The sequence below is a fragment of the Leisingera sp. G5_S3_59_S7 genome (genome assembly GCF_054968485.1).
In genome coordinates this window covers 1-55408 of the sequence record NZ_JBQKUH010000011.1, presented here as the reverse complement: position 1 = coordinate 55408, position 55408 = coordinate 1, and the positions used below count along the sequence as shown (strand labels likewise).

Annotated in this window: 51 protein-coding genes (1 of these 51 cut by a window edge); 20 read left to right on the top strand and 31 right to left on the bottom strand. The window is 63.0% G+C overall.

What is annotated here, in order from left to right:
- Positions 1-894: the 3' portion of a saccharopine dehydrogenase family protein gene (locus ACTRWG_RS07690; RefSeq protein WP_027235698.1), read on the top strand. 249 nt of this gene lie to the left of the window's left edge; only the last 894 of its 1143 coding nucleotides appear in the window; the start codon falls outside the window, past its left edge; its stop codon occupies positions 892-894.
- 185 nt (positions 895-1079) lie between these two features.
- On the opposite strand, the gene ACTRWG_RS07685 is transcribed toward ACTRWG_RS07690, so the two are convergent.
- The 4 genes from ACTRWG_RS07685 to mutL all read right to left on the bottom strand — a co-directional run bounded on the left by ACTRWG_RS07685 (position 1080) and on the right by mutL (position 6156).
- A complete protein-coding gene (locus tag ACTRWG_RS07685; RefSeq protein WP_019295110.1) occupies positions 1080-1403 on the bottom strand; it encodes a DUF3775 domain-containing protein in 324 nt (107 codons plus the stop codon).
- Positions 1404-1490: 87 nt separating this feature from the next.
- Positions 1491-2795: an adenylate/guanylate cyclase domain-containing protein gene (locus tag ACTRWG_RS07680; protein ID WP_027235699.1), complete on the bottom strand. Its 1305-nt coding sequence runs from the start codon at positions 2793-2795 to the stop codon at positions 1491-1493.
- Positions 2796-4178, bottom strand: a complete 1383-nt coding sequence (locus ACTRWG_RS07675; RefSeq protein ID WP_462829189.1) for a DNA recombination protein RmuC — start codon at positions 4176-4178, stop codon at positions 2796-2798.
- 31 nt (positions 4179-4209) lie between these two features.
- Positions 4210-6156: a DNA mismatch repair endonuclease MutL gene (gene mutL, locus ACTRWG_RS07670; protein ID WP_027235701.1), complete on the bottom strand. Its 1947-nt coding sequence runs from the start codon at positions 6154-6156 to the stop codon at positions 4210-4212.
- 246 nt (positions 6157-6402) lie between these two features.
- Between mutL and deoC the strand changes: the two genes are divergently transcribed.
- Together deoC and ACTRWG_RS07660 are read left to right on the top strand one after the other, a co-directional pair.
- Entirely contained in the window at positions 6403-7392 is a 990-nt protein-coding gene (gene deoC, locus ACTRWG_RS07665) for a deoxyribose-phosphate aldolase (RefSeq protein WP_027235702.1), read from the top strand.
- Between the two features lie 62 nt (positions 7393-7454).
- Positions 7455-9791, top strand: a complete 2337-nt coding sequence (locus ACTRWG_RS07660) for an aldehyde dehydrogenase family protein (RefSeq protein WP_027235703.1) — start codon at positions 7455-7457, stop codon at positions 9789-9791.
- A 266-nt stretch (positions 9792-10057) separates the two neighbouring features.
- On the opposite strand, the gene rpsO is transcribed toward ACTRWG_RS07660, so the two are convergent.
- The 4 genes from rpsO to truB all read right to left on the bottom strand — a co-directional run bounded on the left by rpsO (position 10058) and on the right by truB (position 13555).
- Positions 10058-10327: a 30S ribosomal protein S15 gene (gene rpsO / locus ACTRWG_RS07655; RefSeq protein WP_008555454.1), complete on the bottom strand. Its 270-nt coding sequence runs from the start codon at positions 10325-10327 to the stop codon at positions 10058-10060.
- Between the two features lie 158 nt (positions 10328-10485).
- The gene (locus tag ACTRWG_RS07650; protein ID WP_027235704.1) at positions 10486-11460 is read right to left on the bottom strand and encodes a calcium-binding protein; all 975 of its coding nucleotides are present in this window, start codon (positions 11458-11460) and stop codon (positions 10486-10488) included.
- Between the two features lie 106 nt (positions 11461-11566).
- Positions 11567-12079 carry a DUF1643 domain-containing protein gene (locus ACTRWG_RS07645; RefSeq protein WP_027235705.1) on the bottom strand — a complete coding sequence of 171 codons (513 nt, stop codon included), beginning with the start codon at positions 12077-12079 and terminating at the stop codon, positions 11567-11569.
- A 564-nt stretch (positions 12080-12643) separates the two neighbouring features.
- Positions 12644-13555, bottom strand: a complete 912-nt coding sequence (gene truB, locus ACTRWG_RS07640; RefSeq protein WP_027235706.1) for a tRNA pseudouridine(55) synthase TruB — start codon at positions 13553-13555, stop codon at positions 12644-12646.
- Between the two features lie 153 nt (positions 13556-13708).
- On the opposite strand from truB, the gene ACTRWG_RS07635 reads away from it, so the two are divergent.
- On the top strand, positions 13709-14362 hold the full coding sequence (locus tag ACTRWG_RS07635; protein ID WP_027235707.1) for an RluA family pseudouridine synthase: 654 nt from the start codon (positions 13709-13711) through the stop codon (positions 14360-14362).
- Positions 14363-14374: 12 nt separating this feature from the next.
- On the opposite strand, the gene ACTRWG_RS07630 is transcribed toward ACTRWG_RS07635, so the two are convergent.
- Positions 14375-14923, bottom strand: coding sequence for an XRE family transcriptional regulator (locus tag ACTRWG_RS07630; protein WP_027235708.1), 549 nt, complete (start codon positions 14921-14923; stop codon positions 14375-14377).
- 111 nt (positions 14924-15034) lie between these two features.
- Between ACTRWG_RS07630 and ACTRWG_RS07625 the strand changes: the two genes are divergently transcribed.
- Positions 15035-15748, top strand: coding sequence for an AzlC family ABC transporter permease (locus tag ACTRWG_RS07625; protein WP_027235709.1), 714 nt, complete (start codon positions 15035-15037; stop codon positions 15746-15748).
- Entirely contained in the window at positions 15741-16034 is a 294-nt protein-coding gene (locus tag ACTRWG_RS07620; RefSeq protein WP_027235710.1) for an AzlD family protein, read from the top strand. Before ACTRWG_RS07625 ends, ACTRWG_RS07620 begins: the two co-directional genes overlap by 8 nt.
- A 188-nt stretch (positions 16035-16222) precedes the next feature.
- Here ACTRWG_RS07620 and ACTRWG_RS07615 read toward each other — a convergent pair whose 3' ends face one another.
- Positions 16223-17662, bottom strand: coding sequence for an aldehyde dehydrogenase family protein (locus tag ACTRWG_RS07615; protein ID WP_027235711.1), 1440 nt, complete (start codon positions 17660-17662; stop codon positions 16223-16225).
- A gap of 316 nt (positions 17663-17978) precedes the next feature.
- On the opposite strand from ACTRWG_RS07615, the gene ACTRWG_RS07610 reads away from it, so the two are divergent.
- Both ACTRWG_RS07610 and ACTRWG_RS07605 read left to right on the top strand, forming a co-directional pair.
- Entirely contained in the window at positions 17979-18629 is a 651-nt protein-coding gene (locus ACTRWG_RS07610) for a peroxiredoxin (protein ID WP_027235712.1), read from the top strand.
- A gap of 129 nt (positions 18630-18758) precedes the next feature.
- A complete protein-coding gene (locus tag ACTRWG_RS07605) occupies positions 18759-20186 on the top strand; it encodes a mannose-1-phosphate guanylyltransferase/mannose-6-phosphate isomerase (protein ID WP_027235713.1) in 1428 nt (475 codons plus the stop codon).
- On the opposite strand, the gene ACTRWG_RS07600 is transcribed toward ACTRWG_RS07605, so the two are convergent.
- The 9 genes from ACTRWG_RS07600 to ACTRWG_RS07560 all read right to left on the bottom strand — a co-directional run bounded on the left by ACTRWG_RS07600 (position 20162) and on the right by ACTRWG_RS07560 (position 32678).
- The gene (locus ACTRWG_RS07600; RefSeq protein WP_051357778.1) at positions 20162-21457 is read right to left on the bottom strand and encodes a glycosyltransferase family 4 protein; all 1296 of its coding nucleotides are present in this window, start codon (positions 21455-21457) and stop codon (positions 20162-20164) included. The genes ACTRWG_RS07605 and ACTRWG_RS07600 overlap by 25 nt on opposite strands.
- A gap of 197 nt (positions 21458-21654) precedes the next feature.
- Complete coding sequence (gene pnp, locus ACTRWG_RS07595; protein ID WP_435660911.1) at positions 21655-23790, bottom strand: polyribonucleotide nucleotidyltransferase; 2136 nt, start codon at positions 23788-23790, stop codon at positions 21655-21657.
- A 267-nt stretch (positions 23791-24057) separates the two neighbouring features.
- Positions 24058-25377 carry a M16 family metallopeptidase gene (locus ACTRWG_RS07590; protein WP_462829188.1) on the bottom strand — a complete coding sequence of 440 codons (1320 nt, stop codon included), beginning with the start codon at positions 25375-25377 and terminating at the stop codon, positions 24058-24060.
- Positions 25374-26717: a M16 family metallopeptidase gene (locus tag ACTRWG_RS07585; RefSeq protein ID WP_027235716.1), complete on the bottom strand. Its 1344-nt coding sequence runs from the start codon at positions 26715-26717 to the stop codon at positions 25374-25376. The genes ACTRWG_RS07590 and ACTRWG_RS07585 overlap by 4 nt, the downstream gene beginning before the upstream one ends.
- 166 nt (positions 26718-26883) lie before the next feature.
- Entirely contained in the window at positions 26884-27405 is a 522-nt protein-coding gene (locus tag ACTRWG_RS07580) for a DUF3035 domain-containing protein (protein ID WP_027235717.1), read from the bottom strand.
- 55 nt (positions 27406-27460) lie between these two features.
- Entirely contained in the window at positions 27461-27943 is a 483-nt protein-coding gene (lspA, locus tag ACTRWG_RS07575; RefSeq protein ID WP_260002583.1) for a signal peptidase II, read from the bottom strand.
- A gap of 16 nt (positions 27944-27959) precedes the next feature.
- Positions 27960-29549, bottom strand: a complete 1590-nt coding sequence (gene purH, locus ACTRWG_RS07570; RefSeq protein ID WP_462829187.1) for a bifunctional phosphoribosylaminoimidazolecarboxamide formyltransferase/IMP cyclohydrolase — start codon at positions 29547-29549, stop codon at positions 27960-27962.
- Between the two features lie 24 nt (positions 29550-29573).
- Positions 29574-31316 (bottom strand): heparinase II/III family protein, encoded by a 1743-nt coding sequence (locus tag ACTRWG_RS07565; protein ID WP_259957933.1) that lies wholly within the window; start codon positions 31314-31316, stop codon positions 29574-29576.
- Positions 31317-31415: 99 nt separating this feature from the next.
- Positions 31416-32678 carry an RsmB/NOP family class I SAM-dependent RNA methyltransferase gene (locus tag ACTRWG_RS07560; RefSeq protein ID WP_027235721.1) on the bottom strand — a complete coding sequence of 421 codons (1263 nt, stop codon included), beginning with the start codon at positions 32676-32678 and terminating at the stop codon, positions 31416-31418.
- Positions 32679-32755: 77 nt separating this feature from the next.
- Here ACTRWG_RS07560 and ACTRWG_RS07555 point away from each other — a divergent pair, with 77 nt between their 5' ends.
- On the top strand, positions 32756-32947 hold the full coding sequence (locus ACTRWG_RS07555; protein ID WP_027235722.1) for a DUF1674 domain-containing protein: 192 nt from the start codon (positions 32756-32758) through the stop codon (positions 32945-32947).
- Between the two features lie 162 nt (positions 32948-33109).
- On the opposite strand, the gene dapB is transcribed toward ACTRWG_RS07555, so the two are convergent.
- Entirely contained in the window at positions 33110-33919 is an 810-nt protein-coding gene (gene dapB, locus ACTRWG_RS07550) for a 4-hydroxy-tetrahydrodipicolinate reductase (protein WP_027235723.1), read from the bottom strand.
- A gap of 86 nt (positions 33920-34005) precedes the next feature.
- On the opposite strand from dapB, the gene rbfA reads away from it, so the two are divergent.
- Positions 34006-34401: a 30S ribosome-binding factor RbfA gene (gene rbfA / locus ACTRWG_RS07545; RefSeq protein WP_027235724.1), complete on the top strand. Its 396-nt coding sequence runs from the start codon at positions 34006-34008 to the stop codon at positions 34399-34401.
- Complete coding sequence (locus ACTRWG_RS07540) at positions 34398-35147, top strand: phosphodiester glycosidase family protein (RefSeq protein ID WP_027235725.1); 750 nt, start codon at positions 34398-34400, stop codon at positions 35145-35147. Before rbfA ends, ACTRWG_RS07540 begins: the two co-directional genes overlap by 4 nt.
- 7 nt (positions 35148-35154) lie before the next feature.
- Here ACTRWG_RS07540 and rarD read toward each other — a convergent pair whose 3' ends face one another.
- The 5 genes from rarD to mutM all read right to left on the bottom strand — a co-directional run bounded on the left by rarD (position 35155) and on the right by mutM (position 40369).
- Positions 35155-36057 (bottom strand): EamA family transporter RarD, encoded by a 903-nt coding sequence (gene rarD / locus ACTRWG_RS07535; RefSeq protein ID WP_027235726.1) that lies wholly within the window; start codon positions 36055-36057, stop codon positions 35155-35157.
- A gap of 185 nt (positions 36058-36242) precedes the next feature.
- Positions 36243-37655 (bottom strand): chromosomal replication initiator protein DnaA, encoded by a 1413-nt coding sequence (dnaA, locus tag ACTRWG_RS07530; protein WP_027235727.1) that lies wholly within the window; start codon positions 37653-37655, stop codon positions 36243-36245.
- 547 nt (positions 37656-38202) lie between these two features.
- Positions 38203-38466: a 30S ribosomal protein S20 gene (rpsT, locus tag ACTRWG_RS07525; protein ID WP_019295144.1), complete on the bottom strand. Its 264-nt coding sequence runs from the start codon at positions 38464-38466 to the stop codon at positions 38203-38205.
- A 211-nt stretch (positions 38467-38677) separates the two neighbouring features.
- Positions 38678-39454: an enoyl-CoA hydratase gene (locus ACTRWG_RS07520; protein WP_027235728.1), complete on the bottom strand. Its 777-nt coding sequence runs from the start codon at positions 39452-39454 to the stop codon at positions 38678-38680.
- A 63-nt stretch (positions 39455-39517) separates the two neighbouring features.
- A complete protein-coding gene (gene mutM, locus ACTRWG_RS07515) occupies positions 39518-40369 on the bottom strand; it encodes a bifunctional DNA-formamidopyrimidine glycosylase/DNA-(apurinic or apyrimidinic site) lyase (protein ID WP_027235729.1) in 852 nt (283 codons plus the stop codon).
- A gap of 86 nt (positions 40370-40455) precedes the next feature.
- Here mutM and ubiE point away from each other — a divergent pair, with 86 nt between their 5' ends.
- From ubiE to ACTRWG_RS07500, 3 genes are all read left to right on the top strand, one after another.
- Positions 40456-41208, top strand: coding sequence for a bifunctional demethylmenaquinone methyltransferase/2-methoxy-6-polyprenyl-1,4-benzoquinol methylase UbiE (ubiE, locus tag ACTRWG_RS07510; protein ID WP_027235730.1), 753 nt, complete (start codon positions 40456-40458; stop codon positions 41206-41208).
- Between the two features lie 3 nt (positions 41209-41211).
- Positions 41212-42741 carry a 2-polyprenylphenol 6-hydroxylase gene (gene ubiB / locus ACTRWG_RS07505; protein WP_462829186.1) on the top strand — a complete coding sequence of 510 codons (1530 nt, stop codon included), beginning with the start codon at positions 41212-41214 and terminating at the stop codon, positions 42739-42741.
- Between the two features lie 253 nt (positions 42742-42994).
- Positions 42995-43393: a hypothetical protein gene (locus ACTRWG_RS07500; RefSeq protein ID WP_462829185.1), complete on the top strand. Its 399-nt coding sequence runs from the start codon at positions 42995-42997 to the stop codon at positions 43391-43393.
- Positions 43394-43972: 579 nt separating this feature from the next.
- On the opposite strand, the gene ACTRWG_RS07495 is transcribed toward ACTRWG_RS07500, so the two are convergent.
- Positions 43973-44344: a response regulator gene (locus ACTRWG_RS07495; protein ID WP_462829184.1), complete on the bottom strand. Its 372-nt coding sequence runs from the start codon at positions 44342-44344 to the stop codon at positions 43973-43975.
- 273 nt (positions 44345-44617) lie between these two features.
- Positions 44618-45793: an acetyl-CoA C-acyltransferase family protein gene (locus tag ACTRWG_RS07490; protein WP_462829183.1), complete on the bottom strand. Its 1176-nt coding sequence runs from the start codon at positions 45791-45793 to the stop codon at positions 44618-44620.
- 192 nt (positions 45794-45985) lie between these two features.
- Here ACTRWG_RS07490 and ACTRWG_RS07485 point away from each other — a divergent pair, with 192 nt between their 5' ends.
- A complete protein-coding gene (locus ACTRWG_RS07485) occupies positions 45986-46552 on the top strand; it encodes a helix-turn-helix domain-containing protein (protein WP_462829182.1) in 567 nt (188 codons plus the stop codon).
- A 283-nt stretch (positions 46553-46835) separates the two neighbouring features.
- Positions 46836-47042: a cold-shock protein gene (locus tag ACTRWG_RS07480; protein ID WP_008554505.1), complete on the top strand. Its 207-nt coding sequence runs from the start codon at positions 46836-46838 to the stop codon at positions 47040-47042.
- 64 nt (positions 47043-47106) lie between these two features.
- Here the strand turns inward: ACTRWG_RS07480 and ACTRWG_RS07475 are convergent, their stop codons facing one another.
- The gene (locus ACTRWG_RS07475; RefSeq protein WP_027235736.1) at positions 47107-47508 is read right to left on the bottom strand and encodes a VOC family protein; all 402 of its coding nucleotides are present in this window, start codon (positions 47506-47508) and stop codon (positions 47107-47109) included.
- 164 nt (positions 47509-47672) lie between these two features.
- Between ACTRWG_RS07475 and ACTRWG_RS07470 the strand changes: the two genes are divergently transcribed.
- Positions 47673-48872 (top strand): glycine C-acetyltransferase, encoded by a 1200-nt coding sequence (locus tag ACTRWG_RS07470; RefSeq protein WP_027235737.1) that lies wholly within the window; start codon positions 47673-47675, stop codon positions 48870-48872.
- A 17-nt stretch (positions 48873-48889) separates the two neighbouring features.
- Positions 48890-49918, top strand: a complete 1029-nt coding sequence (gene tdh, locus ACTRWG_RS07465; RefSeq protein ID WP_027235738.1) for an L-threonine 3-dehydrogenase — start codon at positions 48890-48892, stop codon at positions 49916-49918.
- Between the two features lie 81 nt (positions 49919-49999).
- Here tdh and ACTRWG_RS07460 read toward each other — a convergent pair whose 3' ends face one another.
- The gene (locus tag ACTRWG_RS07460; protein ID WP_027235739.1) at positions 50000-50728 is read right to left on the bottom strand and encodes a metallophosphoesterase family protein; all 729 of its coding nucleotides are present in this window, start codon (positions 50726-50728) and stop codon (positions 50000-50002) included.
- Between the two features lie 154 nt (positions 50729-50882).
- On the opposite strand from ACTRWG_RS07460, the gene ACTRWG_RS07455 reads away from it, so the two are divergent.
- Positions 50883-51281, top strand: a complete 399-nt coding sequence (locus ACTRWG_RS07455) for a hypothetical protein (protein ID WP_027235740.1) — start codon at positions 50883-50885, stop codon at positions 51279-51281.
- Between the two features lie 51 nt (positions 51282-51332).
- Here ACTRWG_RS07455 and serA read toward each other — a convergent pair whose 3' ends face one another.
- Together serA and ACTRWG_RS07445 are read right to left on the bottom strand one after the other, a co-directional pair.
- Positions 51333-52928 (bottom strand): phosphoglycerate dehydrogenase, encoded by a 1596-nt coding sequence (serA, locus tag ACTRWG_RS07450; RefSeq protein WP_027235741.1) that lies wholly within the window; start codon positions 52926-52928, stop codon positions 51333-51335.
- A 162-nt stretch (positions 52929-53090) separates the two neighbouring features.
- Positions 53091-54245 (bottom strand): phosphoserine transaminase, encoded by a 1155-nt coding sequence (locus ACTRWG_RS07445; protein ID WP_027235742.1) that lies wholly within the window; start codon positions 54243-54245, stop codon positions 53091-53093.
- Positions 54246-54524: 279 nt separating this feature from the next.
- On the opposite strand from ACTRWG_RS07445, the gene serB reads away from it, so the two are divergent.
- On the top strand, positions 54525-55400 hold the full coding sequence (serB, locus tag ACTRWG_RS07440) for a phosphoserine phosphatase SerB (protein ID WP_027235743.1): 876 nt from the start codon (positions 54525-54527) through the stop codon (positions 55398-55400).
- Positions 55401-55408: the final 8 nt, after the last annotated feature.

Genomic DNA, 55408 nt, shown 5'->3' with positions numbered 1-55408 from the left:
CACGGCGCGCACTTTGTCTCCTCCTCCTACATCGCGCCGGAAATGCGCGCGCTGGACCAGAAGGCCAAGGATGCAGGCGTCTGCCTGATCAACGAGGTGGGGCTGGATCCCGGCATCGACCACCTGATGGCGCATGCGCTGGTGGCGGACTACAAAGCGTCCGATGCCTTTGACCCGGAAAACGAGATCAGCTTCATCTCCTACTGCGGCGGCATTCCCAAAATGCCGAACCCGTTCCGCTACAAGTTCAGCTGGTCGCCGCTTGGCGTGCTGAAAGCGCTGCGCTCGCCCTCCAAGTCGATCCGCGATTTCAAGGAACTGGATGTCGCCCGCCCCTGGGATGCGATCTCCTCTTACGAGGCGCCGCTGCCCGCACCGGAGACCTTCGAAGTCTACCCGAACCGCGACTCGATCCCGTTCATGACGCAGTATGAATTCGGTGAGGACTGGAAGGTGAAGGAATTCGTCCGCGGCACCCTGCGCCTCAACGGCTGGGCCGACGCATGGGCGGACGTGTTCAAGGAGGTCGAGACCCTCTCCGGCCCCGAAGGCGACGCTCGCCTCAAGGAAATGTCGGACCAGTTCTGGGCCGAGAACGCCTATGACGAAGGTGAGCCGGACCGAGTCGTCCTCTGTGTGGGCCTGAAGGCTGAAAGAGACGGTGCCGAGGTCTGGCACAAGACCTACGTTATGGACGCCTGGGGCGACGAGCGCGGCACCGCGATGGCGCGCCTGGTGTCGTACCCGGTGTCGTTCGCGATTGAGGCCGCCATGAACGGTAAGATTGCCGCCGGGGTTCACGCCGCCCCCAGCGGTCCGGCTCTGGTGGAGAAATGGATGGGTGAAATCGGCAAGCTGGCGCAGCACCTCGAGGTTGTTGACAGTAAGGGCTGACAGCCCGGAGTGCCCGCAAGCGGAACCTGCGGGCACTCATCAAGATCCTCTGTTCATGTGGCCTCAAATATCCCGGGATCCGGGGCAGCGCCCCGGGTGTCGCGTCAACAGCAGAGGGCGCCATAACCGCGGCGCCCCTTTTCTGTGCGAATACAAGGAATTTCTGACGGTTTGGTTGCCCGGCCTTAGCGGCCGATCACGTCGTCCTCGACGTCGTTTACGTCGATGCCCAGCGCCTCCAGCCCGGCCTCCAGATTGTCCGCCAGATGCGGCGTGCCAAGCAGGTAATCAACGGTCGGCGTGGTTGCCTCCTGGCGGGCGGTATATATTGCCTCGCCCAGTTCCTCAGGCTCGAAGCTCCCGCGGCCGACCCACATGATGCCGACCAGTTCGGACTGCTGATCCTCGCTCATCCGGTCGATGAAGGCGCGCAACTCGCCCTCCGCCCGCCCCAGTTCACGGGCCATCATCGCCACCTGTGCCACCTTGCGGACTGAGATCTCCAGCATTGCTCCATTCCTTCTGTTCGCTGCCTCAGCATATCAAACCGCGTGCGAAACGCCTAAGTCTTTGATCTGGGGCAAATGGAGCCGCGGTCAGCCCTGTGCCTTGCCGAAGAGCACGAGCCCCGTGCTGCGCCCGCGCAAGACCCCTGCCGGCAGTGCAGTCCAGCCGTTGCGCGCGGGCTCTGCCCCGGCTTGCTTCAGCAGCACCTCAGAGGCAATCAGCGCCATGCCGTGCTCTTTGGTCAGCTGCTCAAGCCGTGCCGCGGTGTTCACGGTGTCGCCGAAAACGGAATATTCCAGCCGTTGCGGTGTGCCGGTAACGCCCGAGAAGACCTCGCCCCAATGAACCCCGATCCCTGCTGCCAGCGCCGCATCGCCCGCCTGCTCCCGCATGCGGCACCAGGCCTCCACTTCCGCCAGCAGGCCTTCGGCACAGTCCAGCGCCCGGGCCGCCGCCCGCTCCCCCTCAAACAGGATCATCGCCGCGTCACCGATATATTTGTCGATCAGCCCGCTGGTCCGTCCCGCCACATCTTCCACCCGGGTGCGGAATTCCGTAATCAGGCTGCTGACCTCCTGCGGTTCGCGGCCCTCGCACCAGCTGGTAAAGCCGCGGATGTCGATGAACAGAATTGCCATCTGCTGCTGGCGGCCCTCCTGCAGCGCTTCCAGCCCGCCGCCTGCCAGGCGCCCCGCCAGCTGGGCCGGCAGGTAGCGGGTCAAATTGGCCTTCTGCCGCGCTTCTTCGATTGAGCGGTGCAGCAAACCCCGCGTCCGCACTGCAGCAACAACCAGAACGGCACCTGCCAGGCACAGCATCACCAGACGCATGACGTTCGGCGGCGGCGCCAGGGACAGGGTGATCCGCCCAGCAAGATCCGGCGTGGTTTGCGGCGGCTGCCACAGGATCATCCAGCCAAGCCCCGCAGCAACCAGAACCACCATCACAGCCAGCCGCAAGGGGTTGAGCCGCAGCACGCCAAAAGCCAGCACAACCGGCGCCATCCAAACTGCAGGCATCACAAAAAGCGCACTTCCGGGCACTCCGGTATTCACCAGCGACAGGAAGGTGTTCAGCAGCAGAAACGCGCAGTCCGCAAAGACCGCCAGCCAGATCATCCAAGGCTTGAACAGCCCCGTTCCGATCGCCCAGTAGATCAGCACCCCGGCGGTGAGGTAGGAGAGCATGGTGGCCGCCGCCAGCCCGATCTGGCGGCGCAAATGCGGCTCGTCTATCGCCTGCACTGAGTCAACGGCCAGCACCATTGCCAGCATAAGGCCCAGCGCCACAGCGATCCGCAAAAGCGCAACGATGCGTTCGGCTTCCACCTCAGCCGCGCTCAGCAGCGCCGGCTGCTCCGGTCTTACCGTTGGGCATGCCTGCGGCAGCCGCATCTACTCCTCCGCCAAAAGCGCCACCTGCCGCGGCTCGACTTCCACCTGGCCCGGATCTTCCAGCTCAGCCCCGTTTGCCACAACCCCCATCGCCTCGAACCGGCGTGCCGAGGGCAGCACCCGCGCTTCCAGAGAGCCAACGGCCTTGTTGTAGTTATTCACTGAAGAGGACAACGAGCGACCAACCGAAGCCAAGCTCTTTGAGAAGGTCGCAAGCCGGTCATAAAGCTCCTTGGCGGTCTTCTGCACTTCGACAGCATTTGCCGCCATCTTCTCCTGCTGCCAGCCGTAAGCAATGGATTTGACCAACGCCATCAGCGTGGTCGGCGTCGCGATCAGAACCTTGTTTTCAAAAGCATACTCAATCAACCCCGGATCCGCCTCAGCCGCGGCGGACACAAAGGTCTCACCGGGGATAAACATCACCACAAAATCCGGCGTTTCGCCCAGGGCGCTTTGATAGGACTTCGAGGCCAGCTGGCGCACATGGGTCTTCACGTGGTTTGCGTGGCGGGTCAGGGCTGCCTGCTGCTGCTCCGGCGTTTCCGCCTCCAGCGCATCCAGATACCCCTCCAGCGGGGTTTTGGCATCCACCACGATGCTCTTGCCGCCGGGGATACGCACCACCGCATCGGGGCGGCGCAGGCCATCGTCGGTGCCGACGCTCTTTTCCAGTTCGAAATCCACATGCTCGGCCATGCCAGCCATCTCAAAGACCTGGCGCAGCTGCATCTCGCCCCAGCGGCCGCGGGTCTTGGGTGCGCGCAGCGCCTGCACTAGCTTGCGGGTCTCGCCGCCCAGCGTGGCCTGGCCCTCCGCCAAATGCTTCACCTGCGCCTGAATCGCACCATAGGCCTCGTTGCGGGCCTGCTCGATCTCCTTGATCCGCTCGCCGAACTGGCCAAGCTTCTGGTCCAGGGGTTTCACAAGGCTCTCAATCGCCGCGTGGCGCTTGGCCAAGTCGTCATCCGCTGTCTTGCTGTGCGCCTGAAAGCGCTCACTGACCAGGCTCAGAAAGCTCTCTGAGTTCTGCTTGAGCACGCCCGAAGCCAGCGAAGCAAACTTGTGCTCCATCTGCTGGTTCATGTGGCTGAGTTCTTCCAGTCGCGCCGCGTGCTCTGCCTTCAGCGCTTGGACTTGGGCTTCGGCCTGGTATCGCGCTGTGCGTTCATTCTCGCTGGTGCGGCGCAGGGTGGCCAGCTCATCCGTCAGCTCCGGCAGCCGCGCCACTTCCGCCTTCAGCCCGGCAATATGGCTGCGCTGATCTGCGTTCACCCGCTCTAAATGCCCGGCGTGCCCGCGCGAGCGCCAGCCCGCCAGCGCCAAAAGCGCGGCCAGCCCAGCCAGCGCGTAGATTGCCCAGTGGGCCTGTTCCAATGTCACTGCTCGTCCTCCCTTTACCGGGGGTTCTTGTTCAGGTGCGCCCGAACAGGCGCTCGATATCTGCCAGTTTCAGTTCCACGTAGGTGGGGCGGCCATGGTTGCACTGGCCGGAGTGGGGGGTTGCCTCCATCTCCCGCAGCAGCGCGTTCATCTCCTCTCCGCGCATCCGGCGGCCGGAACGGATCGAGCCATGACACGCCACCCGGCTCAGGATCGCTTCGATTTTCGCCTGCACCAGCTGGCTTTCACCTTGGTCCGACAGCTCATCCAGGATGTCTTTGATCATCGCCTCGGCGTTGACTTCTCCCAGGATCGCCGGGGTTTCCCGCACTGCAACGGCATTGCCGCCGAATGCCTCGATCCCGAGGCCAAATTTTGCCAGCTCATCGGCCACACCCAGCAAGCAGGCGCACTCGTTGTCGCTTAGCTCGACAATCTCCGGGATCAGCAGAGCCTGCGCAGCAACGCCGTTTTCGGCCATCTGGCGTTTCAGCTTCTCATAAACCAGCCGCTCATGTGCTGCGTGCTGGTCGACAATCACCATGCCGTCCGCGGTCTGGGCGATTATGTAGTTTTCGTGCACCTGGCCGCGGGCCGCACCCAGCGGCAGCCGCTCGGCCCCGGGCGCGGCGGCTTCGGGCGTATCCAAGGGCTGACCCGGGGCCACTGGAGCTTCGGCGACTTCAGTCACCCGGCCGCTGTAAGCTCCCGCCAGTTCGGCAAAACCTTGCGATGGCAGCGCATCATTGGACGGCGCCTGCGGCTGGCCGGGGCACTGCGCCGCATAGGACAGGCTGCGTGCGCCATAGGACGGCCGGTCCATCTGGTAGATCCGCGGGGCGCCACTGGCGGCGGTGGACTGTTCCGGCTTCATTGCCCCCAGCGTGGCACCTGCCACGGTGGTCGAGGCACGGTGACCGGCCTCCGCCAGCGCATGGCGCAGCGATGACACGATCAGACCGCGCGCCAAGCCGGGATCGCGGAAGCGCACTTCGGATTTGGCCGGATGCACGTTCACGTCGACCAGCTGCGGATCGCAGTCGATGAACAGGGCCGCCGCCGGATGCCGGTCGCGGCTGAGGAAATCGAAATAAGCCGCCCGCAGCGCACCGGTCAGCATCTTGTCCTTCACCGGTCGGGTATTCACGAACAAGAACTGTGCCACCGCCGCACCGCGGGAATAGGTCGGCAGCGCCGCGTAGCCATAGAGCCGGATGCCCTCGCGGGTGGCGTCAATCTTCAAAGCGTTTTCAGCAAACTCTCGCCCCAGGACCGAGGCCAGCCGACCGTGCAGCGCATCAAACAGATCGCCGGACAAAGGATCTGCCCGAAAGGTCACCCGCCCGTCGCCGCCGCCCGAGACATCGCGCAGGGTGAAGCCCACCGAGGGCTCCGCCATCGCCAGCCGTTTCACCGTGTCGGAGATCGCCTGCGACTCCGCCCGGTCGGTGCGCATGAACTTGAGCCGCGCCGGCGTGGCAAAGAACAGGTCGCGCAGCTCGACAATAGTGCCCGCCCGCAGCGCCGCCGGCTTCACCGGCTCCAGCTTGCCACCGGACACCCGGATCTGTGCCGCCTCATACCCGGCTGCGCGGCTGGTGATGGTCAGCCGCCCCACCGCGCCAAGCGAGGGCAGCGCCTCGCCGCGAAAGCCGAACGTGTGGATGTTCAAAAGGTCGGTGCCGTCGATCTTGGAGGTCGCATGGCGGCTGAGCGCCAGCGGCAGATCCTCTGGCGTCATGCCGCAGCCGTCATCCGTCACCCGGATCAGCGTCTTGCCGCCATCGGCGATCTCCACAGTGATCCGGGTTGCCCCGGCATCAATGGCGTTTTCCACCAGTTCCTTGACCGCAGAAGCCGGCCGTTCCACCACCTCCCCGGCAGCAATCCGGTTGATGGCACTGTCATCCAGCTGGCGGATCACAGGACGGGATTCAAGCCGCGAATTTTCGCTGATATGGGGTTCTGCACTGCTCATACCGCTAAATTTAGCATGTGGGGCCGATTCTGCCACCGGAATGCGCGCCGCGGCGGCAGCAGAATCGCAAAACACGATTTCCCCGCTTTACCGCCCGCCCCCAAGGGATCGCAGCTACCCGGCGCTGCCTTTTCGGGCCAAAAATTTGTCCATTCAGTCAAAAAACCTAACGGCAGCCCCGGGCGCTCGCTTGCCAATATGCCGCACCCGTGCGATTTTCGCACGGAACTCTTCTGAGGATCCCCAATGGAAAGCCATATCGCTGAACGAAGCGCGCAGCTGCCGCAGCTGGCTGAGCCGCGCAACCCCGGCATGGAGCTGGACCTGGACTGGGTCGCTGCCGTGCAGGCCAATACTTCGGCCATCGAACGCCGCTGCGCCACCCTGCCGGGCCGCCGCAGCGTCAAGAAAGACCACCAGGCCGCCTGGCTGCTGAAGGCCATCAGCCTCATTGACCTTACCACCCTGTCCGGTGACGACACCGAAGGCCGTGTCCGCCGCCTGTGCGCCAAGGCGCGCCAGCCAGTGAACGCCGGCATCCTGCGCAGCCTGGGGATGGAGGGCCTCACCACCGGGGCTGTTTGTGTCTACCACGACATGATCCCCACCGCCGTAAAAGCGCTGGAAGGCACCGGCATCCCGGTGGCCGCGGTTTCCACTGGTTTCCCGGCAGGCCTGTCGCCGTTTCACCTGCGGCTGGCGGAGATCGGCGAAAGCGTCAACGCTGGCGCCGAGGAGATCGACATCGTGATCTCCCGCCGCCATGTCCTGACTGGCAACTGGCAGGCGCTCTATGACGAGATGAAAGCCTTCCGCCTGGCCTGCGGCGAAGCCCACGTTAAGGCAATCCTGGCCACCGGCGAACTGGGGTCCCTGCGCAATGTGGCGCGGGCGTCGCTTGTATGCATGATGGCGGGCGCTGATTTCATCAAGACCTCCACCGGCAAGGAAAGCGTGAATGCCACCCTGCCCGTCAGCCTGGTGATGATCCGTGCGATCCGCGACTACTATGACCGCACCGGCTACCGCGTCGGCTACAAGCCGGCGGGCGGCATTTCCAAGGCCAAGGACGCGCTGGTTTACCTGGCGCTGATGAAGGACGAACTAGGCCACCGCTGGCTGCAGCCCGACCTGTTCCGCTTCGGCGCCTCGTCGCTGCTGGGCGATATCGAGCGCCAGCTGGAGCATCATGTCACCGGTGCATACTCCGCCGGCTACCGCCACTCCATGGGGTAAGGGCGCCGGAATCCGGCACGAATACCGGGCCGGATTCCTGTTCCGCGAAAAGGATCAGTATCATGACCATAAAAGAGATCTTCGACAGCATGGAATATGGCCCCGCTCCCGAAAGCGCCGCTGAGGCACTGGCCTGGCTGGTCGATCAGGGCAGCCGCTTCGGCCATTTCATCAATGGCGAGTACACCGCCCCCGGAAACGGTTTTGAAAGCAGGAACCCGGCCACGGGTGAGGTGCTGGCGACCCTGACCCAAGCCACTCAGGCCGACGTGGACGACGCAGTCAAAGCCGCCCGCAAGGCGCAAGGCAAATGGGAAGCCCTCGGCGGCCCGGGCCGGGCCAAGTACCTCTACGCGATTGCCCGGCTGCTGCAAAAGCACTCCCGCCTGTTTGCAGTGCTGGAAACACTGGATAACGGCAAGCCGATCCGCGAAAGCCGCGACATCGACATTCCCCTGGCCCAGCGCCATTTTTACTATCATGCCGGCATGGCCCAGTTGATGGAAAGCGAGCTGCCGGACGCCGAGGCTTTGGGCGTCTGCGGCCAGATCATCCCCTGGAACTTCCCGCTCTTGATGCTGGCGTGGAAGATCGCGCCTGCGATTGCCATGGGCAACACAGTGGTGCTGAAGCCTGCGGAATACACCTCGCTGACCGCGCTGCTGTTTGCCGATATCTGCCGCCAGGCAGGTCTGCCCAAGGGTGTCGTCAACATCGTCACCGGCGACGGCACCGTGGGAGAAATGATCACCTCGGCGGATGTGGACAAGATTGCCTTCACCGGCTCCACTTCGGTTGGCCGCAGGATCCGCGAGGCCACTGCAGGCAGCGGCAAGGCGCTGACCCTGGAGCTGGGCGGCAAGTCCCCCTACGTCGTCTTTGACGACGCCGATATCGATTCCGCCATCGAAGGGCTGGTGGACGCAATCTGGTTCAACCAGGGACAGGTCTGCTGCGCCGGTTCGCGCCTTTTGGTGCAGGAAGGCATCGCAGAACGCTTTCACAGCAAACTCAAGGCCCGTATGGACGGACTGCGCGTCGGCAACCCGCTTGACAAATGCATCGACGTCGGCGCCGTGGTGGACCCGGTGCAGCTCGATACCATCAGCAGCATGGTCGCGGCCAATCGCGCCGGCACCATGCACCAGGCACAGGTGGAGATGCCCGAAGGCGGCTGCTTCTACCCGCCGACGCTGATCGAGGGCCTGTCACCAGCCGATCCCCTGATGCAGGAGGAAATCTTTGGCCCGGTCCTGGTGTCCTGCACCTTCCGCACGCCCGCCGAGGCGGTGGAGCTGGCAAACAATACCCGCTACGGTCTCGCCGCGACGCTTTGGACCGAGAACGTGAACCTTGCGCTCGACATGGCGCCGAAACTGGTTGCGGGTGTGGTTTGGATAAACGGCACCAACATGTTTGACGCCGCCGCAGGCTTTGGCGGCGTGCGCGAAAGCGGCTTCGGGCGCGAAGGCGGCTGGGAGGGGCTGGCAGCTTATACCCGTGCCAAGGCCAAACCAAAACCGCTGGCCAAGGTGGAAGCCTTTGCGGGCACCGGCGCCCCGGCGGACCCGCTGGACCGCACCGCCAAGATGTATATCGGCGGCAAGCAAGCCCGCCCTGACAGCGGCTACAGCCGGGCAATCTACGGAAAATCTGGCGCCCTGCTGGGACACGTTGGCGTAGGCAGCCGTAAGGATGTCCGCAATGCGGTTGAGGCAGCAGCCGGCGTAAGCAAGTGGTCCAAGACAACCGGCCACCTGCGCGCGCAGATCCTCTATTATATCGGTGAAAACCTCTCTGCCCGCGCGGAGGAATTTTCCGCCCGGATCGACGCCATGACCGGCAGGAAGAGCGGCGCGGCAGAGGTCGAAACTTCAATACAGCGCCTGTTCTCAGCTGCGGCCTGGGCCGACAAGTTCGACGGCCGGGTGCACGGTGTTCCAATCCGCGGCGTAGCACTGGCAATGAAGGAACCGGTTGGCGTGATCGGAGCGCTCTGCGCCGATGAGGCACCGCTTCTAGGACTGGTTTCCGCCATGGCACCGGCGATTGCGATGGGCAACCGGGTGGTTTTGGCCGCTTCGGAACCCTTCCCGCTGGCGGCCACCGACTTCTACCAGGTGCTGGAGACCTCGGACGTGCCTGCGGGCGTTGTAAACATCCTGACTGGCAGCCATGCAGAACTGGCCAAACCGCTCGCTTCGCATCTGAATGTGGATGCGGTCTGGAGCTTCTCCTCCTCCGATTTGTCGGCAGCAATCGAAGCAGCCTCAGCGGGTAACCTGAAGCGCACCTGGGTCAACGACGGCACCGCAACCGACTGGACGCAGGACCTGACCAAGCGCTTCCTGCAGGAGTCCACCGAGATCAAGAACATTTGGGTGCCCTACGGCGAGTAAAATCCAGCCGGTTTCCGGCAAAGGCAGAACGCCGCTCCATCCGGGGCGGCGTTTTCTTTTCAGACCGGCCATCGTCCCATCAGGGCCTGCCGTGCCGCAAGCAGGAACCGCCCGTGCGCAGCACGGACCGCCGCCCAAGGCCAAGGGTTGCCCGGCGCAGCCGGGGAGCCTGCGGGCGCGGGAGCACTTCGCCGCTATATGGCTCCGTTGCAAAAGAAAGCGCCCGCTCCTTTCGGAACGGGCGCTGAAATCCGGATAAGCGCGGATTAGCGGCGGATACCCAGGCGCTTGATCAGGTCCTGGTAACGGGCCTCATCCTTGCCTTTGGTGTAGTCCAGCAGCTTGCGGCGCTGAGCAACCATTTTCAGGAGACCACGGCGGCCGTGGTTATCCTTCTTATGGGTTTTGAAGTGCTCAGTCAGAGTGTTGATGCGCGAGGTCAGGATTGCAACCTGGACTTCCGGCGAGCCGGTGTCGCCGTCCTTGGTTGCGAATTCTTTCATCAGGCGCGCTTTTTCTTCCGCAGTGATCGACATCGGGGTCTCCTTCATAGGTTAGAGTGGATGGCACAAGCCGGGATGTCGTCCAGCACAGGCCCATGGAGAAACCTGCCGCGGAATCACGGCAGATGCGGGCATATATGATGTTTCTGCTGTAAAGGCAAAGACTAACTGCTAGGCGCCGGATGCCAAAGCTATTGCGGCAGCAGCCCGGAGACCGACGCCGACTCCGGGTCAATCAGCACCAGATCATCGGCGGTCAGCCCCTCGGCACCCGAAACTCGTAATGCACTCTGGCCATTCACCAGAATCAGCATCTCGGCCGCAGCATCCGGGTTCTGCCGCACCTCCACCGTGGGCTCCTCCCCGTCTTCGAACTCCCAGACAACTACCAGCTGGTCCTCGCCCGCATCATAGTCCATCAGCTGCACCGCCTCGGCACTGCCTGTCCAGCTTCCAACTGTGAATTGATCCGCGCCGGCGCCACCTGTCAGCGCATCGCCTCCACCTGCAATCAGCGTGTCATCCCCGTCACCGCCGTTCACGAAGTCCTGATTGGTCCCGTCACCTGCACCGGACACCACATCGTTGCCGTAACCACCGAACAGCGCGTCCTCCCCGGCGCCGCCGGTCAGGCTGTCATTACCATCGTTCCCGTGCAGCGTATCCTCGTCCGTGCCGCCTTCCAGCCAATCCTGGCCCTGGCCGCCATGCAGAAGGTCCGCACCGCTGCCGGCCCGCAGGCTGTCGCTTCCGAAATGCCCGTACAGGCTGTCATCGGCGGCACCGCCTTCCAGCCAGTCGCTGCCTTCCGCGCCATGCAGCACATCCTGGCCGTCTCCGCCAAACAGGCTGTCATCACCGTCTTGCCCGTAAAGAGAGTCGCTGCCAGTACCGCCTCCAATCCAATCGTCCCCGGCGTATCCGCCGATCTGGTCGTCCCCGGCACCGCCTGACAAGCTGTCTGCCGCTTCGCTGCCAACCAGAACGTCGCCGCTGTCCGTGCCGGTCACGGGCCCGCCGCCCGGCTCGACAAAGCCGTCGTCGAGACCATCCACGTCCCCCTCCGGCTCATGCCGCGCTTCGGAGTCATCTTCCTCCGTACCGGTGTCGGCAAAAACCGCGCTGCCAACTGCTACAAGTCCCAGAACACTTGCTAACCACAACATTGCCCTATCAACCCCTGGACAAACATTTACCTGAAATACAATCTCACGTTGTAGGAACGCGTTCAAAACAAAACGAGAACACAGGTTAACGGACGCTGAAAGTGTCCTAGTCCGGGTGCCACAACTGAGGCTGCTGGCTGTAGGCGATGTAAAGCGGATGCCTGGGGTGGCCCGCCTTGCTGAGCCCCAAGTGATACAATGGCTTGCCGCTCGACCTCAGTGCCGCTGCGACCCGCGCACCCTGGGCGCGATGCGTGCCGTGGGTGCCCCACGCGCAGATCACCATATCGGCCCAATCCACCCCTTCCAGAATCACCGCCATATTGTCCGGGCCTTCCGGCGCCTCCAGCCGCCGCATCTCACGCGGGTCGGTAACCCGGCAGGCAAAGATGTTGGTCGCCCTGAACCCGCCAAACCCCAACGCGCGGGCGCGCCGCTCGCAGCGCTCGATGGTAGGATCATTCTGAACCTCGGTTGCCGTCGAGGGGTTCAGCATCACAAACATCACCCGCTGCCCCGCTGGATCCCAAACCCGTGTCAGGCTGTAGCGGTAGGTTTCGCAGTCCGAATAGACGGCGGTCGAGGGGGCATCGCCCTTGGTGTGGCGGCGGGTGATCATGCGCGCTTTATTAGTTTGACGCGGCGTGTTTTCCAAGCAGGTCGGCCACTGCGTCTAGGGGAATAACGCCGCTTCTGCGGTAAATGAATTTTCGGCATTTACGAGACTGACATGGAACTAGTTCGTTTCCTCGCCCTCTCCGGGTTAGTCGGCGCTATAAGCCACGATGGCTGGAATTCGGATACAGGCGACCAGGAGGGCCGAAGGTTGCGGAGCCGGACCAGGATGATCCCAACCTGCCGCCAAGCGGGGTCGAAGCAACGGAGAGACGCTTCTTGAAGGCAGCCTCCCGCATGGTCCCAGCTATGACCTTCGCTGCCGTGTCCGAGTGGTCGAGACAGAGAACGGCAGCTCAAGTGTTCAGGCCGGCGGACGCGAATTGCTGATCCTGGAAGGACAATCCGGCCTGGGGACCATCTCCCTTAGCACAGCGTCAGAGTTCGATGAAACTTGGTACAGTGTGGATGGGAATGAGGCTGACCCCGGCAGCCTGCATGTCCGGCTTGAGGTGTACCACTATTATTCCGGCAGATACTATCAAGCCTGTGCCGGAATTCAGCAGGATCACTCCGGCTGCACGAAAACCCGGCTCGGATGCAGCTCGCCCGATTTGTAGATGCCCACGGCGACCGCCTTGCCTTCAAGGGAGGCCCAGGCTTCGTCGCCATATTCCACGTCTGCGGCCATTACCATGCCCGGATTGCCATTGCGGAGCCGCACAGCCCCCTGCGGCGTGCACTTCAGTTCGGGCAGGTCGGCCAGGCCTTCCTCCAGCGGCCGCAGGTACTGATCGAGCTCAGGCGATTTCGCCAGTTCGTCAATGAGCTCCAGTGAGATGCCGTCTTCGGCATCAAACGGGCCTGACCAGATCCGCCGCAGTTCCTTGACGTGGCCATGGCAGCCCAGAGCCGCGCCCAGGTCGCGGGCAATTGAGCGCACATAGCCGCCCTTGCCGCAGGTCATTTCCAGCACCACATGGTCTTCGTCAGGGCGGTCCAGCATTATCAGCTCTTCCACCCACAGCGGACGGGCCGCAATCTCCACATCCTCGCCATCGCGGGCAAGCTTGTAGGCGCGCTGGCCGTCGATCTTAACGGCGGAGAACTTGGGTGGCACCTGCATGATCTCGCCCAGAAAAGGCAGCAGCGCCTCCTTGATCTGCTCGTCGGTGGGGCGGGCATCGCTTTCGGCGATCACTTCGCCCTCAGCGTCATCGGTGTTGGTCGCCAGGCCCAGCCGCACCGTGAAAGTATAGGCCTTCAACGCATCGGTGATATAGGGAACGGTCTTGGTCGCCTCGCCCAGCGCCACGGCAAGAACACCGGTTGCTTCGGGGTCCAGGGTGCCCGCATGGCCGGCCTTCTTGGCGTCCAGCGCCCAGCGCACCTTGTTCACAACCGCCGTCGAGGTCAGGCCCGCGGGCTTGTCCACCACCAGCCAGCCGGAAATATCGCGCCCTTTGCGTTTGCGTGCCATGCATCGCCCCCCATGTGTCAGTGAGGCGCGCCGGTTACCGGATCGCCGGGACAGTGTCAATTTAGCAAATGGCAGGCCTCAAAGGAAAGCACCGGGGCCAGCGGAACCCGGCCATGCTTGCCCCGGACCGCCTGTGGCGCTAGGCAGGCGCCCATGGCCGTATCAAGCGATTACACCCCGCCGCAGGACCCGCTGGAGATCCTCCACCACGACGCCGAGCTGCTGGCAGTGAACAAGCCCGCGGGCCTGCTATCGGTGCCAGGACGCGGTGAGCACCTGGCCGACTGCCTGATCAGCCGCGTTCAGGCGGTGTTCCCCGAGGCGCTGCTGGTGCACCGGCTGGACCGGGACACCTCCGGCGTGATGGTGTTCGGCCTCAGCCCCCACGCGCAGCGGCACCTGTCGATGCAGTTCGAAAAGCGTACCGCAAAAAAGGCCTATGTGGCGCGGGTCGATGGCAGGCTGGAGCCGCGGAGCGGCACAGTGGACCTGCCGCTGATCGTCGACTGGCCGAACCGGCCGAAACAGATGGTCTGCCATGAGACCGGCAAGCCGGCTGTCACCGGCTGGCGGGTGATGAAATACGAGGAAGGCGCCACACGGGTGCGGCTGACGCCCAAGACCGGGCGTTCGCATCAGCTGCGGGTGCACATGCTCTCTCTGGGCCACCCGATCCTGGGCGACCCGCTTTATGCCAGCGGCGCGGCGCTGGACCACCCGCGGCTGATGCTGCACTCCGAGGAGCTGCGGATCAAACACCCCGACAGCGGCGAGTCGCTGAAGTTCCGGGTGAAACCGGACTTCTGACTCCGCCGCAGGTCACGGCGCCTCCATCACCATGATAAACAGTGTATCCGCGTGCAGCGCCTCATAGCTGTGCAGCCGGTCGCCGGGGTAGGTGTAGTAATCGCCGGGCTGCAGGCTCTCCTCCTGTCCGTCCGGCCCTGCCCGCATCTGCCCGGAGCAGACCAGCATATGCTCCACCGTGCCGCGCGGATGCGGCTGGGCGCGGCGGACCTGTCCCGGCTGCATCACAACCCGGTAGACATCACGGCGCACATTCGGCGGGCAGCGCGACAGCAGGACAGCGGTGAAATCCGATTGCTCCGATTCCAGCGGTTCCCCCTCCCCTCCCCGGATCAGGGTGGTGGCGGGCGCTTGGGTTTCAAACAACAGGCTCAGCGGGACATCGAGCGCAGCAGCCAGCGCCCAAAGCGTCTCTACGCTGGGATTCCCGTTGCCTGCCTCCAGCTGCGACAGGGTCGATTTGGCAATTCCCGCCTGCGCGGCAAGCGCTGACAGCGACTTGCCTGCACGGTTGCGCTCGCGCTGGATGGCTGCTGCGATCATCTGATTGGGCGCTGACATGTTCTGTATTTCATCCTTTCGTTCGCCTTGACGAACAAACGCAGCGTTCGATATAGAAGTCTCGCGTTCGGTATAGCTGAACTACAGACCCGCTTCCAGAGGAGCCGTCTAATGACCCTGCAAGAAATAACCCGCAGCAGTCCCGCCCGGAGCCAGTTGACCGCCGGTCTTCGGGACATCCTGCCCCTGGCAGTTGGGGTAGGTGTCTACGGACTGGCGTTTGGCCTGCTTGCTGCGCAGGCGCAAATGGACGGACTTCAGACCGGGGTGATGGGCACTATCGTCTTCGCCGGCTCCTCGCAGATCATCGCTGTGGAACGGCTGGTTGCGGGGGCAGGCGCCGGGGCGGCGCTGCTGGCCGGGCTGGCGCTGAACCTGCGACTGCTGCTGATCACTGCCTCGCTGCGGGATGAATTCGCCGGACGCCCCTGGTGGCAGGTGGTGCTCGGGGTTCACCTGGCGACGGATGAGAACTGGGCGCTGATGCACGCGATGCGCGCCCGCGGCCGCCGCACCGGCTATTGGTATCTGGTGGGCGGCGGCCTGGGGCTGGTGGCGGTCTGGGTGCTGGCCACGGTGGCGGGAGCCAGTTTTGCCACGGCGGTGCCGGAGCCCAAAGCGTTGGGCATGGATTTTGCCTTCACTGCCGCCTTTATCGCCATCCTGCGCTCGTTGTGGAGCGGCAGCGCGATGCTGCTGCCTTGGATCGGATCCATCGCCGTTGTTCTGCTGGCGGGCCTGCTGACCCCGCTCGATCCCACTTGGACCCTGATACTGGGCGGCCTTAGCGGCGCCGCGATTGCCGGAGTGCTGGGCAGTGACTGAAACCTGGCTCCTGATATTCGCCCTCGCAGCCGCAACCTTCACTGTACGGCTCTCTGGCTACCTGCTGGGCCGGCGGGTGCCGGAACACGGCCCTTGGGCGCGTGGCCTGCAGGCCTTGCCGGGCTGCCTTATCCTTTCACTGGTCACCTATCTGTTGATGCAGGGCGGACCGCTGGAGTGGGCAGCGGGCGCTGCCTCGCTGACCATAGCATTAGCAACCCGCAGCCTTCCCCTGGCCATGGCCGGGGGAATCGCCGCAATCTGCCTGCTTAGAGCGTACTTCTGATCCCCTGCGCCGCCAGCGCTTTTCTGCCCCTTGCCCGGACGCAGCACGGGCCACGCCCAAGCCGGCGGGCGCCCGGCGCAGCCGGGGGCATGCGGGCGCGGGAGCACACCCGCACGGGACGGGGGCGATGCTGGAAAAAAGAAAGCCGCCCCGGAAGGCGGCTCTCCGTTCGTTCCAAAACAGGGGGCTTATTCAGCTGCCCAGCCGCCGACGGCTTTCACTTCCAGGAAATCTTCGATCCCCCATTTGCCGCCCTCCCGTCCCTGGCCGGACTGCTTCATGCCGCCAAAGGGCGATCCGGCGGAGCGCGACTTGCCGTTCATTTCCACCATGCCGGAGCGCAGCGCGCGGGCCATGCGGTTGGCGCGGGCGCCATCCTGGGTCTGCACATAGTTGGTAAGGCCATAGGGTGTGTCGTTGGCAATCTCTATCGCCTCTTCTTCGGTCTCGAACGGCAGGATCGACAGCACCGGTCCAAAGATCTCTTCACGCGCGATGGTCATCTGGTTGTTCACATCGGCAAAGACCGTGGGCTTCACATAATAACCCTTGTTCAGCCCGTCCGGACGCCCTGTGCCGCCCGCCACCAGTTTGGCGCCTTCATCGATGCCCTTCTGGATCAGGTCCTGGATCTTGTTCCACTGCAGCTCATTCACCACCGGGCCGATGTGGCGGCCTTCCTTATCGGCGGGACCGACTTCGACCTTTGCCGCCACTTCCGCAGCCTCGGACACCACGCGGTCATAGATGCCCTTCTGCACCAGCATCCGGCTGGGCGCGTTGCAACTCTGGCCGGTGTTCTGCATCATGTGCAGCACGCCGCGCTTCACTGCCTTCTCGTCGGCATCCTCAAAGATCACATTGGCGCCTTTGCCGCCCAGCTCCAGATGCACTTTCTTCAGGGTCTGAGCCGCGTTCTGCGAAATTGCGATACCTGCGCGGGTGGAGCCGGTGAAGGACACCATGTCCACGTCCGGGTGCCCGGTAAGCTGCGCACCAACACCGGTCCCGTCGCCGTTCACCAGGTTGAAGACGCCTGCGGGGAAGCCAGCCTCGTCCATCAGTTCAGCAAAGATCATCGCGTTCAGCGGGCTTTGCTCGGACGGCTTCAGCACCATTGTGCAGCCGGCAACCGCCGCTGCGCCCACTTTGAGGGTGATTTGGTTCATCGGCCAGTTCCACGGTGTGATCAGCGCACAGACGCCGACGGGCTCATGGATAATCCGGTCGTTCGGGGCGTTTTCGTTCAGCGGCGCGTCGAACTTGAACTCCTTGGCCGCGGCGATGAAGTTGCGCAGGTGCCAGCTGCCGGCACCAACCTGCGACGTGCGCGACAGGTTGATCGGCGCGCCCATTTCCATCGACATTGCCTGGGCCAGGTCCTCAGCCCGGGATTCATAGATTGCGACCAGCTTTTCGACCAGCGCGATGCGCTCTTCCACCGGGGTGTCCATCCAGCCCGGAAAGGCAGCCTTGGCCGCCGCAACCGCAGCGTTGGTGTCAGCCTCTGAGCCCAGCGAGATGACAGCGCAGGGTTCCTCGGTCGAGGGGTTGATCACCTCGAAGTCATTCGGCTCAGCAGGGGATACCCACTGGCCATTGATGTAAAAGTCGCGTTTCTCGATCATGCGGGATCTCCCAATTCAGACGTTTTCTCCCAACCGTCTGGCCGGTTTGGCGGCCACTGTGTCACTCGGCCAGCAGGGGGGCAAGGGGCTTCGGCTGCGTAATTTGATCAAATTTCAGCCAGTGCTGTCAACGCACCTGACGCAGCGCCCGCAAATCCTTGCCACGCAAGGCAATTGGAGAATTCTCGTGGCATCCCGGGCCAAGCGCTGTAACGTAGCGGCGGAGCCCCCAGGTTGCACTTGGGGCGACTCGGGCTGCCCGACGGCAGCCGGACGCAACAATCAGACACGACACCCTGACTAGGAGGACACTGCAATGGGTTTGCGCATTAACGACGTGGTCCCGGATTTTACCGCTGAAACCGACCAGGGCACCATCAACTTCCATGACTGGATCGGCGACAGCTGGGCGATTCTGTTTTCGCACCCCAAGGACTTCACCCCGGTCTGCACCACTGAATTTTCGGCTGTCGCGCAGCTGAATGACGAATGGGCCAAGCGGAACACCAAGGTCATCGGCGTTTCCGTCGACAGCGCCGAGGATCACCGCAAGTGGAAGAAGGACATTGAGGAATACGGCAAGGCCAATCCCGGCTTCCCGATCATCGCGGATGACGGTTTGGCGGTGTCCAAGGCGTTCGACATGCTGCCGGCCGAAGCCTATCTGCCCGACGGCCGCACCCCGGCCGACAGCGCCACCGTGCGGTCCGTCTTCATCATCGGCCCGGACAAGCAGCTGAAGCTGAACATGACCTACCCGATGACCGTAGGCCGTAACTTTGCCGAAATCCTGCGCGCGCTGGACGGGCTGCAGATGACCGCCAAGGGCGTCGCCACGCCCGCCAACTGGGTGCCGGGCGAGGACGTGATCATCCCGCCGAGTGTCTCGGACGAAGAGGCCACCGCGAAATTCGGCGAGTACGAAACCATCTTCCCTTACCTTCGCAAGGTAAAGGCGCCGGAGTAATATCAGACACACGCAATTTGGGGACGGCATGGCAATCAGGCAGTGCCGTTCTCAGCCCGGCAGGCCGCGTTGAGCGTTTGTCTTCGGAGTTCCATTCGCTTATAGCGCATGAAAAAACAGGAGGTCCGAATGCAGATCACTCCAGTCTTGATGTGCGGCGGCTCGGGAACACGGCTGTGGCCGTTGTCACGCGAATCTTACCCCAAGCAGTTCACGTCTCTGAAAGGTGGAAAAACCCTGTTTCAGGAAAGCGTCGGGCGGCTGTCAGGCGACGGGTTCGCGGCGCCCATTGTGGTGACCAATTCGGATTTCCGGTTTGTCGTGACCGAACAGCTTCTGGGCGCAGGCATTGACCCGGGCGCCATCCTGATTGAGCCGGACCGGCGCAATACCGCGCCTGCCGTTCTGGCAGCAGCCTTGCACGCTTTTGCCGAGGACCCCGATACACTGCTGATCGTTGCCCCTTCTGATCATGTGATACCGGATGCAGACGCCTTCCGTGCTGCAATTCTGGCAGGAACAGAGCGAGCGCAGGCTGGCGATCTAGTGACCTTCGGCATTGTGCCATCGCACCCGGAAACCGGCTATGGTTACCTTCAGCTGGACGGAGAAGCCGAGCCTGGAAAGCCAGCACCGCTGAGCCGTTTTGTCGAAAAACCCGACGCCGCCGCCGCGGCCAAGATGCTGGCAGCCGGAAACTACCTTTGGAACGCCGGCATCTTCCTGTTCACCGCACGCGCGCTCATTGCCGCTTTTGAACAGCACGCTGCGCATTTGGTCGATCCAGTCCGCAAGTCCGTCGAAAACGCCAAGGCGGATCTCGGCTTTCTGCGCCTGGACCCGGCCTCCTGGTCCGCGGCGGAGGACATCTCGATCGACTATGCGATCATGGAAAAGGCCAAGAATATCTGTTCCGTGCCTTTCGAGGGAAAATGGTCAGATCTTGGAGATTGGAACGCCGTCTGGGCAGAGAGCGGCCCGGATTCGGACGGTGTCGCGACCAATGGCAACGCAGCGGCAATTGACTGCAAGGATGTGCTGCTCCGGTCTGAATCCGACGGCCAGCAGATTGTCGGCCTGGGACTGGACGGCATTGTGGCCATTGCCATGCCCGACGCTGTTCTTGTGGCGGACAAGTCCCGGACGCAGGACGTCAAGAAGGCCGTCGAACTGCTGAAATCGGAACAGGCGCCGCAAGCGGTGAAATTCCCGCGCGACCACCGCCCGTGGGGCTATTTCGACAGCCTGGCTACAGGGCGGCGGTTCCAGGTGAAACGGATCGTTGTCAAACCGGGCGCAGCGCTGTCGCTGCAAAGCCATTTCCACCGCTCAGAGCACTGGATCGTGGTGCAAGGCACCGCGCGCGTCACCATCGATGATACCCAGCAGCTGGTCGGGGAAAACCAGTCTGTCTATATCCCGCTGGGTGCCGTTCACCGGATGGAAAACCCCGGCAAGTTGGACATGGTGCTGATCGAGGTTCAGACCGGTTCCTACCTCGGCGAGGATGACATCATCCGTTACGAGGATGTCTACGCCCGCAGCGAAACCGACTGAGCACGGGCCGGTTCGGAATTGGCGGCAACATTGGCCAGCAAATCCTGGCCAAAGTCGCGCCACGTGCGAAGCTGATCACGGTTCGCCGCGATCTTCGCCCGCCATTCGGCGGCAAAGACTTCGTCCTGCACAAGGCGCTGAATATGTCCGGCCAGGGTTTCAGGGTCATCGACGCCGAAATACAGCCCCAGTTCGCCGCAAACTTCGTGCATGACCGGAATGTCCGCGCAAACCGCTGGGACACCCGCCCACAGCGCCTCGCCGGCGGGCAGCCCCCAGCCTTCGATGCGGGAGGGCAGGATCACCCCCTGGGAGGATTCGTACAGCCGCACCAGGTCGCTCTGGTTCGGGGTGTCCAGCTGCAGTACATGCGGCTTGACCAGCGCCATTTCCTCCTTGTCGAGGTAGTCCATCGTGCGGTGGCGCCGTTTGCCGGCCATGACCAGCAGCGGCGGCGTCCCGCCCCGCTTGGCGATCAGGTTCATCGCATTCAGAACCACATCAAGGTTCTTGCGGCCCAGCATCGTGCCGACCATCAGGAAATAGGGGCGCTCAGGGATGTCCACCGACTGCTCTTCATCTCCGGCGCGCAGCTCATGAACCAACGGCGCTACCGAGGTGCGCTTGAGCTCGGGCAGAATGCCCTGGCTGGCAAAATCCTTTGCATCATCGATGGTGAACTGCGAGTTGCCGATCACGTGATCCGCGTGCTCCAGCAGCCACTGGTTGTCGCCCAGGAAAGAACTGGAGAAGTCGGGGGCACCGCCGCGTTTGAAATCATGCAGAGGGATCATATCGTGAATCAGCACGTGAATTTCCACGTCCAGATTTTTCAGATGCTTGATCGGGTGAATGATCAGCTTGGGTCGTCCGCAGCTCACCCAGGCGCCGCCATCCAACGACACGATCGGGTTGTCAGCGCCGCTCAGCGCCCAGCGGGACCGCTCGATCAGGTCCACAACACCGAACACAAAAGGCGCTGCGTAGTGCAGAGCCTTCTTTTTCTTGCGATTGTGGATCCGGCGCATGAAAAAAGGCTTGCCGGAATTCGGCACATTCAGGTCAATCCCGCCCTCGGCGGTATCGTCATACTTTGGGAAAATCTCAAAAAACGCGTCATGCCCCTGGGAATACGCAACAAACCGGGTGCCGTTGTTGGCCCGGAAGGCCTCTTTGGCGCCTTCCGCGACGACCTTGGCAATGCCGTAATACGTCTTGAACCCGTGGGACAGATACAGCAGCTCGGTCAAATCGTAAAAGAGCGGACGCATGGGATCTCCAGCTGAGTTTTTAAGCAGCCCGGCCATCGCTCCCGTCGGCTTCACGACAAGCGGAGCAGCGTAAGAACCGGAAAGCGCAGTGCGTTGTGCGCAGGGTCCGGGCACCTGCCGCCAGCGGCAGCGGGGCGGGTCAGAGCAGACGGGTTCCGGCCTTGCAGCCGGAACCCGTCCGGAAACTGTTGCAGGCCTTAGCCTTCGGCAGCTTCCTCTTTCTTGATCTCTTCGCCGGTTTCCTGGTCGACAACCTTCATCGACAGGCGGACCTTGCCGCGGTCATCAAAGCCCAGCAGCTTGACCTTCACTTCCTGGCCTTCCTTCAGAACGTCCGACGGATGGTTCAGGCGGCGGTTCTCGATCTGGGAAACGTGCACCAGGCCGTCGCGTTTGCCGAAGAAGTTCACGAAGGCGCCGAAGTCGACGATCTTCACGACCTTGCCGGTGTAGACTTGGCCTTCTTCCGGCTCTGCCACGATCGAATAGATCATGTCATAGGCCTTTTTGATGGCCTCACCATTCGGGCTGGCGATCTTGATCACGCCATCGTCGTTGATGTCGACCTTGGCGCCGGACACTTCGACGATCTCGCGGATCACCTTGCCGCCGGAGCCGATCACTTCGCGGATCTTGTCGGTCGGGATCTGCATGGTCTCGATGCGCGGAGCGTGGACCGAGAACTCGGACGCTTCGGTCAGAGCCTTCGCCATTTCACCCAGAATGTGGATACGGCCGTCCTTGGCTTGCGCCAGGGCTTTCTCCATGATCTCTGGGGTGATGCCGGCGACCTTGATGTCCATCTGCAGCGAGGTGATGCCGTTTTCGGTACCCGCCACTTTGAAATCCATGTCGCCCAGGTGATCTTCGTCGCCCAGGATGTCGGACAGAATCGCGTAGGAGCCGTCGTCTTCCAGGATCAGGCCCATCGCAACACCGGCAACCGGTGCTTTCAGCGGAACACCTGCGTCCATCATCGACAGCGAGCCGCCGCAGACCGATGCCATCGAGGACGAACCGTTCGATTCGGTGATCTCGGAGACAACGCGGATAGTGTAGGGGAAGTCGGTTGCCGCGGGCAGAACCGCCTGCAGCGCACGCCAAGCCAGCTTGCCGTGACCGATTTCGCGGCGGCCCGGAGGGCCCACGCGGCCAACTTCGCCAACCGAATAGGGCGGGAAGTTGTAATGCAGCAGGAAGTTGGATTTGAAGTTGCCGTGCAGCGCGTCGATGAACTGCTCGTCGTCGCCGGTGCCCAGCGTGGTCACAACCAGGCCCTGGGTTTCACCGCGGGTGAACAGAGCAGAACCGTGGGTCCGCGGCAGCAGGCCGGTTTCGGACACGATGTCCCGGATCTCGTCGGTTTTGCGGCCGTCGATACGCTTGCCGGTCTTGACTACGTCACCGCGCAGGATGCCGGCTTCCAGCTTCTTCAGCGCGGAACCCAAGTTGGCATCTTCCAGCTGTTCTTCGGTCAAAGCAGCCTTGATGGTCTCGCGGGCTGCGGCAACAGCTGCGGTACGCTCCTGCTTGTCGCTGATCGCAAATGCGGCGCGCATCTCGGTTTCGCCAGCGGCCTTCACGGCTTCGTACAGCTCGGAGTAATCCGGCGGAGTGAAGTCGAACGGCTCGTTTGCGGCTTCTTCGGCCAGCGAGATGATCAGGTCGATCACTGGCTGGATCTGCTCGTGGGCAAACTTCACTGCGCCCAGCATTTCTGCTTCGGACAGTTCGTAAGCTTCCGATTCCACCATCATCACGGCGTCTTTGGTGCCGGCAACAACCAGATCCAGACGCTGATCGGGGTTCAGGCGCAGGTCCTGCATGTCATCGACGGTCGGGTTCAGGACGTACTCACCATCCTCGAAACCGACGCGGCAGCCTGCAATCGGGCCCATGAAGGGCGCGCCAGACAGGGTCAGTGCAGCCGAAGCCGCGATCATTGCAACCATGTCCGGGTCGTTGACCAGATCGTGGCTCAGCACGGTGCACATCACCAGCACTTCGTTTTTGAAGCCGGGGACGAACAGCGGGCGGATCGGACGGTCGATCAGACGCGCGGTCAGGGTTTCTTTTTCGGTCGGGCGCGCTTCGCGCTTGAAGAAGCCGCCAGGCACCTTGCCCGCAGCATAGTATTTTTCCTGGTAGTGCACGGTCAGCGGGAAGAAGTCCTGGCCGGGCTTCTGCTGACGGGCAAAGGTCACGTTGGCCATGACCGAGGTTTCGCCCAGGGTGGCAATCACAGAGCCATCAGCCTGGCGGGCAACCTTGCCGGTTTCCAGTGTGAGCGTTTCTTCGCCCCACTGCATCGATTTCTTCGTAACGTTAAACATCTAGCGTATCCTAAAAGGGAGCACTCCCGGCCCTCCGGGTCTCCCGTTTGCGTGGCGGCCCCATTGCCGCCGGCCCCACCTATCTTTCTTTCGCGTGCCGGGGCCCGGGCACATCGTCTCAGATAGGCCCGCCCATACATGAGTTGGCGGCAAATTGAAAGGGAAAGCAGTGGAGGCCAGCCGCGATGGGCGGCAGTGCGCTTTGCGAACAAGCCGCGGCGGCCCCGTAAAGCAGACGGGCGGGGGCACACCCCGCCCGGCAAAATATCAATTCGTGGTTTCCAGGCCTTCGGGGCGGCCGGCAATAACGAATTGCAGTCCCTCGGGGTCCAGGAACTCCGCTGCAAAGCGATTCACAACTTCCAGGGTGACGGCGTTGATCCGGTCGTTGCGGGTTTCCACATAGCTGATCGGCAGGTGATCCATCTGCATCCCCGCCAGGATCGAGGCGATGCGGCTGTTGCCGTCAAACCGCAGCGGATAAGCACCGGTCAGATAGGTCTGAGCGTCCTTCAGCTCTTTTTCTGTCACACCGTCTTCGGCCATGCGGCGCCATTCATTGCGGATCACCTCGACCGCTTCGGCCATCTTGCCATTGGCGGACGCTACCGATCCCATATAGACCGCCGCCAGATCCCGCGGCACCAGGTAGGAATAGACCCCATAGGTCAGTCCGCGCTTTTCCCGCACTTCGGTCATCAGGCGGGTTTCAAAAGATCCGCCGCCCAGAATCTGGTTCATCACATAAGCCGTGAAAAAATCCGGATCTTCGCGCTTGATGCCCTTCTGCCCGAACAGTGCAACCGACTGCGGCGTCTCGAAATCCACGACGGTGACACCGCCCTCTATGGAAACCTCTGCCGGGCCGGGGATCGGCGCCCCTTCCGGAGGCAGCGCCCCAAGCAGATCATCCAGCAGCCTGCCCAATTCCTCGGCAGTTATGTCGCCCACCGCGCTGACATAGAGCCTGTCGCGGGCAAACACCGCCTCGTAAGCGTCGAAGATGTCCTGGCGGCTCAGCGCGGAAACGGTTTCCAGCGTGCCCTTGCCGTCGCTGCCATACGGGTGATCGCCAAAAGCCAGTTTGGAAAACACCTCACCAGCGATTTTGTTGGGGTTCTTGGCATCAGAGCGCAAGCCCGCCAGCACCTGCGCCCTCACCCGGTCGAGCGCATCCTGGTCAAATCGCGGCTCAAACAGGGTCTGGCGCAGCAGTGCCATCGCCTCGTCCCGGTTTTCAGTCAGGAAGCGGGCGGAAATGGAAACTGCATCCTTGTCCGCGTCATAGGAGAACTCCGCTGCTAGCGATTCCACTGCTCGGGCGTAATCCTGGGCGCGCAGATCGCCGGAGCCCTCCTCCAGCAGCCCGGTCATCAGGTAGACCGCACCGCGCTTGCCTGGCACATCCAATGAGGTGCCGCCGCGAAAGCGCAGCTCCAGAGCCGAGAAGGGAATGCTGTGGTCTTCCACCAGCCAGGCCTTGATCCCGCCGGGAGAGGTGACTTCCTCGATCTTGATGCCTGCCCAAGCGGGCAGGGCCAGGAAGCAGGCCACCAGTGCCGCAGCGAAATATTTCAGCGGGGTCATTGGGTTACCTCTTCGTCGCGCGTCATCCAACCGGTGACAGATGTTTCGGGCCGCAGAACCTCCTTGGCGGCGGCGATGATCTCATCCGCCGTGACCGATTGCAGGATCTTCGGCCAATCCTGCACATCCTGCACAGTCAGCCCGATGCTCAGCGCCTGGCCATAGCGGTTGGCAATGCCGTTCACGTTGTCGCGGTCATAGATTTCCGCCGCCCGCAGTTGCAGTTTGATCCGCTCCAGCTGAGCTTCATCAACACCGTCCTCCAGAAAGCGGGCGATTGTGGCATCCAATGCCGCCTCCGCGTCGTGCATGCTGACGCCCTCGGCCGGAACGATCAGAAAGGTAAAGGACGTGTCGTCCAATGTACTGCCCGAATAGAAGGCGCCGGTGTAAACGGCAACCTGCTGGTCGAATTGCAGCGCATTGGCCAAGTAGGAGGTGTTGCCGCCGCCCAGAAGCTCTGCCAGCAGATACAGGGCTGCAGCTTTCTGCTGGGCGCCGCTGTCGCGCTCTGGCGCCAGATAGGACCGCTGCACGTAGGGCTGCGCGACGCGGGGATCCTCGAATGTCAGCCGGCGGGCCGCGGTCTGCGGCGGCTCCTGGCTGCGGAAGCGCTCCGGCAGGTCCGGATTGGCCGGGATTACGCCGTAATACTTCTCGGCAAGCGCCTTCACTTCTTCGGGCTGCACATCACCGGAGACGACCAGGATGGCATTGTTGGGCGCGTAATAGGTTTGATAGAAGGACAGCGCGTCCTCCATATCCAGGCTTTCCATCTCGTGCCGCCAGCCGATCACCGGCTGGCCGTAACGGTGATTGAGGTATTGCACGGCCTGCAGCTGCTCGCGGAACAGGGCGACCGGGTCATTGTCGGTGCGCTGGTTGCGCTCTTCCAGGATCACCTCGCGCTCGGTGGCGATATCCTCCTCGCTGAGGCGGAGATTGGTCATCCGGTCGCTTTCCATCTGCATCATCAGCTCCAGCCGGTCGGCGGCGACGCGCTGGAAATAGGCCGTGTAGTCATAGCTGGTGAAAGCGTTATCCTGGCCGCCGTTTGCGCGCACAGTGGCCGACAGCTCTCCGGGGGCGAGCTTGTCGGTGCCCTTGAACAGCAGGTGCTCCAGAAAATGGGCGACTCCGGACTGGCCCGGCGGCTCATCTGCAGAACCGGCCCGGTACCAGACCATCTGCTGCACCACCGGTGCACGGTGGTCCTCGATCACGACAACGTCCATGCCGTTGTCCAGGGTGAACGCGGTCACCGCGTCGTCCCCGGCCCGCAGGGGGCCGGACAAAACGGTAATCAGCGCCGCGGCGGCCAATGTGATCCTGTGGATCATCTGGCGTCCTCCAATTCTTGCGCCCCTGCCCTTGCCCGGCAGGGAGCAGTTACTGCTCTGTTGTTTATTGCAGCCACAATTCGCGGCCCGTTGCCAGCAGAAAGGCTGCTGTCAACCTACGCGGCGGCTGGCATCTTGCAAGACCGGCTGGCAGAAAAGTGAGCGCTCAGGACTCTTCTTCAGGCGGCGAAGACGGTGTCGCTGCTCCCGCCCTGCGGAACTGGTCGCTGACGGCAAACGGGTCGATGCTTTGCTTGCGGTACAGCTGCTCGTAGCGGTCCACCGGCACGATCTTGATCCGCCCAAGGTGGCGGTTGCGGTGACGAAACTTCGCGTCTTCCTTGGCCAGGGTGTCACGCACTCCGGGCTCAACACCATAGCGGCTGGAGGCTGTGACCAGCGCGGCATCGCCAGACGGCACGCCGCTGACGGCAACGAGATCCCCCGGTTTGCCGCCCAGGGCAGCCACCGCTTCGGCCTGCGGATTAACATCGGTCAGATTAGCGCCCCCAGGGGTCGGCGCCGGCAGGCTGCTGAAATTGTCCGGCGTGCTCAGCGGCTTGGTGGGCAGGACCAGGAATTCATCCGGGCCGGTGCCCGGCTTCTGAAGAACGCGCAGCCCCTTCTGCGCGCAGCCGGACACTGCCAGCGCGCCAGCCAGAACCATAACTCCGAACGGGATCCGCATTGCCCCAAACTCCTGCCTGTTTCCTGGCGCTTTTAGCGTATTTGCCCGGCAAGGTCTACGCAGGCTTTTTGCGGCGCCCGTCAAAGAAGATCAGCCCGGCAGCACCGGCGAAGATAAAGATGTCGGCCACGTTGAAAACGAAAGGATTCTGGATGCCGCAGCAGGATGTGTTCAGGAAGTCCAGCACATAGCCATAAAGCAGCCGGTCCGCGACATTGCCCAGCGCGCCGCCGATCACCAGCCCGGCGGAAAGCTGCATGCCACGGGACTTGTCCTGACCGCGGCAGACCCACACCGCCAGGATCACGCAGATCACGGCTGACAGGGCGATCAGAATCCAGCGCGCTGCTTCATCCCCGCCGCCGAACAGGCCAAAGTTGATGCCGGTGTTCTCGCCGTAGCGGAAATTGAGGAACGGCGGCAGCACGTCGATCCGGTGGCGCTGGTCCAGCCCCATCCAGTGGATCACAAAGTACTTGCTGGCTTGATCCGCCAGGAACGAAAGGGCTGCGCCCCAGATCATCCAACGTGCTGCCATGTCTTAACTGCCCGGCTTAGTGGCGGAAGTGACGCATGCCGGTGAAGACCATGGCCAGGCCTTTCTCGTTGGCCGCCTTGATCACCTCATCATCGCGCATTGATCCGCCCGGCTGGATGACGCAGGTGCCGCCCGCGGCGGCTGCTTCCAGCAGACCGTCGGGGAAGGGGAAGAACGCGTCTGATGCCACTGCGCAGCCCTTGGCGAGGCTTTCCTTAAGGCCCAGCTCAGCCGCCATACGGCCTGCCTTGGCCGCCGCCACATTGGCACTGTCCAGACGGCTCATCTGACCCGCGCCGACACCGACGGTTGCGTTATCCTTCACATAGACGATGGCGTTGGATTTGACGTGCTTGGCGACTTTCCAGGCAAACAGAAGATCCTGCATCTGAGCGTCGGACGGCACCTTCTCGGTCACCACCTTCAGGTCTTCCATGCCGACGTAGCCGACGTCCTTGTCCTGGACTAGCATGCCGCCGGCCACCTGCTTGTAGGCCACGATGGGCTTGCGCGGATCCGGCAGGCCTTCGGTCAGCAGCAGGCGCAGGTTTTTCTTTGCGGCAAAGATTTCCTTGGCCTCGCCGGATGCACCCGGCGCGATCACCACTTCGGTGAAGATCTCGGTGATCTTGGCGGCGGTCTCCGCGTCCAGCGGCTGGTTCAGCGCGACGATGCCGCCGAAGGCCGAGGTGCGGTCGCAGTCGAACGCCTTCTGATAGGCTTCTGCCAGGGTTGCGCCCTTGGCCACACCGCAGGGGTTGGCGTGTTTGATGATCGCAACTGCCACGCTGTCGGCCGGGTCGAACTCCGCCACCAGCTCGTATGCCGCATCAGTGTCGTTGATGTTGTTGTAGCTCAACTCTTTGCCCTGCAGCTGCACTGCGGTGGCAACACCCGGGCGGTTCGAACCATCGGTGTAAAAGGCCGCCTCCTGGTGGCTGTTCTCGCCATAGCGCAGGGTCTGCTTCAGCTCACCCGCAAAGGCACGGCGGCGCGGAGTCTTTTCCTCCAGCGCCGACGCCATCCAGTTCGAGACAGCCGTATCATACGCCGCAGTGCGGGCATAGGCGGTTTGGGCCAGGCGCTGTCGGAAGGCATAAGACGTCTGGCCGTTGTTGTTGTCGAGTTCTGCCAAGAGCGCCTCATAGTCCTGGACGTCGGTCACCACGTTCACGAACAGGTGGTTCTTGGAGGCCGCGCGGATCATCGCCGGACCGCCGATGTCGATGTTTTCGATCATCTCATCGTAGTCCGCACCACGCGCCAGCGCTGCCTCGAACGGATAGAGGTTCACAACCAGCAGGTCGATGGCGCCGATGCCATGTTCCTTCATTGCGGCGACGTGGGTGTCATTATCCCGCAGGGCCAGCAGGCCGCCATGCACCATCGGGTGCAAGGTCTTCACGCGGCCGTCCATCATTTCCGGGAAACCGGTCACTTCGGAGACGTCTTTCACGACCAGTCCAGCATCGCGCAGTGCCTTGGCGGAGCCGCCGGTAGACAGCAGTTCGACACCGCGCGCATCCAGCGCTTTGCCCAGCTCGATCAGGCCGGTCTTGTCGGATACGGAAAGCAGCGCACGGCGTACGGGGTGAAGGTCGGTCATGGCAGGGCGGTCCTTTTCAAAGGCTCAGTCAAACGTCTCGGGTTCGTCCCGGTTCAGGTCTCTCACGGCAATGGCAGTCTCCTGCGCCTTGCTGAGCGTCCACCGGACGCGGGTGGCATATCCCATCGCCCGCCCGGATAAAACGATCTGCTTTGCCGCACGCGGCTTCAAGCGGGTCTTTTCCAGGAAAACGCTTGGCTCCAGCCGCAGCTGGCAGGTGCCGTCATGGCGGAACACCCAGATTTCCCCGCTCTTGAGCGCCATGGATACTGCCGCGCCGCCCAAGTCAAGGGCTGCATCCACCTCCGGGTGCAGGTGCAGACGGATGTCAAAGCCGATGCCGCCGTCCTGGCTGGCATCCCGCACCTTGGTGAACTGGCGTTTGGCGGCATCATCCAAGGCCACCAGCATGTCCTCGCCGCTGAGGCTTCGCCCGTCAAAGGACAATTCCAGCGTACGGGCATGGGTCAGGCCGAAATGCGCGGCATAGCCGTTATGCCCGCCCTGAAACCGCAAGCCTTCCGCCAGATCGCTCAGCTCCAGCGGCACATCGTCAGGCGCTTCGATCAGCTCCTCATGGCCGGTGGTTTTATGCGGGGGCGCCAGCCGGGCGCTGGAGTGCCCCTCGATACACAGTGTGGTGTGCGACGGTGTGGCCCGCCCGGCCCGGCGCCATTCCAGCCCGAAGGTTTCACCAGAGCCGCAATTCACGATCAGCGGCCGCCGCCCCGAGGTCAGCTCAAACGCCAGGGTCGAAGCGTGCCCGTTGTAAGACGCCTTGCCCTTGGGTGGCGCAGAGGCATCGACAATCACCGAGGTGCGCCGCGCCGACAGCCGGGCAAAACCCATCGCCAGCCCGTCGGCATGGCGCTCCGCCACATGGCTGGCAGCCAGAGCATGATCCAGCCGGCCTTCCAGCCCGCGGCCGCCACCGTGGAACCGTGCCAGGCCGCCATCACTGTGGCGCAGGGTGCGCAAGGTGGGGGCGATCCGTTCGATGGCAGCGGAATGCGCAGGCGGCACCGCCCGTCCGGCCTCGTGCAAGGCTGCGGCAGCCCAGGTCAGAAGGGTGAAGACCTCCAGCAGTTCCTCCGGGTTGCGGGTCGGCAACCCGCCTTGTCCGTCGATCTGAGACTCGCATTCAGCCGCCAGCGCCCTGACAGCCGGGTCTGCCAGCTCCTCCCGCCCCTGCAAGGCAAGGCCTGCATAGATCAGGCCGCACAGGGCCTCGAACCGCGGCAGTCCAGGGGCCGCCCCCTGCCAGCGCTGGGACAGATACCAGGTCTGCCGCGCCAAGGAGGTGTAGAAAGCTTCAGTCTCATCCTTGTCCTTGCCGCTCAGCAGGAACAGCGCGTGGTTGATCCACCGGATCACCCGCCGTCCAGTAAGATCCGGAAGCCAGGCCAGTCCGCCGCCGTGCCCGTGATGCGCAATCCAGCCCCAGACCCATTTCTGCGCCTTGGCACGGGCCTTGAAATCACCGACCGCAGCCAGGTCGTCGAGCCAGGCAAAGCCGTGCCGCTCAGCATCAAAGGCAGCATCCGGTGCAGCGACCTCCCACAGGCCGGTATCCGGCGATTCGACCAGGTAGCCTGCAAACAGCAGGTTGCCCGCCACCAGCTGACGCCCGCGGGCAAAGCTGCCGATGGTCCGCGGTTCAGGCTGCGAGACAAAGCCGGTCGCTGCAGGCTGTCTGCGGGCCCGCCAAGCGTAATACCGGTTCAGCAGCCGGGTGCCGCGGCCTGCCATTCTGTCATAAGTGGACATGCTCTTTTGCCTCACGCCGGGTTTTTCCAGGGCGTTTTGGCAGGAGCATAGCGCGGGGTACGGCTCAAGTCACCGGGGAATGCCCGGCACGCCCCGGGCTCACGCGGTTTTGCGCAAAAGGGCCATATAGAAGCCGTCCATGCCGCCTTGTTCCGGCCAATAGTCCGGGCGCAGCCGCAGGCCGCCTTCTTCGGTGATCCAGTCAGCATCCACGCCGGTCACTTTCAGCGCTTCACGGTCGGCAACCATATCCGGGAACATCTCCAGCGCTTCTTCGACCTGGCATTCCCCCTCGTCCGGCAGCAGGGAGCAGGTGCAGTACATCAGCCGCCCGCCGGGTTTCACCAGGGTCCACGCGTGCGCCAGCATCTGCGCCTGCAGCTCAATCAGCGCGCCGAACTCGCTGCCGTCCTTGGCTTGCGGCAGGTCCGGATGGCGGCGAATGGTGCCAGTAGCGGAACAGGGCGCGTCCAGCAGCACCGCGTCGTACTGGCCGGTCTGCTCCAGTGCGTCGGCCACCACCAATTCGGCCTCCAGACCGGTGCGCTCCAGGTTCTCCATCAGCCGCGCCACGCGGCTCTCCGAGATATCGACAGCCGTCACTTTGGCACCGGCAGCGGCCATCTGCATGGTCTTGCCGCCCGGGGCTGCGCACAGTTCCAGGGCTTGTTCCCCCGGCAGCGCATTCAGGATCAGCGCGGGCAGCGCGGCGGCGGCATCCTGCACCCACCAATCGCCCTCCCGGTAGCCCGGCAGCGCCGACACCTGCCCCGCGCCTGCGATCCGCAGCGAACCGGTGGGCAGCAGCACACCCCCTAGCGCCTGCAAGTCCGCGCCCGGCTTGCCGGTGATATCCAACGGCGCGCCGGCATGATGCGCGGCCTCCATGCTCAGCATCGCATCAGCGCCCCAAGCCTGCACCAGTGGTTTGCGCAGCCAGTTGGGCAGGCGCGGCACACGCAGCTTTGCCCATTCCTCCGGACCCTCGTCAGCCACCTTGCGCAGAATCGCGTTCACCAGCCCCTTCAGCTGCCCGTGGCGGCGGTGCTTGGAAACGATGGCCACCATCGCATTTACAACCCCATGCGCCGCGCCGCCTGAGCACAGCTCCACTGTGCCCAGCCGCAGCGCGTTCATGACCATCAGCGGCGGCGTTTTCTTCAAGTGCTTTTTCAGGATCCGGTCGGCGCGCTCCAGACTGCGCAGGGTTTCCACGGCCAGCCGCTGCGCCCGTGCACGGTCTTCCGGCGCCAGCTTCTCCAGCGCGCCCGAGGCATAGCATTCCGCCAGGAGCCGCCCCTCCCCCAGCACCTGATCCAGCAGATAGACCGCTGTGCGGCGGGCGTGATTGGCATCGGACATCTGGCAGCTCCTTGGGGCACGGCTTGTTTGCGCGGGACAGGGGCGTATATCATGGGCGCAGCATAAAGGAACCCGCGATGAGCGAAGAGACCGCCCCCGGAAAGAAAGACCTGCCCCCCGCCGCCCTGCGCGCGCTGGCCGAAGCCGAAGAGCGCCGCAAGGCCGCCGAAGCGCAGGAACCGCGCCCCAAGGAGCTGGGGGGCCGGGACGGCCCCGACCCTGCACGCTATGGCGACTGGGAGAAAAAGGGCATCGCCATCGATTTTTAGGTCTCGCAGCGGGGGCCAGCCCCCGCACCGCCAGAGTATTTCTGGAAAGATGAATGAACCGCCGTTCTTTCATCTTTCTCCAAATACTCCTGCCCGCTGCCCGGCAGGCGGCTTTGCCGACGAGAGGAGAGGAATCGGCCCGTCAGGGCAGTCTCTCAGACGTCACAGACCCAGCACATCCACCATGTCGTACTGGCCCGGCCCCTTGTCCTGGCCCCAAAGTGCCGCCTTCAGCGCACCGCGGGCAAAGATGGCGCGGTCGGTGGCCAGGTGGCGCAGCACGATCCGCTCGCCTGCCGCGGCAAACAGAACGTCGTGCTCACCGACGATGTCGCCGCCACGAATGGCGGTGAAGCCGATGTCGCCGCGATTGCGGGCTCCGGTGATACCGTCGCGGCCGGAATCGCGCACATCCGCCAGCCTTACACCGCGGCCCTCGGCGGCGGCTTCGCCCAGCATCAGCGCGGTGCCGGAAGGCGCGTCCACCTTATGGTGGTGATGCGCCTCGATTACCTCAATGTCGAAATCCTCATCCAGCGCGGCGGCGACCTTCTTGGTCAATTGCACCAAGAGGTTCACGCCGAGGCTCATGTTGCCGGCGCGGATGATCACCGCGTGGCGGGAGGCCGGTTCCAGCTGTGCGATCTGATCATCCGTCATGCCTGTGGTGCCGATCACATGAACTGCGCGGGCCTGGGCTGCCAGCTTGGAAAAGGCCAGCGTCGCTTCCGGCGCGGTGAAGTCTATCACGGCCTGCGCCTTGGAAAACGCCTCCAGCGCATCGGCGGTCACGGTGACGCCAACGGCCTGGCCGCCCATCATCTCACCCACGTCGCGGCCGACCCACTCATGCCCCTCGCGCTCTACCGCCCCGACCAGCGTGGCCTTGCCGCTTTCCAGCACCGTCCTGATCAGCATCTGCCCCATGCGGCCCGATGCGCCGGTAATCACGATCCCAGGTTTGTGAGTCATTGGCCAATTCCCTTGTTCAAGCTTGTTTTGTCCTACAGCGCCGGGCAGCGCTTGGCAAAGCCCGCGATCCGGCATAGATCGGGAATATGGCAAAGAACAAATTCCACGATGGCCCCGGCCCGTCCCAGCGCCAGCTTCGCGTCGGCGAACTGATCCGCCGCACCCTGTCTGAGGTGCTGGCGCGCGGCGATGTGCATGATCCGGACCTGAACCGCATGTCGATCACTGTGGGAGAGGTGCGCACCTCACCCGATCTGAAAATCGCCACCGCCTTTGTGCTGCCCTTGGGCGGCAAGGGGCAGGAAGATGTGCTGAAGCTTCTGGCCCGCAACAAGAGCGAGCTGCGCCGGATGGTCGGCAAGAAGCTGGGGTTGAAGTTCACTCCGGATCTGCGGTTCCGGCTGGACGAGACCTTCGACCAGATGGACGAAACCCGCCGGATGCTGAACCAGGACGCGGTGCGCCGCGACGTGGAAGAGTGATCCGCAAGGCTGCCTTTCTGCTGGCAGCGCTTGGGACCGCCCCGGCGGCCGGGGCGGTCGAATGCAGCGATATAGCCTATGAGGGCAGCCGGTACACACTCTGCCAGATTAACGCCGCCAAGGAACAGCTGCGGCTGTTCCTGCGCGATGGCGAAGGCCAGGTCTATGGCCATTTCTCTACCCTGGAAGAAACGCTGGCGGAAGACGGCAAGACGCTGGCCTTTGCGACCAATGCGGGGATGTACCACAGCGACCGCTCGCCCGTGGGATTGTACGTCGATGAAGACGGCGAGGAGATGCGGCTGGTGACCAATGCCGGTCCCGGAAATTTCGGCCTGCTGCCAAACGGTGTGCTGTGTATCCGAGACGGCCGGGCGGATGTGTTCGAAACCCTGGCTTTTGAACAGGCACAACCCGGCTGCGCCTATGCCACCCAGTCCGGTCCCATGCTGGTGATTGACGGCGAGCTGCACCCGCGTTTCCTGCCCGATTCGGACAGCTACTATATCCGCAACGGAGTGGGCACGTCAGCGGATGGCACCCGCGCGGTTTTTGCAATCTCGCGCAATGCGGTGACATTTCACCAGTTCGGCAGCCTGTTCCGGGATCACCTGAAGCTGCCCAATGCGCTGTACTTCGATGGCAATATCTCGCGCCTGCACGCGCCTGAGCTGGGCCGCAGTGATGCCGGGTTCATGATGGGGCCGATCGTGGGCGTGGTCGAGGACACACCGGCCGGAGGATAAGCACTCCTCAGCCGGGGCGCTTGCGAATCTGCTGCACCATCGGCACGGTATAGATCACCAGGGCGGCCCAGATCATCGGGAAAGCGATCATCCGGGCTTGGCCGAACTCCTCTCCGAACACCAGAACTGCCATAAGGAAGATCATCGTCGGCGCGATGTATTGCAGGATGCCGATGGTGGACAAGCGCACCAGCTTGGCCCCGTTGGCATAGACGATGAGCGGCACAGCCGTGACCACGCCGCAGCCCAAGAGCATGGACGTATCAAAAGCCGAGCCGCCGAAACTGCCGGCGCCCGTCACGGTCAGGTAAACAAAATAGCCCAAGGCCGGAGGCAGGAGAATCAGCGCCTCCAGCAGGAACCCTTGGTTGGGGCCAATCGGCAGCGACTTCTTAAAGAAGGCATAAAATCCCCAGGTCAGCGTGAGGCCCACCGCCACCCAAGGCACCCTTCCCGCGTCCAGAGTCAGCAAAACCACTGCTCCCGCAGCCAGCGCCACCGCCGCCAGTTGCGCCTTGCTGAGCGGCTCGCGCAGCAAGAGTGCGCCCAGGGCGATACTGAACAGCGGATTGATGTAATAGCCAAGCGCCGCGTCCAGCGCCCGTCCGGCCGCAATCGACCAGACATAGATCCCCCAGTTCACAGAAATCAGCGCTGCGGTGATGCAGGCCATACCCAGCATCCGGGGGTTCTTGAGTGCGGCCTGCAAATCCTTGGTCCGGCGCAGGACGATCAACAGCGCACCTGCCACCGGCACCGCCCAGATCACCCGGTGGGTGACAATCTCCGCAGCTGGGATATGAGAGAGAGCTTTCATGTAGAGCGGCAGGAACCCCCACATGAGATAAGCGGTGCTGGCAAAGGCCAGCCCGCGGGGCGTGTCCATGTTTTCAGAGGTTTGCCGTGTCATGCCGCGCTCCTGTGCAGGGCGCTGTTATGACCGGTTTTGCACGGCTTGAAACTTCGTTTTCTGTGATACCCGGCATTCACCGCCGTTATGGGTTACCGTGGCGGCCGCGGGCAAAAGAAAAAACGGCCCCGGAAACCGGGACCGCAGTGCAATTTGGGGTTTGCAGTTTCAGCTATGCGCGCACGTCAGGCTTCCAGCGAGCGGCGCAGCATTTCGACGTCCTCGGCGATCTGGCCGTCGGTCGTCTTCAGCTCCTCGATGCGCTTGACGCCATGCATGACGGTGGTGTGGTCGCGCCCGCCAAAGCGGCGGCCGATCTCGGGCAGAGAGCGGCTGGTCAGCTGTTTGCACAGGTACATCGCCACCTGACGCGGACGCGCATAGGAGCGCAGGCGCTTGGGGCCGATGATGTCGGACATCCGGATGTTGTAATACTCGGACACCTTGCGCTGGATTTCCTCGACCGTGATCTTACGCTCGGAGGCGCGCAGCACATCCGCCAGACAGTCCTGGGTCAGATCCATGTCGATCTCGCGGCCGACCAGCGACGCAAACGCGAACAGCCGGGTCAGCGCGCCTTCGAGAACCCGCACGTTGGTCGAGATTCGGTGTGCCAGGAACTCCAGCACGCCGTCGGCGATGCGCAGGTCCGGATAGGTCTCGCGTTGCTGCTGCACCTTGGTCTGCAGAATGCCCAGACGCAGTTCGTAGTCGGTCGGGTGCAGGTCCACCACCAGGCCGCACTGCAGGCGCGATTTCACCCGGTCTTCCAGATCCTTGATTTCGCCCGGGGCGCGGTCGGCGGAAATGATGATCTGCTTGTTCTGGTCCACCAGCGCGTTGAAGGTGTGGAAGAATTCTTCCTGGGTGGAATCCTTGCCTGCGATGAACTGAACGTCATCCACCATCAGCACATCGACCGAGCGGAACAGATGCTTAAAGTCCATCATCTTGCGCTCGCGCAGGGCCTGCACAAAGCGGTACATGAACTGTTCCGCCGACAGATACAGCACGTTCAGATGCGGGTTCTTTTCCTTCAGTTCCCAGGCGATGGCGTGCATCAGGTGGGTTTTACCCAGGCCCACGCCGCCATACAGAACCAGCGGGTTGAAGGTGACAGGGCCGCCCTCGCCGACACGGCGCGCTGCCGCATGCGCCAGTTCGTTCGGCTTGCCGACCACGAAGCTGTCGAAAGTGAACCGCGGGTCCAGCGGTGCCGCCTGCAGCGCCTCCAGCGTGTCCTTTCCTGCCGCCGCTGCCGGTGCCGCCGCCCGTGCGGTCATGACAGCCAGATCATCCTGCGCCCCGCCGAAGGACTCAGCCGCCACGGCCGGTTCCGCCGGGCGCGCCGGGCTGTTTGCCGCAACCCGGAACGCCAGGCGCTGCACCGGCTCGCCGGACATGGTCAGCTCATGCAGGATAAGGTCCGCAAAGTTCTGACTGACGTAATTTCCCATGAAATTCGTCGGCACTTTGAAGACGGCCACCCCACCGTCGACTGTGTCGAACTCCAGCGGCTCAATCCACGTGGTGAAGTTGTTCTGGCCAACCGTCTTCAACAGCCGGTTTCTGAGCTGTCCCCATTTTTCTTCTGTCATGCTGCGCCTCACGCGTCCCCAAAAAGCAGCGGCCCCTTAGCCGGGCCAATTCCATCGTAACCCCCAACCACCCGGGGGCCGTTCACGCACAGAGTTACCGTGTGCGGACCATTGCTGGCCGCATCGCCCGAAGGCTAAACGTTCGTCTGGAAACAGCAAAACCCGCCGCAAAAAGCGGTTAAGCTGCCGTCACGAACAGTATCGCACACAATTGAGACAAGGCTGCTGTCCTTAACGATACAGCAGTAGATCCCGGACAGAGCCAGACACATGTGTGCCGTCTGTTCCGGGAAACCTGGCAACCTTGATGCCCGTCAAGATTGCCGCAAGCAGCCTGTCCCCCCAGCGAGTGAATCGCTGACACAGTGGTAGCAATTTGAGGGGGTCAGCAGCAACGAAACTATGATGTTGACTCTGCCTTTGGCCGCAAAGAATCTCCTGCACCAGCGGCAACCAGCCAAGGCTTTGCCCAAAAAACAAGGCGCTGCAATTTGCAGCGCCCTGACGACTTTTCAACAGCTCGTGAGCCTGCTCAGCAGAGCGAATCTCAGGCCAGTGCCTTCACGCGTGCGGACAGGCGCGAGATTTTCCGGGAAGCGGTGTTTTTGTGATACACACCCTTAGTGACGCCGCGCATCAGTTCGGGCTGAGCAGCGCGCAGAGCTGCGGTTGCAGCTTCTTTGTCGCCGGAAGCGATGGCTTCTTCAACTTTACGCAGGAAGGTGCGGATGCGCGAACGACGGGCTTTGTTAACGGCAAAGCGCTTTTCGTTCTGACGTGCGCGCTTCTTGGCCTGGGGCGAATTTGCCATGATGTCTGACCTTATCTCGGGTTCTGTTTCAATCGGACGCAATGCCAGCCAAACCCGGGTCGGAACACCGGTGTGATTCTAGCCTGAGCGGGCTGCACGCGCATGTATGAGGGCGGCGTTTATCCAACTCTGTGCAGAATTGCAAGGGCACCGGCCCGGAATGCAAGACGGCGGGCCATCCAGCCCGCCGCTCTATGGGTTCGTCTGGCGCTTACTTGTCGCGGAACTGCGCTTCGCGCTTCTCCAGGAAGGCCGCCATGCCTTCTTTCTGGTCTTCGGTGGCAAACATCGAGTGGAACACCCGGCGCTCGAACAAGAGGCCTTCATTCAGGGGCAGCTCGTAGGAGCGGTTCACCGCTTCCTTGACGGCCATCGCTGTCAGCAGCGATTTCTCGGCGATCTTCTGCGCTGCGGCAGTCGCTTCCTCAATCAGCTTCTTGGGCGGCACCACGCGCGACACCAGGCCCGCGCGCTCAGCTTCCTCGGCGTTCATAAAGCGGCCGGTCAGGTTCATGTCCATCGACTTGGACTTGCCCACGTACCGGGTCAGACGCTGGGTACCGCCGATACCAGCCACGACACCCAGGTTGATCTCAGGCTGGCCGAACTTAGCGGTTTCCGCGGCGATGATGAAATCGCACAGCATCGCCAGCTCACAGCCGCCGCCCAGCGCATAACCGGCGACCGCCGCGATGATCGGCTTGCGGATAGCCGAGATCCGGTCGTTGGCATCGGCAAACAGGTTGGTGGAAAACACTTCGGTAAAGCTCATCTCCGACATCTCCTTGATGTCGGCACCGGCGGCAAAGGCCTTTTCCGAGCCGGTCAGCACGATGCAGCGCACCTTGTCGCTGGCATCAGCCTCTTCCAGAGCATCGCAGAGCTCGCCAATAAGCTCCTTGTTGAGCGCGTTCATCGCCTCCGGGCGGTTCAGTTTAATGAGGCAAACGTGGTCCTGCACATCGACGTTGATCGTCTCGTAGGCCATGATTTCTCTTTCGGTTGTTCCGTTCAGTCCTGAGTCCTTACCAAAAGGGTCCCTTTGATCAAGCTATCTTTGGCACTTTACACAGTAGAACGTGGAGCGCCCCGATTGGGTGATTCTGGCAATTGACCCTGCGCAACCTTCCCTCCGGCAGGGTTCGCCCTCGCGTCCGTAGGCATCAAAGCTGTGCTGGAAATATCCAAGTTCGCCAGAGGCTTGCCTGAAATCCCTGAGCGACGATCCGCCCGCGCGAATGGCATCCTGAAGCACCTGCCGGATGATCGGCACCAGTGCTGCCACCCGATGCGCGGCAATCTGCCCGGCCTTGCGGCGTGGCGAAATTCCCGCGCGGAACAGGGCTTCGCAGACATAGATGTTACCAAGGCCCGCGATGATTCCCTGATCCAGTAATGCGGATTTCACCGGCGTGTTGCGCCCCTTGAAGGCGGCAACCAGGTGATCCTCGTGGAAGTCATTTCCCAAGGGTTCCGGCCCCAGCACCGCCAGCAGCTTGTGGGATTCGGCGGCGGCAGTCTCCAGCAGATCCATCGCCCCGAACCGGCGCGGGTCGTTAAAGGTGATGCGGGCGCCATTGTCCATGTCCAGCACCACATGGTCATGCTTCTCCGCTTGCGGATGCTCATGCGTGAACTGTCCCAGCGGATCGCCTGACACCGTCATCCGTCCGGACATCCCCAGATGGATCAGCAGCGTCTCGCCGGTATCCAGGTCGGCCAGTATGTATTTAGATCGCCGCCTAAGAGCATTCACCCGCGCACCGGTCAGCCGCTCGGCCATCGCAGGAGGAAACGGCCAGCGCAGGTCCGGGCGGTTCACCTGCGCCCGCGCAATCACCGCCCCCTCCATCGCAGGCGCCAAACCGCGTTTCACCGTCTCGACCTCGGGCAATTCTGGCATTACACCCCTCCTGAACCAACGGGCCGCATTGTGCCTGCCCCACAGCGCCTTATAACAAGGGCGGAATTCAGCAAACGGCAAGCCCTATGAGCAACACCAGCGACAACACCACCCATTTCGGGTTCGAAACCGTCCGCGAGGAAGAAAAGGCCGGCCGCGTGCAGGGGGTCTTCAATTCGGTCGCCTCAAAATATGACATCATGAACGATGTGATGAGCGTCGGCATCCACCGGGTCTGGAAGGACGCGATGATGGACTGGCTGGCACCGCGGCCCGGCCAGCGGCTCTTGGATGTGGCAGGCGGCACCGGCGACATTTCCTTCCGCTTCCTGAAGCGCGCAGGCCATGGCCATTCCACCGTGCTCGACCTCACCCGCCCGATGCTGGAGGAAGGCCGCAAGCGCGCCGAAGCCGAGCAGATGGCCGACAGCCTCGACTGGGTCACCGGCGACGCGATGAAGCTGCCGTTCAAGGACAACACCTTCGACGTCTACACCATCTCCTTCGGCATCCGGAACGTGACCCGGCCGCAGGAGGCCCTGAACGAGGCCTACCGGGTGCTGCGCCCCGGCGGACGGCTGATGGTGCTGGAGTTCTCGCAACTGCCGAACGACGGGCTGCAGAAGCTTTATGATCTCTATTCCTTCAACGTGATCCCGCGGATGGGGCAGATGATTGCGGGGGATTACGACAGCTACCAGTACCTGGTGGAATCGATCCGCAACTTCCCGGATCAGGAAACCTTTCTGGGCATGGTGAAACAGGCAGGGTTCGGGAATGCCAAATACCGCAACCTGTCGATGGGCATCGCTTGCCTGCATTCCGGCTGGAAGATCTGACCCATGCGCGGACCCCATAATATTCTGCGCCTGATCCGCACAGGCGCCACTTTCGAGCGAACCGGCGCCATGCACTCGGTGCTGGAGGCGTTCGAGGCGCCCAAGCCGCTGCGCATTCTGGCCCGCACCCTGGGCTGGCCGTTCAAATGGCTGGGCTACAAGGGCGACCCTGCGATGCCGCCGGAAACCCGAGCGCTGAACGCGCTGGGGCCTGCCTATATCAAATTCGGACAGGTGCTTTCGACGCGGCCCGATGTGGTGGGCAAAGATCTAGCCAACCAGCTGCGGGTGCTGCAGGACAAGCTGCCACCGTTTTCCCGCGCCCAGGCGCTGGCCGAGGTGGAAAAGGAACTGGGCCGTCCCGTCTCCGAGATTTTCTCCGACTTCAGCGACCCGATAGCCGCCGCCTCGATCGCCCAGGTTCACCGTGCAACGCTGGCGGAAACAGGCGAAGAGGTTGCCGTCAAGGTGTTGCGCCCCGGCATCGAGCGTGCCTTCAACCGCGACGTCGATGCCTTCTACTTTGCCGCACGCATCGTCGACCTCTTTGCCCCCGGCGCCCGGCGCCTGAAGCCAATGGATGTGATTGAGCATTTCGACGGCGTGGTGCAGGGCGAACTGGACCTGCGGCTGGAAAGCGCCGCAGCCTCGGAATTCGCCGCCAACACCGCCAAGGACGAAGGCTTCCAGCTGCCGGAGATCCGCTGGGCCTATTCCGCCCGCCGGGTGATGACGATGGGCTGGGCCGACGGTATCCCGCTTGGCGACAACGACGCGCTGGATGCCGCAGGCCACGACCGCAGGCTGCTGGCCAACCGGGTGCTGTCGCTGTTCCTGCGCCATGCGCTGCGCGACGGCTTCTTCCACGCCGACATGCATCAGGGCAACCTTAAGGTCGCCGCCAACGGCGATATCATCGCCTATGACTTCGGCATTATGGGCCACATCGACGAATACACCCGCCGGGTTTATGCCGAGATCCTCTATGGCTTCATCAAACGCGACTACAAGCGCGTGGCCGAGGTGCATTTCGAGGCCGGCTATGTGCCTGCGAACCGCGACGTCGACGAATTCGCGCGGGCCCTTCGCGCCGTGGGAGAGCCGATCTTCGGCATGGATGCCTCGCAAATTTCGATGGGCCGACTGCTGAACTACCTGTTCGAGGTGACCGAACGCTTCGGTATGGAAACCCGCACCGAGCTGATCCTCCTGCAGCGCACCATGGTGGTGGTCGAGGGCGTCGCCCGTTCGCTGGACCCGCATATCAACATCTGGGAAGCGGCCCGGCCGGTGGTTGAGGACTACATCAAGAAATCCATCGGCCCGCGGGCAGTAGCTTCTGACCTGCTGGAAACGGCCAAGGTGATGGCGCGTTTTGGCCCGCGCCTGCCTGCGCTGGTGGAACAAGCGCTCATTGCCCAGGCGGCGCAGAACGGCACCCAGAACCGCAGCGCCAGCAGTTGGGTCGCGCCAGCGGCCTTGGGCGCCGCTAGCGGTGCCGCCTTCTTTGCGGCCGTTGCCCTGCTGATCTAAGTTCCGCCGCCAATAGCTGCACCGCGCTTCTTTCTGGTCAGAATTGCCCAGGACGTGGATTGACCTCAGGCCAAGAGGGGCGGCGCTCCGCCCCCTCTTGGCCGTTCGCGGACGGCTTGTTTTGGCGGGCTTCATTGGCACACCCGCCCAGGCCATGCGGCTCCCGTGTGCGGTTTTCGCAGGCTGACCAGAAGGAAGGCAGCAGGTTTGGACTGACCGCCTCTTCCGTTATCGCAGTTTTGCATGGTTGAGATTGAGCCAGATCGTTGCATCACAAGATCCTGCGGCCAAATGCCTGTTTCTGGTTCCAGCCGCACCAGCATGGGACCAGGCAATGAGACATCCGTGGCAAGTCCTGCTTTTAGGAAACGATGAGCCCACGCAATGCATGAAGCCCGAACAATTTCCGGCGCTTGGCGCGGAATACAAATGTGCAAAAGGCAGGAAGCAGAGCGTCAGTAACCTCGCTACCGCGCCGGGCTCGCTACGCAAGGTGCCGATCACCGCGTCGCAGGCTGGCATGGCCCGTCATGGCAGCGTCACCATCGCGCAGGGCCACGGCACAGCGAAATGTGGCGGCATGCCAGGTTTTGCGACTGAAACCGGCTGCATTAACTTGACGCTAACGCCCCAGATCGTTGAATGGTCCTAGAACGTCTACTCCTAGCCGCGCGACCTGGAGCGGCTGTGCCTGGCCGTGGATGACCCCAGCAAGTTAACCGGGCTCTTTGGCAACCTGCTGCCCCCCACCCTGATTGACAAGTAGGAGAGCGACACTCTGATCCCCCGCATCGGCCCGTGGATACCGGCACTGGGTATCGACGACTACGGGCAATACGTCGATTACTGCCGTTCCAGCGGTGACGCAATCGAAGCACTCCGCCGCGACTTGCTCATTTCTCTCACCCGCTTTTTCCGCCACCCGGAACAAATCCGCACGCTGTACGCGCGACTGGAGAGACCTCTGAGCCCCCTCGGCTTTCGAAAGCCTGCCACAGGGCAGCACCCGAACAAGCCGCCTATGCAAACCTGCCGCTGGCCCGTTCTGTTGTCCTGAATGATAACACCTGCACCCGCAATGGCGATAACATCGAGGTTCTGGACCACATCAGCGACAAAGCGAAATACGAGCCTGCATGCCGAGATCGCTGAACGTCAAGAGGCGCCGAGACCTGCCGCCGCCACTCTTGCAAACTCACCATTGATGCCGAAGCGGGCAAGGCCGCAGGAGTCAGCCAGCCGCCCTGGCGGCAACCCTTCCGGTCACATGATCGACCATGCTAAGGAGATCGGAAAGGTTGACCGGTTTTCGCAGCACCCAGCGGATATTGCGGCTGAGGGTGAACAATTCGCCGCCGGAGAACAGCCGGCTGCCGGTGATACAAACCACCGGGATGTCCGGACGCAGCAGGGCGGCGTAATCAGCCACCGGCAAGGTCAACTCCTCCCCTATCATCAGGTCCAGCACCAGCACGTCGAGCGGCAACTCGGTCAATGCAGAAATGGCCTCGCTGCAGGTGGTGACGGCCGTCACATCATATCCGGCTTCCTGGAACGCCATGCTGAAAGTGAAGCGGACGTCGGCGTCGTCCTCCAGAAGCAAAACTTTGGCTGTCACTTTAGTACCCTGCACCGGCAAAAGCTGCTGCCGGGATCACGCTATTTTGGCGTATTCACGGCCGTTCTCTTAACCCCGTCAGGTGATTTCAGAAGATAATTCTCGAATTCACAGTGAATCGCCAAGCGTTCCAACGGGATAAATTTTTCTACTTAAAGTTGCTCTCCTTGCCTATGCAAACCGCGTTACTTCTTCGTAAAATCAGTGTGGCCCAGGCAGGGGGGCTTGTAAGGAAACCACCCCCTGCCGCGCTTGACCTCAGAGCCGCTCGATCGCCAGGGCAATGCCCTGACCGCCGCCGATGCACATCGTGATCAGCCCCTTCGAGCCACCGGTCCGCTCCAGTTCGTATAGTGTTTTCAATGTGATAATGGCGCCGGTCGCCCCCACAGGATGGCCCAGTGCGATAGCACCGCCGTTGGGGTTCACCTTGGCGGGGTCCAGACCCAGCTCCTTGTTCACGGCCAGCGCCTGCGCGGCGAAGGCTTCGTTGGATTCGATCACGTCGAAATCACCAGCCGACAGACCGGTTTTCGCCAATAGGCTGCGAACCGCAGGAACCGGGCCGATGCCCATCACCTCGGGGCGTACACCGGCATGGGCATAGCCCAGAATCCGCGCCTTGGGCTTCAGTCCGGCTTTCTCTGCCGCGGCAGCGGTGGCCAGCACCATGGCCGCCGCGCCGTCGTTGATTCCGCTGGCATTTCCGGCAGTTACCCGGCCGTCCTTCTGGAACACCGCCCTCAATCCCGCCAGCGCCTCAGGGGTGGTGGCCTTGGGGTGCTCGTCCACTTCAAACGGCACCAGGTAGCGTTTCACCTTCACCTCGACCGGGGTGATCTGGCTCTGGAAATAGCCGGCCTCGATCGCGGCCGCCGCGCGGGTCTGGCTGGTGAGGGCAAATTCATCCATCTGTGCGCGGGTGATGTCATGCTCTTCCGCCACATTCTCTGCCGTCACCCCCATATGACCGGTGCCGAAGGGGCAGTTCAGCGCGCCCAGCATCATGTCGAGCGATTTCACGTCCCCCATCTTCGCGCCCCAGCGGCTTTGCTGGAGGATGTAAGGGCTGCGCGACATGTTCTCGGCGCCGCCGGCCAGCGCAAACTCCGCATCTCCCATTGCAAGCGACTGATAAGATGAGACAATCGCCTGGACGCCCGAGCCGCACAGACGGTTCACGTTCATCGCCGGGACCACATCCGGCACCCCGGCCTGCATCGCGGCAACCCGGCTCAGGTACATGTCGCGCGGCTCGGTGTTGATGATGTGGCCAAAGACCACATGGCCGATTTGGCCGCCCTCGACGCCGGAGCGTTCCAGCGCCGCCTTGGAGACGGTTGTTGCCAGGTCGATCGGCGCAGTGCCCGCCAGCGCGCCGCCAAAAGTGCCGATGGCGGTGCGGGCGCCGTCCAGGATCACGATGTCAGTCATACTCTTTCTCCTCGTCAGATTTGCCCTATCATGCACCCGCAGCATTGATCTGTCTGCCGGTACGTACCGTCACCGCAGCGCAGCGGCACCCTCCGTGCACCCCCTGTACACCCCCTGTGCACCGCCGCGGCGCAGCATCGCCGCTTGCCGGAGCATTTGACAAATCAGCCTCATCGGCGCAGAGAATCCGTCATGACGGAAAACACAGACGATATCCTGACCCTGCTGCCCGCCCGGCTGAAAGAGGCCCGCCGCGCCCAGGGCCTGAGCCTGGAGGCGGTTGCCAACCTGTCGGGCGTCAGCCGTTCGATGGTGAGCCAGATCGAGCGCGGCGAAAGCTCCCCCACCATTGCCACGCTGTGGAACCTGACCCGCGCGTTGCAGGTGGATTTCGCCGGGCTGCTGGAAGCAGGCGACATGCAGGACCGGATCGAAGTGCTGCGCGCTGCGGACGTGCCCAAGATTGAGAACATGGGCCAGGGCTGCCGCATCCGCATCCTGTCGCCGCCGGAAGAAGCCGGCGGGCATGAGGTTTATGACATCCGGTTTGACCGGGACGGGGCGCTGATCAGCCAGCCCCACACCCGCGGCGCGGTGGAGCAGCTGACGGTGCTGGAGGGCGAGATCGCGGTGAGTTCCGGCAATGCCAAGGACCAGCTGCAGTCCGGCGACACCGCCCGGTATGCTGCTGATGTCGCCCATTCGATCACCGCCCCCGAGGGGCCCGCGCGGGTGTTTTTGATCGTGAAGAATGCCTGACTGGGGCTTTTTCCGCGACTAAGTTCAGACAGGACTTGCAAAATCCTTAGCGGGAAACCGTACCAGCTGTTTGGAAGCCTGCATCGGCGGGAAAGCCCCTTATCGGGTCTTTTACGAACAAAGCCCTTGAACGACTCGGGACTACGGCCCATATGTGGTCCGCTTACGTTATTCTTGTCGATCCACTGTCTCCCGCTCTGCGGCGTTTTCAGTCTCTCGATCCAGACCGACTACGCCAGGCTGCCGCACTTCCGCGGGCAGCAATTATTAGGAGACTACGGATATGGCCACTGGCACCGTAAAATGGTTCAACACCACCAAAGGCTTCGGCTTCATCGCACCCGACGGCGGCAGCAAGGATGTGTTCGTGCACATTTCCGCCGTTGAGCGTTCCGGCCTGACCGGCCTGGCGGACAACCAGAAAGTCACCTTCGACATCGAAGCAGGCCGTGACGGCCGCGAGTCGGCGGTGAACCTGCAGCTGGCATAAGCCACGCAGCATTGCAGATCGTAAGCGCGGCCCCTGAAAAGGGGCCGCGTTTTCATTTGGGCTGTCAGCCTTTGTTGTTTTCGTCCCAAAGCTTGGGCTCCCACAGCTCCACCTTGTTGCCCTCAGGGTCCATCATCCAGGCAAAGCGGCCGTTTTCATGGGTTTGCGGCCCTTGCAGGATGGGGATGCCTGCCGCGGTCAGCTGCGCGATCATCCCGTCCATGTCGTCGACGCGGTAATTTATCATGAAGGTGGCGGCGCTGGGGGCAAACCAGGTGCCGTCCGGATCGGCAGTGGCCCAGACGGTGAGGCCGCCGTCCTCTGCCGTGTCGTCCTGCCAGTTGAGAACGGCCCCGCCGAAATCCTCCAGCGCCAGCCCCAGGTGATCCCGGTACCACGCCGCCAGCGCCTTGGCGTCGCCGCGCGCTTTGATGAATACACCGCCAATTCCCGTCACCCTTGCCATGTCTGCAATCCTCCCTGGTTCCGGTGGCAGATAGTCCGGCTTGGCAGAATTTCACCGGCCGCGTCCAGTTTCACGGATATTTTTCCGCAATCCTGAAATCCTGTATTCCGGAAACGTATCCGCTATGATAGACACGCGACTCGAGACACCAAAGGAGTTTGCGCATGTCCACTGCTTTTCTGACCGACATCTCCAACACGCTGGCCCAGATCGAGGCTGAGGGGCTGTACAAGCGCGAGCGAATGATCACCTCCCCGCAGGGGGGCGAGATCACCGTTCAGAATGGTGCTGGCGGCAACCGTCAGGTTATCAACCTGTGCGCCAACAACTATCTGGGTCTGGCCGACCACCCTGCCCTGATCAAGGCCGCCAAGGACGCGATGGAGCCGAAAGGGTTCGGCATGGCCTCGGTCCGGTTCATCTGCGGTACCCAGGACATTCACCGGGAGCTGGAAAGCCGCCTGGCGAAGTTCCTCGGCAAGGATGACGCGATCCTGTTTGCCGCCTGTTTCGACGCCAACGGCGGGTTGTTTGAGCCGCTCTTGGGGCCGGAGGATGCGATCATCTCGGACAGCCTGAACCATGCCTCGATCATCGACGGCATCCGGCTGTGCAAGGCCAAACGCTACCGTTACCTGAACAGCGACATGAACGACCTGGAGGCCTGGCTGAAGCAGGCGCGCGAGGACGGCGCGCGGCATATCATGATCGCCACGGACGGCGTGTTCTCAATGGACGGCTATCTGGCGAAGCTGCCGGAGATCCGGGCGTTGGCGGACAAATATGATGCCATCGTCATGGTGGATGACTGCCACGCCACCGGCTTTATGGGCGCGACGGGTGCGGGCACGCCGGAGCATTTCGGGGTGGACGTGGATATCGTCACAGGGACATTGGGCAAAGCACTTGGGGGGGCCATCGGCGGTTATATCGCCGGGCCGCAGCCAGTGATCGACCTGCTGCGGCAGCGGGCGCGGCCCTATTTGTTCTCCAATTCGCTGCCGCCATCGATTGTTGCTGCCGGGCTGGAGGCGATCCGGCTAGTGGAGAAAGGGGACGATCTGCGGGCGCAGTTGTTCGAAAATGCGAAATATTGGCGTGCGGGGCTGGAAAAGCTGGGCTTTGACTTGCTGCCGGGTGAGCATCCGATCATCCCGGTGATGCTGGGCGAAGCGCAGCTGGCGCAGGATATGGCGGCAAAACTGTTTGACGAGGGCGTCTATGTCTCCGGCTTCTTCTTCCCGGTGGTGCCGCGCGGCCAGGCGCGGATCCGGACACAGATGAATGCGGCGCTGACGCGAGAGGAGCTGGACCGGGCGCTGGCGGCCTTTGGCAAGGTGGGCAGGGAACTGGGGGTGATCTGATGAACCGTCCGAACACGATGAAGGCGCTGGAGAAGAGCCGCCCCGAGGAAGGCCTGTGGATGGTGCAGGCGCCGGTGCCGGAGATCGGCCCGGACGAGGTGCTGATCAAGGTGAAGAAGACCGGCATCTGCGGTACTGACATCCATATCTGGAACTGGGACGAATGGGCCGCCCACACCGTGCCGGTGCCGATGATCACCGGGCACGAGTTTGCGGGCGAGATTGTCGAGATCGGGCGTAATGTCACCGATCTGGCGGTGGGCCAGCGCTGTTCCGGCGAGGGGCATCTGATCAAGACGGATTCGCGCCAGAGCCGTGCCGGCAAGTTCCACCTGGACCCCGGCACCCGCGGCATCGGGGTGAATGAGCAGGGCGCCTTTGCCCAGTATCTGAAGCTGCCGGCTTTCAACGTGGTGCCGCTGCCGGATGATATTCCGGACGAGATCGGCGCCATTCTCGACCCGCTGGGCAATGCGGTGCACACGGCGCTGAGCTTTGATCTTTTGGGGGAGGATGTGCTGATCACCGGGGCCGGCCCGATTGGCATTATGGCGGCGGCGGTGGCGAAACATGCCGGCGCGCGGCATGTGGTAATCACCGACATCAACCCGGACCGTTTGACGCTGGCCGCGCATGTGGTGCCGGCGGTGCGCACGGTGGATGTGTCCAAGGAAGAGCTGCAGGATGTGATTCAAGAGCTGGGCATGAAGCAGGGCTTTGACGTCGGGCTGGAGATGTCCGGCAGCCAGGCGGCGCTGGATCAGATGGTGGAGGCGCTGGTGATGGGCGGCAAGATTGCCCTCTTGGGCATTCCGCCGGGGAAATCTCCGGTCGATTGGTCACGCATTGTGTTCAAGGCGATCACCATCAAAGGCGTCTACGGGCGCGAGATGTTCGAGACCTGGTACAAGATGATCGCCATGCTGCAGAACGGCCTGGATGTGAGCCGGGTGATCACCCACCGGTTTGGAGTGGATGATTTTGCCGCAGGGTTTGCGGCGATGAAATCCGGGTCCAGCGGCAAGGTTGTGCTGAACTGGACATGAGGGCTGTTTGAGGGGGCTTTGCCCCCTCAGCCTTGCGGCCTCACCCCCAGGGTATTTTCAGCCAGATGAACAGGGGAAGAGTCAGGGTGTCAGTGGCTGGCGGCCCGCGTCTGTCAGCAGCCAGCAGTCGCTGCCCTCGAACACCGCAGCGGTGAGCGGGCGGCCATAGCCGGCGCCGCTGTCGAGATTGACGCGGTTGCCATAGTGGCTGGGCTTCTCCACTGGTGTGTGGCCATGCACGACCAGCTTCGGATGGGGGCCGGTGTGGTCGTGGAACGGCTGCCGGATCCAGACCAGGTCGTCCTCATGCTGCTGGGCAAGAGGCACTCCGGGACGTATCCCGGCGTGCACAAAGGCTAGCTCCGGCGTCTCGTGCAGAGCAGGAAGGCTGCGCAGGAATTCGGCGTGCCGCGCCGGAATCACTTCCTTGGTCCGGGCGTGCAGATCGTCGAGCCGGGTGCGGTCTTCGAATGTCAGCCCGTAGCTGGCCAACGTCTCAACTCCGCCGATCCGCTCATGCAGCCAATGGTAACCGATCAGCAGATGCGGGTCGTGGCGGGGTGTCTCCTCCAGGAACCATTCAAACATCCGGTCGTGGTTGCCCTTGAGACAGATCCAGTCCCTGCCCTGTTCCTGGCCGGCAATCAGCCGGTCGATCACCCCGCGGCTGTCGGGGCCGCGGTCCGTGTAATCGCCGAGAAAGACGATGCGGGCGCCCGGGCCGCCGTCGGCCTCGATCAAGGCCAGCGTTTGTTCCAGCATCTCCAGCTGGCCGTGGATGTCGCCGATGGCGTAAAGGGGGGCGGTCATGGCGGCTCCTTGCTGCGGGGTGTGGCGGATTGATGGCGTATTGCGGCGGCAGGCTCAACCCCGGGAAAACAGGCGGGCGGCTGGCAATCCGGCACTGGCGCTGCATGTTATCGGGCAAGACACTTGCAGACAGTCAGAGCCGGGAGGGTTGGTCATGGTCGGAGTTGCGCGGTGGTTCATGCTGGCGGCGGTGGTTTCGGCGCTTGGCGGCATGGTCTGGGGCATCCAGATGTCGGCGAGCCAGGACCACCTGCTGTCGCCGGCGCATGGGCATCTGAACCTGCTGGGCTGGGTCAGCTGTTCGATCTATGCGTTTTATTACCACCTGCTGCCGGCGGCAGCCGGTGGCGTGCTGCCGCGGCTGCATCTGGCAACGGCATCGCTGGCGCTGGTGCTGCTTGTGCCGGGCATTCCGCTGGCCATCCAGGAGCGCGGTGAGACGATGGCGCAGGCGGGATCGGTAGCGGCACTGCTGTCGATGCTGCTCTTTGCCGCGGTTGTGCTGCGGCACCGGCCCGAAAGGGCGTTGTTAGCGCGTCGGAAGGGGCATTGAAAAAGCCCCCGCGGCAGTGGCGGGGGCTTCTGCGGTCTTAAGCCAGCATCGTCAGACGACGTCGAACTCCAGCGGCTTGATCTGGTTGAACAGGCCGGTTTCGGCAAGCTTGGCGCGGATCTCAGCCGGGACGGGCTCATCCACGTAGAGCAGCGCAATGGCCTCACCGCCGGCCTCGGAGCGGCCCAGGGTGAAGTTGGCGATGTTGACGCCATTGTCGCCCAGAGTGTGGCCCAGGGTGCCGATGATACCGGGCACGTCCTCGTTGGTGGTGTAGAGCATATGCGCTCCCACATCCGCCTCGATGTTGATGCCCTTGATCTGGATGAACCGCGGCTTGCCGTCGGAGAACACGGTGCCCGCCACAGAGCGCTCGCGCTTGGAGGTGACCGCGGTCACCTTGATGTAGCCGTCAAAGGCGCCGGACTTGTCCTGGTTGGTGGTGGAGATCTGGACACCGCGCTCCTTGGCGACCACCGGGGCGGAGACCAGGTTCACCTCGGGGTTGGAACGTTTCATGATGCCCGCGATGACCGCGCAGTTCAGCGCGTCCAGGTTCATGCCCGCCGCGACGCCGTCATAGAGGATGTTGATCGCCTTGATCGGTTCATCGGTCATCTGGCCGACGAAGCTGCCGAGGTGGTCGGCCAGCTTGATCCAGGGGCCCATGACCTTGGCTTCCTCGGCGGTGACGCTCGGCATGTTGAGCGCGTTTTCAACGGCGCCGGTCAGCAGGTAGTTGGACATCTGCTCGGCCACCTGAAGGGCGACGTTTTCCTGCGCCTCGGTGGTGGCGGCGCCCAGGTGCGGGGTGCAGACCACGTTGGGCAGGCCGAACAGCGCGTTTTCCTTGGCCGGCTCCTCCGAGAACACGTCAAAGGCGGCGCCTGCCGCATGGCCGGAGGTCAGCAGCTCCGCCAGCGCTGCCTCATCCACCAGGCCGCCGCGGGCGCAGTTGATGATGCGCACGCCCTTCTTGGTCTTCTCCAGGTTTTCCTTAGAGAGGATGTTGCGGGTCTGGTCGGTCAGCGGCACATGCAGGGTGATGAAGTCGGCGCGCGCCAGCAGCTCATCCAGCTCCACCTTTTCGACGCCCATCTTGTCGGCCTTTTCGGTGCTCAGGTAGGGGTCATAAGCAACCACCTTCATTTTGAGGCCGCGGGCGCGGTCGCAGACGATGCCACCGATGTTGCCGGCGCCGATCACACCCAGGGTCTTGGCGGTCAGCTCAACCCCCATGAACTTGGACTTTTCCCATTTGCCGGCATGAGTGGAGGCGGAGGCCTCCGGCAGCTGGCGGGCAACCGCGAACATCATGGCGATGGCGTGTTCGGCGGTGGTGATCATGTTGCCGAAGGGGGTGTTCATCACAATGACGCCGCGCTTGGAGGCAGCTTCTTTGTCGATGTTGTCGGTGCCGATGCCGGCGCGGCCGATCACCTTGAGGTTATCGGCGTTCTCCAGGATCTTTTCCGTCACCTTGGTGGCGGAGCGGATGGCGAGGCCGTCGTACTGGCCGATGATTTCAGCCAGTTTTTCCTTGTCCTTGCCCACGTCGGGCAGGAAGTCGACGTCAATGCCGCGGTCGCGGAAGATCTGGACGGCGGCCTCGGACAGTTTGTCGGAGATGAGTACTTTGGGAGCCATGTGTGTGGTCCTTTATGCGGGGGCCGGTATGGCCGGATGTTGATACAGTTCCCCCGAAGAGATGAGGATCGCGCCCGGTCCGGGGGTGGGGGCGCAATCGCCCCCGCCCTGGGGGGGCGGGTCGGGGGCGATCCGGGGCTAGCGCCCCGGCAAGTCCATTCTTCAGGCCGCTTCGGTTTGCGCGGCAATCTCGGCCTCAAAGGCCCATTTGATCCAAGGCATCAGGGCTGCCACGTCGGCGGCCTCAACCGTGCCGCCGCACCAGATGCGCAGGCCCGGAGGCGCGTCGCGGTAGGCACCGATGTCATAGGCCACGCCTTCGTTTTCCAGACGCTTGGCCACAGCCTTGGCAAAGGCGGCGCCGTCCTGGATGCGCTCGTCGGTGAACTTGAGGCAGACCGAAGTGTTGGAGCGGTATTCCGGCTGTTCCGCAAGGAAGGCGATCCAGGGGTTGTCCTGCACAAAGCTTTGCACCGCGGCCAGGTTGGCATAGGCGCGTTCGCGCAGACCTTCCATACCGCCGATGGACCGCGCCCAGTCGAGCGCCAGAAGGTAATCCTCCACCGCCAGCATCGAGGGCGTGTTGATGGTGGCGCCCTGGAAAATGCCGTCGATCAGCTTGCCGCCTTTGGTCAGGCGGAAGATCTTGGGCAGCGGCCAGGCGGGGGTGTAGCTTTCCAGCCGTTCCACCGCGCGGGGGCTGAGGATGATCATTCCGTGCGCCGCTTCGCCGCCCAGCACCTTCTGCCAGGAGAAGGTGGTCACATCCAGTTTGTCCCAGGGCAGGTGCTGCGCAAAGGCCGCAGAGGTCGCGTCGCAGATGGTGAGGCCTTCGCGGTCCGCCGGGATCCAGTCGCCGTTGGGAACGCGCACGCCGGAGGTGGTGCCGTTCCAGGTGAAGACAACGTCATTGGTGAAGTCGACAGAGCCGAGGTCGACGATCTGGCCGTAGTCGGCGGTTTTGACGGTGGCGTCCAGCTTGAGCTGTTTCACAACGTCGGTGACCCAGCCGGAACCGAAGCTTTCCCAGGCCAGCATCTCAGTGCCGCGGGCGCCAAGCAGGTTCCACATCGCCATTTCAACCGCGCCGGTGTCGGAGGCGGGCACGATGCCGATTTTATAGCCTGCGGGAATATTCAGGATCTCCCGGGTGCCTTCAATCGCCGCCTTCAGCTTCTCCTTGCCAACGGCAGCGCGGTGCGAGCGGCCCAGCGGCGCGCCGGACAGTTTTGACAGATCAAAGACGGGAGGTTTGGCGCAAGGGCCCGAAGAAAAACGCGGATTGGCCGGCCGCGATGCCGGTTGTGCAATAGCCATCAATGCTACCCTTCCAGATAAGCGCCCCTCGTTGGGGAGGGGTGTCCCGGGTACAGAGCTAGGCTGCTGCAGCGCGGCATGCAACAAATATTTCAACAGAATGCGGCTGTTGGTGCATTTTTTGCGACATGATTTTCCACCATCGGAAACAGCCGCCCTGAAACGGCGAAAAGGACCGCTCCTTATGACGGCCTCTGTTTTGAACGGCTTTTTGCCGTCTGGCCGATGCCCCGGCGGCCCGTTATGACAAGGGGTATCCAAAGGAAACGGAGCCCGCCGATGTTTGTTGCCAGCCTGCTTTGCAATCCCGCCAGCCCGGTGCTGGAGCCCGCCTTGCCCGAATCGCTGCGCAATGCCTGGGGCGGCGGCGAGGCCATCTGGCTGGCGCCGGGTGTGGCGGCCGAGTTTGCGCTGGAGCAGATGCCGGACAACCGCTGGCCGGTCTGGGAAGATCTGCAGCAGATGGGTGTGGACCTGGTGATCCAGCCGGTGAAAGGCCGGAAGAAGAAGATGCTTCTGGCCGACATGGACTCGACCATGATCCAGCAGGAGTGCATCGACGAACTGGCCGAGGAGGCCGGCGTCGGCGCGCGGGTCAAGGAGATCACCGCCCGGGCGATGAACGGCGAGTTGGATTTCGAGGGCGCGCTGATCGAGCGGGTCGGCCTGCTGCAGGGGCTGCCGGAGACGGTGATCACCAAGGTTCTGGAGGAGCGCATCACCCTGATGCCCGGCGGCAAGCAGCTGCTGTCGGTGATGAAGGCAAATGACGCCTATGCGGCTCTGGTCTCGGGCGGGTTCACGGCGTTTACCGCACGCGTCGCGGCGGAGCTGGGTTTTGACGAGAACCGGGCCAACACTCTGCTGGCGGAAGGCGGCAGGCTGACCGGTGAAGCGGCGCGGCCGATCCTGGGCCGCGAGGCCAAGGTGGAGGCGCTGGAGCAGATCACGGCCCGGCTGGGGATCACTGAGGCGGATGTGATTGCGGTGGGCGACGGCGCCAACGATCTGGGGATGCTGAAACGCGCAGGCGCCGGTGTTGCGCTGCACGCCAAGCCCTCGGTTGCGGCGGAATGCGATATCCGGATCAACCACGGCGACCTGACGGCGCTGCTGTATATCCAGGGTTATTCCCAGGACGATTTTCAAGGCTGAGACCGCTC

Excerpts from the sequence above, each read along its gene's own strand:
- ACTRWG_RS07685 (WP_019295110.1), bottom strand. The coding sequence starts at position 1,403 with ATGCTGGAGATCTCAGTCCGCAAGGTGGCACAGGTGGCGATGATGGCC.
- ACTRWG_RS07680 (WP_027235699.1), bottom strand. The coding sequence starts at position 2,795 with ATGCGGCTGCCGCAGGCATGCCCAACGGTAAGACCGGAGCAGCCGGCG.
- mutL (WP_027235701.1), bottom strand. The coding sequence starts at position 6,156 with ATGAGCAGTGCAGAACCCCATATCAGCGAAAATTCGCGGCTTGAATCC.
- deoC (WP_027235702.1), top strand. The coding sequence starts at position 6,403 with ATGGAAAGCCATATCGCTGAACGAAGCGCGCAGCTGCCGCAGCTGGCT.
- ACTRWG_RS07660 (WP_027235703.1), top strand. The coding sequence starts at position 7,455 with ATGACCATAAAAGAGATCTTCGACAGCATGGAATATGGCCCCGCTCCC.
- rpsO (WP_008555454.1), bottom strand. The coding sequence starts at position 10,327 with ATGTCGATCACTGCGGAAGAAAAAGCGCGCCTGATGAAAGAATTCGCA.
- ACTRWG_RS07650 (WP_027235704.1), bottom strand. The coding sequence starts at position 11,460 with ATGTTGTGGTTAGCAAGTGTTCTGGGACTTGTAGCAGTTGGCAGCGCG.
- ACTRWG_RS07645 (WP_027235705.1), bottom strand. The coding sequence starts at position 12,079 with ATGATCACCCGCCGCCACACCAAGGGCGATGCCCCCTCGACCGCCGTC.
- truB (WP_027235706.1), bottom strand. The coding sequence starts at position 13,555 with ATGGCACGCAAACGCAAAGGGCGCGATATTTCCGGCTGGCTGGTGGTG.
- ACTRWG_RS07635 (WP_027235707.1), top strand. The coding sequence starts at position 13,709 with ATGGCCGTATCAAGCGATTACACCCCGCCGCAGGACCCGCTGGAGATC.
- ACTRWG_RS07630 (WP_027235708.1), bottom strand. The coding sequence starts at position 14,923 with ATGTCAGCGCCCAATCAGATGATCGCAGCAGCCATCCAGCGCGAGCGC.
- ACTRWG_RS07625 (WP_027235709.1), top strand. The coding sequence starts at position 15,035 with ATGACCCTGCAAGAAATAACCCGCAGCAGTCCCGCCCGGAGCCAGTTG.
- ACTRWG_RS07615 (WP_027235711.1), bottom strand. The coding sequence starts at position 17,662 with ATGATCGAGAAACGCGACTTTTACATCAATGGCCAGTGGGTATCCCCT.
- ACTRWG_RS07610 (WP_027235712.1), top strand. The coding sequence starts at position 17,979 with ATGGGTTTGCGCATTAACGACGTGGTCCCGGATTTTACCGCTGAAACC.
- ACTRWG_RS07605 (WP_027235713.1), top strand. The coding sequence starts at position 18,759 with ATGCAGATCACTCCAGTCTTGATGTGCGGCGGCTCGGGAACACGGCTG.
- ACTRWG_RS07600 (WP_051357778.1), bottom strand. The coding sequence starts at position 21,457 with ATGCGTCCGCTCTTTTACGATTTGACCGAGCTGCTGTATCTGTCCCAC.
- pnp (WP_435660911.1), bottom strand. The coding sequence starts at position 23,790 with ATGTTTAACGTTACGAAGAAATCGATGCAGTGGGGCGAAGAAACGCTC.
- ACTRWG_RS07590 (WP_462829188.1), bottom strand. The coding sequence starts at position 25,377 with ATGACCCCGCTGAAATATTTCGCTGCGGCACTGGTGGCCTGCTTCCTG.
- ACTRWG_RS07585 (WP_027235716.1), bottom strand. The coding sequence starts at position 26,717 with ATGATCCACAGGATCACATTGGCCGCCGCGGCGCTGATTACCGTTTTG.
- ACTRWG_RS07580 (WP_027235717.1), bottom strand. The coding sequence starts at position 27,405 with ATGCGGATCCCGTTCGGAGTTATGGTTCTGGCTGGCGCGCTGGCAGTG.
- lspA (WP_260002583.1), bottom strand. The coding sequence starts at position 27,943 with ATGGCAGCACGTTGGATGATCTGGGGCGCAGCCCTTTCGTTCCTGGCG.
- purH (WP_462829187.1), bottom strand. The coding sequence starts at position 29,549 with ATGACCGACCTTCACCCCGTACGCCGTGCGCTGCTTTCCGTATCCGAC.
- ACTRWG_RS07565 (WP_259957933.1), bottom strand. The coding sequence starts at position 31,316 with ATGTCCACTTATGACAGAATGGCAGGCCGCGGCACCCGGCTGCTGAAC.
- ACTRWG_RS07560 (WP_027235721.1), bottom strand. The coding sequence starts at position 32,678 with ATGTCCGATGCCAATCACGCCCGCCGCACAGCGGTCTATCTGCTGGAT.
- ACTRWG_RS07555 (WP_027235722.1), top strand. The coding sequence starts at position 32,756 with ATGAGCGAAGAGACCGCCCCCGGAAAGAAAGACCTGCCCCCCGCCGCC.
- dapB (WP_027235723.1), bottom strand. The coding sequence starts at position 33,919 with ATGACTCACAAACCTGGGATCGTGATTACCGGCGCATCGGGCCGCATG.
- rbfA (WP_027235724.1), top strand. The coding sequence starts at position 34,006 with ATGGCAAAGAACAAATTCCACGATGGCCCCGGCCCGTCCCAGCGCCAG.
- rarD (WP_027235726.1), bottom strand. The coding sequence starts at position 36,057 with ATGACACGGCAAACCTCTGAAAACATGGACACGCCCCGCGGGCTGGCC.
- dnaA (WP_027235727.1), bottom strand. The coding sequence starts at position 37,655 with ATGACAGAAGAAAAATGGGGACAGCTCAGAAACCGGCTGTTGAAGACG.
- rpsT (WP_019295144.1), bottom strand. The coding sequence starts at position 38,466 with ATGGCAAATTCGCCCCAGGCCAAGAAGCGCGCACGTCAGAACGAAAAG.
- ACTRWG_RS07520 (WP_027235728.1), bottom strand. The coding sequence starts at position 39,454 with ATGGCCTACGAGACGATCAACGTCGATGTGCAGGACCACGTTTGCCTC.
- mutM (WP_027235729.1), bottom strand. The coding sequence starts at position 40,369 with ATGCCAGAATTGCCCGAGGTCGAGACGGTGAAACGCGGTTTGGCGCCT.
- ubiE (WP_027235730.1), top strand. The coding sequence starts at position 40,456 with ATGAGCAACACCAGCGACAACACCACCCATTTCGGGTTCGAAACCGTC.
- ubiB (WP_462829186.1), top strand. The coding sequence starts at position 41,212 with ATGCGCGGACCCCATAATATTCTGCGCCTGATCCGCACAGGCGCCACT.
- ACTRWG_RS07490 (WP_462829183.1), bottom strand. The coding sequence starts at position 45,793 with ATGACTGACATCGTGATCCTGGACGGCGCCCGCACCGCCATCGGCACT.
- ACTRWG_RS07485 (WP_462829182.1), top strand. The coding sequence starts at position 45,986 with ATGACGGAAAACACAGACGATATCCTGACCCTGCTGCCCGCCCGGCTG.
- ACTRWG_RS07480 (WP_008554505.1), top strand. The coding sequence starts at position 46,836 with ATGGCCACTGGCACCGTAAAATGGTTCAACACCACCAAAGGCTTCGGC.
- ACTRWG_RS07475 (WP_027235736.1), bottom strand. The coding sequence starts at position 47,508 with ATGGCAAGGGTGACGGGAATTGGCGGTGTATTCATCAAAGCGCGCGGC.
- ACTRWG_RS07470 (WP_027235737.1), top strand. The coding sequence starts at position 47,673 with ATGTCCACTGCTTTTCTGACCGACATCTCCAACACGCTGGCCCAGATC.
- tdh (WP_027235738.1), top strand. The coding sequence starts at position 48,890 with ATGAAGGCGCTGGAGAAGAGCCGCCCCGAGGAAGGCCTGTGGATGGTG.
- ACTRWG_RS07460 (WP_027235739.1), bottom strand. The coding sequence starts at position 50,728 with ATGACCGCCCCCCTTTACGCCATCGGCGACATCCACGGCCAGCTGGAG.
- ACTRWG_RS07455 (WP_027235740.1), top strand. The coding sequence starts at position 50,883 with ATGGTCGGAGTTGCGCGGTGGTTCATGCTGGCGGCGGTGGTTTCGGCG.
- serA (WP_027235741.1), bottom strand. The coding sequence starts at position 52,928 with ATGGCTCCCAAAGTACTCATCTCCGACAAACTGTCCGAGGCCGCCGTC.
- ACTRWG_RS07445 (WP_027235742.1), bottom strand. The coding sequence starts at position 54,245 with ATGGCTATTGCACAACCGGCATCGCGGCCGGCCAATCCGCGTTTTTCT.
- serB (WP_027235743.1), top strand. The coding sequence starts at position 54,525 with ATGTTTGTTGCCAGCCTGCTTTGCAATCCCGCCAGCCCGGTGCTGGAG.